Raw genomic sequence first — 57,671 nt, forward strand, 5'->3', positions numbered from 1 at the left:
GGTGTCCCGGTCTTACTGACCTGCGCAGTATGGCGTGCGTACGGCGATGTTCGCCGGCACGAGTTGGCTTGAGCCGTCGCTGACGACGATCTCGGATACCGCCACCGAGCCAAGCGCATTGCCCAGCAGCACTTCGTAGTCCTTGCGCGGCTCCAACGTAACGACCCATTGCGCATAGCGCGGAATCGAGTTGATTTCTCCCCGCAACTCGATAAATCGCAAGGCGACCGGCGTGCCAGCACGCACGCGCGCTTCGGTGTAGGAAATCGACGAATATTGTTCGCCGCCCGGCATGCCGATACGGTCGAGCCGACTTTCGACGATCCACCGGATGGCCTGCGTGTTGTAGCTCAGATCGGCAATTCGGCCATTCGTGGCATCGGTCGAGTAGAAGCACTGGGTCGCGGATGCTTCGCGGATGAATACAGTCCCGGGCGATTCCAGCCGAAACCGAACGCGCGCGGCGTCCGGGCCGGGATCGGCGTTTGTTGTCATTTCGACGATCGTTGCGCAGCCGGTCAAGAGCGTCGCCATCGCGGCCAGGGCAGCCGTTGCCAAGATGCTAAGTTGTCGCTGATGCAATATCGTCATTTGGCGTGGACCTTTTTCAGCGAAATATCCACGCGGCCGGTGTACGAATAGGGAATGCCGTACACGGTGCCGTTTTCCGAGCTGATGGTGCTGCGCTCAGCGCGCGGGCTTCCGGAATAGACAACGACAAATCGGGCTTGCGCCGGCACCTCATATGTCGCGATTTTCGACATCGACCACGCAAGAATTCCCTTGCGGGTGCGCAATGGCGCTTCGCGCGGGCCGGGCAGCGGATTGCGCGCCGCATCGAGAAACAGCGCATTCGGCCTGAAAATCGACATCGATGGTATCGTCGGGCCACCCTTTACAAAGGCGCGCAGCTCAAGAACGGCGCCTTCCGATGCCGGCGGCAACGTGTAGGCCGCAAAAACGCCATTGCCTTCGGGGAACGCAAACACGGGCGAACGTTCGGCATCGAACGACACCGATTTGGTGTCGTCGAACGCCAGGCTATCGACCGGCAATTGCTGAAGCGACTGGCAGCAGACCCGTGCTGCAGCGGGGGCAACGGGAATCAATGGCGGGCGTGCACAACCGGCAAGCAGCAGCACCGTGGCGAAGATGGAGATTCGTAACGACAATTGCATAGATCCATGGGCTATTGGAATGGACGCCGGCTAGGCGCACACCGTTTATAACGGCACGCCGGGCGGAAATTGCACCCTACGGTCGCAGGGGGAGACGCCCCGCTTTCCCGAGCACGCCGCGTCCATGCACGTCCACCTGGAGAGCTGGGCTGCGCCAGTCAGATTCCTTGAAATAAGCCTCTTACCGACAGCCGCCGCAGGCCCTAGCAGCGCCGCCTACCAGGCGTGCGTCCATACGCATTTTCTATTTCAAGTTTCGCGCTTCTCAGGACGATCAATCGCTGATCTCGGCATTGGTTTGACCGGTTACGTTTACTGGAGGCACCTAATCGGTGTGCAGCAAATGTTGAAGGTTGCCCAAAGCAGCATTGCCCGGGCAATTGTCTGACGCCAGGTCACCCGCCGATAGTCCAATGAGCTCCTAGTCATCAAGCCCCAATACCGGCGGAGCGGCGGGGCAAAGGCAACCGTTCATTTTTGCGGTTGCCCGCCCCGACGAAGACCGCTTAGTCGCCGCAGGTGCCGGGCTGGGCCAGACCCAGTTTGGCCACATCGTCCTTGCCTTGCTCTTCCGGCATCTGCTCCAGATCGGCTCCGCCGACGAAGGCGCCGAGCTTGATGTACTGGCGGACGAAGTAGTTCTTGCCGGCTTCCATGAACACTTCCAATGCGTTCGGCGAAAACTCGGATTCCGTTTCGATCTTGTGCTTCTTGCCGCCTTCGACCTGCGTGTAGAAGAACACGTCCGCGGCGCTCTCGCCGAGGCACTTGCCGTCGACCCAGATATCCTTCTTCAGTGCCTGTCCGACAAAGCTGTTGCGGTAGACATAGAGGCCCGCGTTTCCAGCGCTCGGGGCGCTGAATTGCTTGGCCTTGTCGGATTCTTCCTTGCTGGCCATGTTGACGGATGCACATCCGGTCAGCGCCAGGGCGGAGAGAGCCAGGATGGTGATGCTGCGATAGATCTTCATTCTGTGTTTCTTGGAGGTTCCCGATGCGCGCGAAGCGCGGGCCGGGATGATTTCGACGAAAGGCGTTCGCGGTCGCCGCCATGGTGGGCACTCCGCGGAACGCTTCCGGTACTATCGGCAATAGAACCCCATCTCCGTACCCCTCCTTGGCCGGGTATCCGCACGCGCTGTGACCCGACCTGGAAGATCGCGAACGCAACGAGACACGCATCGAGACAATCGGCGTTGGGCCGCGGCGCGCAGGTCTGTGCAGGCCGCCCTCTTGATGTGGCTCACGAAACGCGCCGGTATCTTCGGCTACGATAGGTGCACACCGACTGCACGCTCTGAGGATCCATGGCCTCCCACTCCGTGCTCCTGGCAATCATCGTTTGCCGCCTGACCGTCCGCTCCGCGCTCTCCGGTGCCATTGCGGCGTGTCTGCTCGCTGTTGCCTCGGGGGCCACGGCACAAGCCCTATGGTTCCTCGATGGCCGCCCCTCGCCGACCGCCCAGCAGGCCATCGCAGCGCTCGCGGACGCCGGCGCGGACGGGCTGGACCCGCGCGACTACAACGTGGACGGCCTGCGGCAAGCGCTTGTGCAAGCCGGTACCGGCCCCGTACAGCCGCCAGAATCCATCGACCGCCTCGACGTCGCACTCACCGCGGCGATGCACCGCTATCTCTCCGACCTGCACAAGGGCCGCGTCGATCCGCGCACGGTGCATGCGGACTTTTCCCTGCTGGAGGACAAGCCCTTCGATCCCGACAGCTATCTGCGCGCCGCGCTCCTGGGGAACCGGCTTCCCGCCGCGGTCCGCGAAGCGGCACCGGCTTTCCCCCTGTACGGGACGCTGCGCGAGGCGCTGGCGCGGTATCGGGCGCTGGCGGCGCTGCCGTTCTGGAACACGTCCCTGCCCGTCGTGGCCGGCGGGTCGCTCAAGAACGGACAGTCCTACGCCGGGCTGGCGCAGCTTGCGCAACGGCTGGAAGCCCTGGGCGATCTTCCGGCCGGGACGCCGCTGCCCGCGCGCTACAGCGGTCCGCTGGTGGCGGCGGTGAAGTCGTTCCAGTCGCGGCATGGCATCGAGCCGGATGGCGTGATCGGCCGGGTCACGTTTGCCCAGCTCAATACGACGCCCGCCGAACGCGTGCGCCAGATCGCGCTGACGATGGAGCGCCTGCGCTGGACGCCGCTCGCCCAGGGGCCGCGCATGATCGTGGTGAACATTCCCGAGTTCATGCTGCGCGCCTATGAATTCCGCGACGGCAAGCTCGATATCAAGCTGGAGATGAAGGTCATCGTAGGAAAGGCGCTGGATACGCGCACGCCGCTGTTCATGGAGGACATGCGCTATATCGAGTTCAGCCCGTACTGGAACGTGCCGCCGTCCATCGCGAAGGGCGAGATCATTCCGCGGCTGCGGCGCGATCCGGGCTATTTCACGCGGCAGGGCTTCGAGTTCGTGTCCGGCGGGAAGCCCGTCAACGCGCTGTCCGAAGCCAATATGCAGGCGGTGCTGAAGGGGCAGATGCGCATCCGCCAGCGGCCCGGGCCGCTGAACGCGCTCGGCGATATCAAGTTCGTGTTTCCCAACAACGCCAACATCTATCTGCATCACACGCCGACGCCGCAGCTGTTCAAGCGCGACCGGCGAGATTTCAGCCACGGCTGCGTTCGTGTGGAGGCGCCGGTCGCGCTAGCGCAGTTCGTGTTGCAGGACATGCCGGGCTGGAGCGAGGCGCGCATCCGGCAGGCGATGAGCAAGGGCAGCTCCAATACGGTGTCGCTGCACGAGCCGCTGCCGGTGGTGCTGGCCTACGGCACGGCGATTGCGCGGGCGGACGGACGGGTATACTTCCTGCCTGACATTTACGGCCACGACAAAGTGCTGGATCGGGCCCTGCGTAACGCCGCGGGCACCTGATACGGTAGCCGTGGTCGCCGCGGCCGCTGCACTGCGGCTCCGCTCCCTCGCCACACCGTCCCACAGAACACCGTCATGACGACACCCCGCATTCCGGCGCGCCGCCATTTTTTACATCGCACCGGGCGCCTTGCCCTGGGAGCCGGGCTAGCCGGCCTCGCGCCGCGCCTCGCGCAGGCCAGTACCGCCGCCGAGCGTTCGCTGGCCTTTGACCACACCCATACCGGCGAGCATCTGTCGCTGGTCTTCGCGCTCGGCGACCGCTTGCTGCCGCAGGCCCACACGAGGCTGAACCGCTTCCTGCGCGACCACTACTCGGGCGAAGTGGGCACGATGGACCCGCGCCTGTTCGGGCTGCTGCACGAACTGCGCACCACGCTGGGCAGCGATGGCGCCTACCACGTCATCTCGGGCTACCGCAGCCCGATCACCAATGCGCACCTGCGCAAGACGCGCGCGGGCGGTGTGGCAAAGCACAGCCTGCATATGGATGGCATGGCCATCGACATCCGCCTGCCCGGCGTGGCGCTGGGCGACCTGCGGGACGCGGCGGTGTCTTTGCAGGGCGGCGGCGTCGGCTTCTATCCGGGCGAGAACTTCGTGCACATCGATACGGGGCGCGTGCGCCGCTGGGGATAGCGGCGCAAGGCGGCCTCTGTCAGTCCTCGTGACCGGTCTTCGCGTTTGACATCGCCTGCGCCAGCTCCTCCGTCACGCGGATCTCCGCGCCGATCGGCGTCATCTGCGGTGTGGCCGCGAAAGGCGCGGCGGAGACCGAAGACGGATGACTGTTGCGCCGCCACAGGAAGAAGGACGCGAGCCCCGCGTGCAGGACGACAAAGGTCAGGAACAACCCCTCCGCGCCCACCCTCGTCATCAGCGGCGATATGATCAGCGGACTGAGGGCCGAGCCCACCGAGTTGATCAGCAGCATGCCCTGGATGACGCGCACCAGTTCGCGCGCATCCGCGCGGTCGGCCGAATGGCTGACCGCCACCGGGTAGATCGCAAAGACGCCCCCACCGATCAGGAACAGCAGCACCATCAGCAACGGTGGATAGCTGGGCAGGATCAGCACGAGCAGCGACACCACTGCACATCCCACGGAGAGCGCCAGCAGCACGGACTGCCTGTCACGCCTGTCCGACCAGCGTCCCACGGGATATTGCAGGGCCATGGCGCCGAAGATGGCGCTCGCCATCAGCTGCCCGACCTCGGCGACGCTCATGCCCTGCCGTTGCAGATAGATCGGTAGCAGCGTGTAGACCGCCGCAATGCCGATGCCCGATCCAAAGCTGCCGATGGCGCCCGCGGGCGTGATACGCACGAGGTCCTGCGGCATCAGCGGCTCGACGTGTCCGACCTCGGGCGCGGTCCTCGGCAGGATCACCATCGGCAATACGGCGAGCGAACCGAGGACGCCAGCGACCATGAAAGGGACGCTGTCCCCCGCGGAACTGACCGCGCCCAAACCCATCTGGGCCAGCATGATCGAGCCGTAGAGCGCGATCATGTAGATGGCCAGCAAGCGCCCCCGGGATTTCGTGTCCCCGGCCAGCAGCAGCCAGCTTTCCACCACCAGATAGATGCCGACCATCGCCCAGCCGTTGACCAGACGCAGGAAGAGCCACAGCCATGGGTCGAAGATCAGACCCTGAAGCAGATAGGTGATCGAAGCCAGCGACGCGAAGCTGCTGTAGGAGCGGATATGGCCGACGCGGGTAATGAGCCGGTCGCTGGTGACCGCGCCGAGGGTCAGTCCGACGAAATAGGCCGAGGAGATGGCGCCGATCATCGTGGCGGAGACGGCGGCGGCGTCGAGCCGAAGGGACGTCAGGGACGACATGAAGCCGCTGCCCAGACTGACGATGAATAGTCCCAAAAGTGGCCCAATAGCCATGGCCGTGGTGTTGCGCGACAAAACTTCCTCTCGGAGCAATACGAATGCAGCCGCGGAGGATACCTGACCTTGGCCGTCATGCTCGCGGCTGCCGCCAAAATACATCACGGCGTTTCCCGCCCGCATTTGCCCCTCGCCCCGCCTTTTCCTCGCGTCTGTTTTCTCTTATGATGCCGGCCATCCAACCTATCGGCCGGCAGAAGGAGACCGCCGGCCGGTAATCGACGCGCCGCGCCTCCGCCATTAGTCAGCACCGTGCCGGGCGAGGTGGACGTCTACCAAGTCCTGCCACATGAAAACAGAAGAAGGCGCACACGCGCCCGGGCTGCGTCGCACCTTGCGCGCACGCCATCTCAGCATGATCGCCATCGGCGGTTCCATCGGCACAGGCCTGTTCGTGGCCTCGGGCGCCACGATCGCCCAGGCCGGCCCGGGCGGCGCGCTGGCCGCCTACATCCTGATCGGCGCGATGGTCTATTTCCTGATGACCAGTCTCGGCGAGCTTGCCGCCTACATGCCGGTGTCCGGTTCGTTCGCCACCTACGGCGCGCGCTACGTGGACGAAGGGTTCGGCTTCGCGCTGGGCTGGAACTACTGGTACAACTGGGCGGTGACCATCGCCGTGGAGCTGGCGGCCGCCCAGCTCGTCATGCAGTACTGGTTCCCCGATACGCCCGGCGTGCTGTGGAGCGCGCTGTTCCTGGGCCTGATGTTCGCGCTCAATGCGATCTCGGTGCGCGGCTTCGGCGAGGCCGAATACTGGTGCGCGCTGATCAAGGTCGTGACCGTCATCGCCTTTATCGCAATCGGCACGCTGATGATCTTCGGCATCATGCGCGGCGATTTCTCGCAGGCGCACGGACTCGCCAACCTGACCACCGGAGACGCGCCGTTCGTCGGCGGCCTGCCCGCGCTGATGGGCGTGGCGATGATCGCGGGCTTCTCCTTCCAGGGTACCGAGCTGATCGGCGTGGCCGCCGGCGAATCCGCCGACCCCGCGAAGAACATCCCGCGCGCCGTGCGGCAGGTGTTTTGGCGCATCCTGCTGTTCTACGTGCTGGCCATCGCGGTGATCGGCGTGTTGATTCCCTACACCGATCCGAGCCTGCTCAAGAGCGATGTGGAGACCGTGGGCATCAGCCCGTTCACGCTGGTGTTCCGCCATGCAGGCCTCGCCTTCGCGGCCGGCGTGATGAACGCGGTGATCCTGACCGCCGTGCTGTCGGCCGGCAATTCCGGCATGTACGCGTCCACGCGGATGCTGTACAACCTCGCCACCGAAGGACGCGCCCCGCGCGTATTCGCGCGGCTGACGCGCAATGGCGTGCCCCTGATGGCCCTGCTGGCCACCACGGCGGTCGGCGCGCTGTGCTTCCTGACCTCGCTGTTCGAGAGCAAGGCGGTCTATCTGTGGCTGCTGAACCTGTCCGGCATGACGGGCTTTATCGCGTGGCTGGGCATCGCCGCGAGCCACTACCGCTTCCGCAAGGGCTTCATGGCGCAGGGGCTGGACCTGAACCGCCTGCCCTACCGCTCGCCGTTCTTCCCGTACGGGCCCATCTTTGCGTTCACCCTGTGCATGATCGTGACGCTAGGCCAGAACTACCAGGCCTTCACCGAGGGCAATATCGACTGGGTGGCCGTGGCCGCCACCTACGTGGGCATTCCGATCTTCCTGCTGATCTGGCTCGCCTATCGCATCAAGCGCAAGACCCGCTTCGTGCGCTACGCCGACATGAAATTCCCCGCGCTGCCCGCCGCTCCCGGTGGCGCACCGGCGCCCGGCACGGCCGCGGCGCACGGCGAATAGGGCGCCATCCCGGGCGCTCTCGACAACACCATAACGACACAGCACAACAACAAGGAGTCATCTTGAAGACATCCATTCGCGCCAGCCTGCTGGCGCTGGCCGCCATGGCGGCCTTGCATGCGCACGCCGCACCCACGCTGGTGGAATCCGTGCAGGGCTATACGCTGCAGAACGACAAGCTGGTGACCTTCAGCGGCCTGGTGTTCGACCAGGGCAAGGTGGTGGCCACCGGCGACGCCGCCGCCCTGCGCACCAAATATCCGGACGCGAAGCGCATCGACGGCCAGGGCAAGACCCTGCTGCCGGGCCTGATCGACGCCCACGGCCACGTGTTCCGCCTCGGCTTCAAGACCACCGAGATTTCGCTGTCGGGCACGCGCGACCTGCAGGAAGCGCAGGCGCTGATCCGCGCCTATGGCCAGAGGAACCCGCAGCGCCAGTGGCTGCTCGGCTATGGATGGAACCAGGTGAACTGGAAGCTGGGCCGCTTCCCGACCGCCGCCGAACTCGATGCCGCGGTCTCGGACCGCCCGGTGCGGCTGGTGCGCGTGGATGGCCACGCGGCGTGGCTGAACACCAAGGCGCTGCAGGCGGCCGGCATCACGCGCGACACCAAGGACCCGGCCGGCGGCCGCATCGAGCGCGATGCCAGCGGCAACCCGACCGGTGTGCTGGTAGACAAGGCCATGGCGCTGGTCAACAACGTGATCCCGCCCTACTCCGACGACGACCGCCGCGCCGCGCTGGCCGCCGCCGTCTCCCATATGAATGCGCTGGGCCTGACGGCCGTGGGCGATGCCGGCGTGACGGTGGCCGACGACCGCATCTACCGCGAATTCGCCGACCAGGGCAAGCTGACCACGCGCATCTACGGCATGATCCGCGACACCGGCGACGACTTCAAGGCGCTGTCCGCGAAGGGACCGCTGACCGGCTATGGCAACGACCGCTACTATCTGCGGGCCGTGAAGCTCTACGGCGACGGCGCGCTCGGCAGCCGTGGCGCCGCGCTGATGGAGCCCTACACGGACGACCACGCGCACAGCGGCCTGCTGTTCATGAGCGACGCCGCGATGCAGGCCAGCGTGAAGACCGCGCTCAAGGGCGGCTATCAGGTCAATGTCCACGCGATCGGCGACAAGACCAACCATCAGGTGCTCGACGCCATGGAAGCGGCCTACAAGGAAGTGGGCGGCCGCGAGCTGCGCAACCGTATCGAGCACGCGCAGGTGGTCTCGCTGCCCGACATTCCGCGCTTCAAGGCGCTGGACCTGATCGCGTCGATGCAGCCCACCCACGCCACCAGCGACATGAACATGGCCGAAGACCGCGTCGGCAAGGAGCGCATCAAGGGCGCCTACGCCTGGCAGACGTTCCTGAAGCAAGGCACCATCATCGCGGGCGGCTCCGACTTCCCGGTGGAATCGGCCAACCCGTTCTATGGACTGCACGCGGCGGTCACCCGCACCGACCACGAGGGCCGGCCGATCCGGGGCTGGCATCCCGAGGAAGCGATGACGCTGCCGCAGGCGTTCCGCGCGTTCACCATGGACGCCGCCTACGCCGAGCATCAGGAGAAGACGCTGGGCTCTCTGGAGCCGGGCAAGTGGGCGGATTTCATCCTCGTCGACCGCGATCTGTTCAAGGTGGCACCGGCCGATATCTGGAAGATCCAGGTACTGCAGACGTGGGTGGCGGGTGAGCGGGTGTACGACAAGGGCAGCCAGCCGGCGAAGCGTTGAACGTCGCCAGTCCAACGTCGGAAGCGTGACGCCGGCAGGCGTCTCGCTTCACCGCGTGCTGGCCCGCCAATGAAGAACCCCGAAGGCCGGACATCTCCGGCCTTCGGGTTTTTTTCGGCGCGCCGCCGGTGAAAGGACCGCGGGTCAGGCGTTGGTCTTTCGCCCCACTCCCTGGATCAATTGCGTGACGCGGCTCATATACAGTTCGAACGTCTTGTTTGCCTGGGCCTGCGAATCGATGGGCGATGCCACCGTGCGGCCTTCCGCCTCCAGCTTCGCGCGGATTTCCGGGGTGGCGAGCGCATCCCCGATGGCCTTGCGCAGCACGGCCACGCGGTCCTCGGGCGTGCCCCGCTTGACGAAGTAGCCGCCGCTGATGGCGTATTCGAAGTCCGGCACCTGCCGGCTCTGCGAAATCAGCGGAATATGCTTCAGCGGTGCCGGCACCGTCTTCGAGAAGCAAGTCAGGATCCTGAGCCGGCCCTGCGATGCCATCGCATCGAAGCTGGTCTGATACGGCAGGATCGCGAAATCCACTTCGCCGCCGGCCAAGCCTTGCAGCGCCGGCGCCCCACCCTTGTACGGCACGTGCAGGAACGGCGCGCCGATCTTCGCGCCGAGCGCGTCGCCCATCAGGTGGTACATCGAATCGACACCCACGGTGGCGTACGTCATCGGCCTCGCCTTGTTCTGCTTCGCCAGGTCGAGGAACTTGTCGAAGGTATCGGCGGCGAGCCCGCTGCGGACCATCAGCACGATCAGGCCGTCGGTGATCGGCGCGGCCAGCGAGAAGTCCTGCGGCCTGTAGCGCGCCGCGGGATTGAGCAACGGTGCGAGGAATACCTCGTTGATCGAGCCGTGAAAGAAGGTGTATCCGTCCGCAGCGGCGGACAGCACCTTGTTGGCGCCGATCAGTCCGGTGCCGCCGCCATAGTTCTCCACCACCACCTGCTGCTTCACGCTGCGGCTGATCGACTCCCCGAAGATGCGAGCGGACGTATCGCTCGCCCCGCCGGCCGGGTATGGCACCACCAGCGCCAGCGGACGGCTGGGAAACGTCTCTGCCGCCCAGGCCGGCAGGCCGGCAAGCAGCGAGGCACCGGCGGTCAGACCGGCGTGTTGCAGGAAGCGGCGGCGTGGCTGCGAGGTCATGGTCAACTCCGTGTTGTCGATGAAGTCAGGCGAGGTAGCTCTTGGCGAGCGCGGCCCAGAAGGCGGCGCCGATGGGCAGCGCGCGGTCGTTGAAGTCGTACAGCGGGTTGTGGACCATGCAGCCGCCATCCTCGCCGAGACCATTGCCCAGCCGCACGTAGGCGCCGGGCCGGTGTTCCAGCATGTAGGCGAAGTCCTCGCTGCCCATGACGGGGCCGCGCGCGACCACGTTGTCTTCGCCCAGCAGCTGGATCGCCACCTCGCGTGCGCGCGCGGTCTGGCGTTCGTGGTTGACCAGCACCGGATACTTGCGCTCGTAGAGCACGTCGGCCTCCAGCTGAAAGCTGCGCGCCTGCGCCACGATGAAATCGCGCAGCCGCGTTTCGATCTGGTTGCGTACCTGGGAGTCCAGCGTCCTGACGCCGATCTTGATCGTCGCGGTCTCGGGGACCACGTTGTAGGTGGCGCCCGCCTGGATGGAGCCCACGGTAATGACTGCCGACCGCAGCGCATCCACCTCCCGGCTCACGATGGATTGCAGTCCCAGCACGATGCTGGCCGCACCCTGCATCACGTCGATGCCGTGGTGCGGCATGGCACCGTGGGCGGAGCGGCCGGTCAGCGTGACGGTGGCGCGGTCGAAGGATGCCATCGCGGGGCCGGCGATCATGCCGATCTGTCCCACCGGCAAGCCGGGGGCATTGTGCAGCGCATAGATCTCGTCGCAGGGAAAGCGCTCGAACAGCCCTTCCTCCACCATCCGCAGCGCGCCGCCTTCGTTCTCCTCGGCCGGCTGGAAGATCAGGTGCAGCGTGCCGTTGAAATCCACCGATTCGGCCAGGTAGCGCGCCGCGCAAAGCAGGATGGCGGTGTGGCCATCGTGCCCGCACGCGTGCATCTTGCCGGGCAGCGTGCTGGCGTACTCGAGTCCGGTCTTTTCCTGGATCGGCAAGGCATCCATGTCCGCACGGATACCCAACGTCCTGTCGCCCGTCCCCTTCCTGAGCGTTCCCACCACGCCTGTCGTACCCAGTCCGCGGTGCACCTCGTAGCCGTGCGCGGCCAGCTGTTCCGCCACGAGGTCGCTGGTGCGGCGCTCTTCGAATGCCAGCTCGGGATGGGCATGGATGCGGTGGCGGATCGCCACGAATTCGGGGGCGATAGCCTGAATGGACTGGTGCAGATCGGCGTCGTGGGCTGTTGTCATGTCGTTGTGGTAGGCGGCATCGATGGGGCATTATCTGCAGAAACCATCGTCGCATCCATGACAACTGAATAGCTAAATCGTTGCGAATCCGGCAACATTAAAGTCGTGGACCGAGCTGGGGGAGAACAAGCAGATGGAAGACATCCTGGACCGCAAGCGCGCCCTGTGCCTGCTGCAGATCGTGGAGACGGGATCGGTGCGCGGCGCGGCCGACGCCCTGTCGGTCGACCCGTCGATGGTGAGCCGCGCGGTGGCCAAGCTGGAACACGACACTGGCCTCACGCTGCTGGAACGGCGCGGCCGTGGCGTCGTCGTGACCGACGCGGGGCGGATGCTCGCCCTCTTCGCCCGCCGCCAGCAGGATCTGCACGACACTTTCCTGGCGGAGGTGGACAGCATGCGGAATGCAAACCACGGCCATGTCGAACTGGTCTTCGGCGGGGGCTTTGTCGACCTGGTCCTCGAACCGCTATTGCGCGACTTCATGGTCGAGCGGCCGGGCGTGACCTACAACCTCCACGTGGCCGGCACCGAGGAATCGGTGCGCCGCATCCTGGAGGACATGGCGCATATCGGCCTGGTGTTCCAGCCGCCCGACGACCAGCGCCTGCGCTCCCACTACTCGCGGCTGTCGCCCATCCGCATTTACGTGCGCAACGATCATCCGCTCGCCACGCGCCGCCGCGCGCTGGCATTGAAGGATCTCGCCCCGCACCAGGGCGCAGCGCTGGTGGGATCGTTCGGCGTGCGCAAGCACGTGCAGGCCGCCGAGCTGGACGAGCAGGTCACGCTGCGGCCCATGCTCGAGACGAACTCGTTCCAGGTCCTGTGGGATTTCGCCGCGCTGGGCCTCGGCTACATCATGACGCCGCGCTCCGTTCCGCTGAAGGGCCCCAAGTTCGCGGAGCTGGTGGCGCTTCCGCTCGCCAACCCCATCCTGAACAACAGCCGCATCCATGTCGTCACGCGCGCCGGGCGTCCGCTGTCGCCGATGGCGAACAGCCTGCTGGCCCATGTGGTGGGGAGGCTGCCGGAGGCACTGCGTACGGGGGCGTGACGGCGCTTTGCCGGACGGCAGCACCGCCCGGCAAAGCGCACCGGCGTATCAGAGGACCGTGGCGTTGTCGAGGGTCTTCGGCAGGGGGTTCGCGACGCGCGGATGCTCGGCATAGTAGGTGACGTCATCGAACCAGACCGTGCCCTTCCCCGCGGCGAAACGCATATGGTTGGTCGACAGTTCGTTCATCACCGCGAAGGTCTCGCCATTGCGCGGCACGACGACGAAGACGGGCCTTTCCCATGGCCACACATCCAGCTGGAAGTTCGTCGCGTATTGAAAGAAGTCCGGCGTGCCGAAGACCGGCGCGTCCATGCGCCGGCGGTCCATCAGCTGTCGCATCGCCGACAGGCGGTATTCGTGTACTGCGCTCGTCAGATGAGGCATGGCGTGGCCTACAGAGAGATGTTGAGACGGCGGATGATCGAGCCCCAGGCATCGGCGTCGCGCTTCATATGGCGCTCCACTTCCGACGGCGGCCCCTTGATGGCATCGAGGAACTGGAAGCCCAGCTTCTCCTTGAACTGCGGGTCGTCCAGCTCGCGGGGCAGGCGCCAGCAAGTACTGCGTTTCGTTCAAACGGAAAGGGTCGGGCGCGATTGCAATTCCCTTGCGCATGCGCGGCTAGCTGCTATGTTGAATCCATTTGGAATCGCTTGCCGCTTTGGGCCTCGGTCGTTCTCGACCGAGCGTCAGGAGCGCGGGTCGCCGCCGCCTTGCGAGGTGAAAAGACATGCACAACTACGTCGTCCGGGTCCGCGGAAAAGCCTATGCGTGGGGGTCGAGCGAGATTCACGTCGACCTTCAATACCCCCTGCTTCTTGTCGTCAACAACGACATGCTCGGAGATCCGGTCGAACTCCGGTCGGAGAATGTCGCCGGTGGCGTGACGGCACTGGGGACTCTCCATCCGGGGGAATGCTGGACGATTCCGCTGGAAGGTCTTCGCGGCGTATCCGCAAATTGTTCGACCGATACTTCGCTGGCCTGCTCGCTGCTGATTCCGCAGTTGGGCCCGCAGCAATAGGAAAGCAGCAGGAAGCCGCACCCGCAATGAAAGCCACGTCCACCGGGAGGTGCAAATGGCAACGGGAAAAGCCATCGATCTGAGAGTCCGACCCGTCTTGTCCGTGGACCTGTGCTATCCGGTGGATGGTGTGATCGGGCGGCAATCGGCCACGCTGATCGGGCAGCCGGTCCAGGGCCTCGACGTCGGACAGTCTCTGTACCCTTTTCTCGGGCAGACAGACCCACAGGACTCCGGCCGGCTGATGTTCCATTCGAATGCCCTCTATGGCAGGGTGGCGGGCTCTGTCCTATCCTCCCTTCGCAACGAGCCCCAGGCGGTGGACGTAGACACCGCCGTCACCATGCGTTGGAACACGTATCTGTCGACGTACTCGCCCGACGCGATCGCAAAAGCAAGGGAGACCTTCTGGGACGACCCGAACGACGCATCGTCTCCCCAGTGGGCGTTGCTGAGCGAGCTGGAAGAACAGTCCAGGCACCTCAACGCCCTGCTCGCTCAGGCATACAAGGACGCGGGCCTGGAAAACCAGGTGGTCAAGCTGCAGAAAAGCACCAACGACAACAAGGCCACGCAATATACGGGCGCGCAGCACGTGCAGTTCGAGGGCATCAGCGATCAGACCATGGATCTGATCGATTTCCGCATACCGTCGATAGAGAACACCGTGCGTTATCTCCGCGCCAGGTTGGGATTGCGCATGGAGTCGCTCAACGCATGGCGGCAGGCCGAGAAGTACCGGACCGACCGAAGCCTGTACAACGAACTCGACGTCATCGATCAACAAATCCGGAAGCTGCAGGTCCGATATCTCGACACGTTTCTGATCTCGCCATTCGACGGTGTGGTCACCGGCGTGTTCCGGGGCGTGGGCGACTATGTCCGGGCCGGCCAACCTGTCATTCGCGTAGAGAACGACGAGAGGATCTATCTCGTTGGCACCATCAAGTACCGGGGCCCGCTGCGCGTTGGCGACACCATCACCGTAACCACCACCCTCTTCGATGCCCCCGGCACGCAGCCCACGGTGACGCAGGGCAACCTCGCTGCCGTGCGGGGACATGACGCCGTGGACGAGCAGTGGGACGTGCTGATCGAATGCGAAAACCGGACAGCCGGCGGAGAACCCGTCCTGCCGGTGAACTACAACTTCGATTTCAAGAGCACTACCCTGGAGGTCTGAGCATCATGGATGAAGTGGTCGTCCGCGGAGAGCGAGACAGGGACAGGCGCGACGCCGGAGGGTTCTTCCTCGGTTGGGCAGCCGCGCAGTCCTTCTTGAAGGATGCGGGGCCTCTGGGCCAGTATCTCGGCGTGGTCTTCGGCATTCCGGGCCCCGGCGGCGGCTCCAATCTCTCGTGGCTCGATCCGGCCAGCCAGGATGGCCGGGGCCGGACGCATGCAGGCGGAAAGAGCGATGCAGGCCGCGATACGGCCCATCAAGGCAACCGGACGCTGGAGCGCCTGGACGCGGGAGATCCTTATCACCCGCGGTCGCCTGCAAGCCCCGTCGAAGAGGTCTACGTCTTCGGCTCCCCGCCGGAGCGCCGCGACGAAGCGCTCTGGTGGCTGGCGCCGACGGCCCCTGGCTCGCTCCAGGAGATACAACTGGATGTCGAGCGCCCGCCGGCAAAGCCACCGCCTTTCGTCAAGCCGCCCGCTCCCCCGGCCCGGCGACCGAAGCAAGCCACCCAAGCCGAAGAGTCGGCCCCGAACGACGACGAGACGCCGACCGTCAACGTGCAAGGCGAGCGCCCCGAGCGCGACAGTGCCCATGCGTATGGCGACGGCGCCGGTCCATACCGCATCGGCCGCGACTTCTCGCCCTTTCAGTCCGACGTAGACACCCCATCCGACCTGCTGGACTGGAACCTGCACACTCAGCGCCCGGAACGGCGTGCCGCGCCCCGAGACGAACGCGCGGCTTTCACCGAGACCGAATGGGTGTTCGCCACTACTCCGCATTCGCCGATTCCCATGATCCGTCAGTTCGATACCGGCAACTCGGCACTGAACTTTGTCGCGAACAAGCTGCTGCTGCCGTGGCGCAACCTTCTTGCCGCCATCGAGAACACTCCTTTCGAGATGGCCGGCGCGCTCGACGATGCCATGAGGAAAAGCGCCTTCAGCGCGGAGTGGGAGGCATCGCAATCCATGACGCCGCTGTTTCCCGCAATGGGGCTCACCATGGAAACAGCCGGGACACTGAACTACCTGCGCGGCCTTCTTGCCGACGCCGGTCGCGAGGCGGGCGACCTCAATCGCATGTTTGCGCTCGGCTTCGTCGCGACTGGCGGCCTTGGCGGCTATTCGCGAGGCGGCGCAGTCAGAACGATGGTCAGCGTCGACCCTCCCGGATTTCGTCGGTCCGGCAACGCCTACAAGCGCATCCTGGGCGTCGAGCGCACGGCCGTGGCACTGCTGGACGAAGATGCCAGGTATGTGTCGCTGGGGCGGGAGATGGAATTCCGGGTACGAACGCTCGACAACCCGGCGATGGAGCCGGTCGTGGTCAGGTTCGATGAGCTGTTCGTCACGCCGGAGGGCTTTCTGCTCAATGCGGAATCGAAATTCGGCCAGTACGCCGGCCTGACTCGCAACGAGGCGAAAGCGGGATATGCGCGCGAGATCGCGCTGATCGGCATCCCGTCGGACGCGACGGCGCTGCGGACCGGTCTGGCCCCCGGGCAGGAGGTTCTTATCCTGACGCGGGTGTACCGTTGGCTGTGGGGCCTGTAGGGCGAGCGATGTTCATTGACATATCGGGAAATTCCGATACACTTCGGTCATGGACCTGCTAGAAGTTTTCAAAGCTCTCTCGAACCGGACACGCCTGGAGATCCTGCGCGGCTTGAAAGATCCCGTGAAGCACTTCCCGCCGCAGGATGAGGGCGACGTTCACACCGTGGGCGTTTGCGTGAGCAGCATCCAGGAGGGGGTCGGACTGTCGCAATCGACGGTGTCGGATTACCTTGCCACGCTGCAACGCGCTGGCCTGGTCGAGGCCCGGCGCATCGGACAGTGGACCTACTACAAGCGGAACGAAGCCGCGATCAGCGCTCTCGCCCAACTCATCGGGAAGGACCTGTAATTTTTTGCCCGCGTATATCGTTATTTCCCGATATCCCTTTTTATCGAAACGAACCGGAGAAACCCGACTATGAAAGCCCTGGTACTGAAACAATTCGGCGGCCCCGCCGCCTTCGCGCTTTCTGACGTACCCAAGCCCGCGCCGCAGGCGGGACAAGTCCTGGTCCGGGTGGAGGCCACCTCGATCAATCCCCTGGACTATCAGGTCCGGCGCGGTGACTACGCCGACCTGGTGCCGCTTCCGGCCATTACCGGCCACGACGTCTCGGGCGTCGTGGAAGCAGTCGGCCCCGGCGTGACGGCCTTCATCCCCGGGGACGAAGTCTGGTACACCCCGCAGATCTTCGACGGCCCCGGCAGCTATGCCGAATACCACGTTGCTTCCGAGAACATCGTAGGGAGGAAGCCCGCGTCGCTAAGCCATGTCGAAGCGGCGAGCCTGAGCCTCGTTGGCGGAACGGTGTGGGAAGCGCTGGTCGGGCGTGCGGCGCTGCGCGTGGGAGAAAGCATCCTGATCCACGGCGGTGCGGGCGGCGTCGGCCATATCGCCATCCAGATTGCGAAAGCGATGGGAGCCAGGGTATTCACGACCGTACGCGACACGAACTTCGGGTTCGCAAGACGCCTGGGGGCCGACGTGGTCATTGACTATCGGAAGGAAGACTACGTCGAAGCGGTCCTGCGCGAGACAGGCGGCCAAGGCGTCGATGTGGTGCTGGACACCATCGGAGGCAACACGCTCTCCCGCAGCCCCGACGTCCTCACCCAACTCGGCCGCGTTGTCACGATCGTCGATACCGCACAGCCGCAGAACGTGATACAGGCATGGGGCAAGAACGCGAGCTACCACTTCGTGTTCACACGGCAGAACCGCGGCAAGCTCGATGAACTGGGCGCATTGGTCGAGCGCGGCCAGTTGCGGCCGCACGTCGGCGCCGTCTACTCCCTCGCCGACATCCCCCTCGCCCACGCCCGACTCGAGAGCCCCGACAACGGCCTGCAGGGGAAAATCGCGATTGCCGTCGGCGCGTTGGCGGAGCGCCACGGTGCGAAGCCCCGATTCATCGGGGGAACCGCATGATCTGCGAAGTCGCACTGTTGCCCGTCCACAAGCCACACCTCGAGACGTTCACCGGTGCTTTCGCCAGGGTCGCGCCCCTGCTCGCCCGAGCGAAGGGCTATGGCGGTCGATGACCATCATCGCACTGGCCAGGAATGAGTCCGGCGGCCCGCGGGCGCGAGAAACCTGCGCGCCCGCGGGACGTCCGTCAGCTGCGCCGTGCCGTCAGCCATTCCTTCGGCTGCAGCGCCTTGGCCGCGATCCGCACTTCGCCGATGTTGCCGAAGAAGCCGTCCGCACGGCTGCCGTCCCAGGAACCGGCGCCCACCACCCACGGCATGTTGGCCGCGAGCGTGGCGATGCCGGGCGCCGCGCTGGCGTTGCGCAGCACCGGAGCGCCCTCGACGTACATGATGGTTTCATGCGAGACGGGGTCGTTGACAATGGCCACGTGCACCCACTTGTCCGCCACGATTTCGCCGGACCAGTTGGTCTTGGCGCCGCGCGTGCCGGTCTGCACCGGCACGATTTCCCACTGCACCTCGCGCAGGCTTGAGATCGCGAACAGCAGGGGCGGCGATTCAGGATCTCCGCCGCTGAAGCCGGACAGCGTGCCGCGCTTGCCGTCGCGCGTCATGATGTTCATCCACGCGTGCTTGCCGCTCGTCCATTCCTTGTCGAGCTTGATAAAGGCCTCGATGGTGTAGCCCGTCTCCAGCGTTGCAGCGTTCAGCGGCGCGCTGGCCGCGGTGACGAAGTAGCTCATGCGGCCGACGTTCTTGTCGGTGTTCAGGAAGCGTACGCTGCCGGGCGCCGCCGAGAGGTGGTGGCGATCGTCGCTCCACACCATGTCGCCGAGTTGGGCGTTGGCCACGCCATCCACATTGAGCGGCGCGCGCACCAGCGGGTTTGCGCCCGTCTGGTCTGCCACCTGCTGGCCCACCGCCACCGCGCTGCCCGCGGCACCGCCGAAGAAGCGCCAGTGCGCGACGGTCTCGGCGATATGGGGATAGTCCTCGCTGTCGGCGGCCGGACGCTGCTCGGCCGCCACGGGGTCCTTGTAGTTCTCGAGAATCATCGCCTGCGCCTGGTCCACCAGCGACGTGTGCTTGGGCGCGCCGGCCTTGAAGGCGGGATTGAAGCGCGCGAAGCGCTTGGCGAAGTCCATCTCGATCGAGAACATCTCGTTCGGCGAGGTCAGCACCGCCTGGTCGAACGCGGTCAGCGTGTGGCGCGGTTTCTGCGGCACCCACGGCGAGAAGGACAGGACCTTGATGCGGTTGTTGGTGAGGTCGAACTCATATAGCCGCATCAGGCCATTGCCGCCCTGATAGGCCATCTGGTAATCGACCACCATCTCCTCGACCGGATTGCCGAAGTCGTTCGTCTTGGTCAGCCGCGCGGCGCCGTGGAAATGGCCGTTCAGCGTCATGAAGATCTGGTCGTTGTCGCGGATCAGCTGGTCCCACAGCATCAGCCCGTAAGGGACCTCCAGCGGCGTGACGCCGTCCTTGTCGATATTGAGCAGATGGTGGTTGACGAGGATCGCGGGCAGCGTGGGATTGTCGCGCAGCACCTGGCGCGCCCAGGCGATGCCGTTGTCCGACACGCGCCACGACAGCGACAGCACCAGGAACTTCTGCCCTTCGGCCTCGAACACGTGGTACTCGTGGAAGCCGCTCGGATCGCGCCCGCCGAAGGTGGCCTGCTGCTGGGCACGCGCCGGGCTGAAGGTCTTCAGGTAGGGCTCGTTGGCGAGCGTACGCTGGGCATCGGTACCGGTGCTCTGGTCGCCGGAGTAGTCGATGTCGGTGATCACGTCGTGGTTGCCGGCGAGGATGGAGTACGGCACCTTCGCGGACTCCAGCACCTTCATCGCTACGTCGGCCACGGCCCACTGGTCCGGCTTGTTCTGCTGGTCGACCACGTCGCCCAGATGGATCAGGAACGGGATGTTCAGCGCGGCCGCGTTGTCGGCCACCCAGTGGGTCTGCGCCTGGAACGGCTCGCTGTTGAACTTGCGGCGGAACTGGTCGTTCTCGGCCACGGTGGCGTAGCGCGAATAGAACTGGGTGTCCGGCAGCACCGCCACCGCGAAGCTCGAGACGGTCTGCGGCGCGGCCGGCGTCTCGGGCGCAGGGTTGGCGGGCGTGCCGGGCGCGGGAGCTGCCGGATTGCCGGCCGGTGCGTCGTCGCCGTCGCCACCGCAGGCGGCCAGCAGCATGCTGGCGCCCATCGGCATCAGCGACGCGCCCAGGCCGGCCTTCAGCAGGCCCCGGCGGCGCGCGTCCGGCAATGCCGCGTCATCCTGGATTTGCACCACGGCCTGCCGCTTTGCCGCGTCGTTGTCGTCGAACTTCGTCATTGTTGTTTTCCCCCGTGATGAAGCCGACGAGGTTAGTCAGCGTCGATGACGCTGATGTGACGAATAGACGACGTTACGATGTAGGCCGCCCGCCCGCATCGGCGGGGGCTTTACCGCCGCTCAATAGAACGCAATGTTGAACGGACTCGGCGCATACGGCGCGGCGCCGCCAAGGTCGACGGGCGCGCCCGTCAGCGGATCGATCCGATAGACAGACACGCTGGTCGAACTCGAATTGGCGGCGTAAAGAAACGAACCGGTAACCTCCAGCGCCAGGCCAATCGGCTGGACACCGGTCGGCACCGTGGCGATCGGTGTCAGCGCGCCCGTGCTCGCGTCGACCCGATAGGCCGAGAGGCTGTTGGCTCCCTGGTTGGAGACGTACAGGTAGCGGCCAGTGCCGTGCAACGCCATGCCCCGCGGGCCCGGACCGCCCGCCGCCGCGGAGGCCAGCGTCAATGCGCCCGTATCCGGGTCCACTGCGTACACGCCGATCTGGTCGGCGCCCGGCAGGCTGACATAGAGGTACTTTCCATCGTGGCTCATCACCAGCGTGTAGGTGCCCGCGACGGCGAACGGCGACCCCGCCACGGGCACCAGCGCCCCGGCCGGGCTGATGTCATACACGAAAATCTGGCCGCTTCCGCTGGCACTCACAAAGGCGCGCTTGCCGGCAGGATCGATGACCATCGAGCGCGGCGAGAAGCCGGCGGCAAACGGCGACCCCGGCACGGGTATCAGTGCGCCCGTGCCGCCGTCGACCGAGAACGCCGATACGCTGCCGGACAGATTCAGCGCGTAGACAAAGCCCCCGCCCGGGTGTGGCACCACGGCCTGTACGGAGTCGCCCGTGAGATACGGCGATCCGGCCGCCTGGGCAAGCGTTCCGGTGCCGGCATCGATGTTGTACACCGCGATCCCGCCGCCACTGGCGCCATTGCTGTTGCCGGTATAGAGGAACTTGCGCGACGGATCGACGGCGAGGACAAACGGCGACGGAAATGGCGTGATGACCGACCCCGTCGCGGCAAGCGTGCCGGTGGACGCATCCGCCGTGAACGTGCTGATGGCACCTCCCGATACGTTGCCGACGTAGGCATAGCGGGACGTCCGTGTCGCGCAACTGACGGCCACGTCCTTGATATCCACATCGGCCGCGGTGCCAGACGCCGCGCTCACGGTGCATTGCTGGATCGGGAAGGCGGGCGGCGTCTTCACCGTGACGGTGTACCCCGCCCCGCGCGCCACCGGCGTGGCGAACGCGAAGGTGCCATCGCCGGTGATGGCCAGGTCGTCGCCGGCGTTGTTCTGCAGGACCAGCCCCAAGCCCGTCAGTCCGCTGACAGTGCCCCGGATGTTGACGCTGACGGTCGAGCACGTTACCGCGACCCGATTGGCGCCGGTCTCGCTGGCGGTGCCGTTGCCATCGTTGACGGTGCATAGCTGGTTCGGTCCGGTCGGCTGCGTCTTGACCGTGACCGAATACGCGGTGCCCGCGGGAATCGGCTTGCCGAAGGTGAACTGGCCGTTGGTTGCAATGCCGAGATCGTCGCCGAGGCTGTTCTGCAGTACCAGGCCCTGTCCGAGGAGGCCGGTCACGGTCGCGTGTATCGAGACATTCGCCGGCGGTATCGGATTGCCGCCGCCGGCGCCGGTGCCGCCCGTTGAAGACGACCCGCTGCCACCATCGCCACCGCACGCGGACAGCGCCAGCGCGCCGGACACGACTATGGCAAGCAGCGACGCACGCAGGCAGGCTCGCGCCCGCAGCTCGATCTCGCTATTCATGACCAGACCCTTCCCGTTGTTGTTTTCGTCTGGAGTCGAATAGTAGCATCGCGGCATACGCGACAGAATTGGGCGCAAATACGGGGATCTTGGCGCCAGAAGGCCGGCATTGGCGGACTCACTGGCCCCACCACCGTTGCTGGATCGGCCAAGGAAAAAGCCCACCGGTTTCGACGCCGACGGGCTTCCCTACTACTGATCTCTCGACGCGCGCTCCACCCCAACTACGGTGTATCGACAAACCCCTGCGTGCTGTAGTCGGCCACCGGCAGCTTGTTCAGTTGCTTGGTGCTGCCCGGCAAGCTCTCCACGTAGGTCAGGAACGCCTCGGCATAGTCCAGGCCCACCTCCGTGCGGCGCGTTCCCGTGATGCTTTTGAGCGTGGTGTAGCCGTCCTGGCCGTCCGCCAGAAAGTCGATCGTCGCCACGTTGTAGGTCTTCGCCGGGTCCAGCGGTACGTAGCCGGACGCGGTCTTCACTTCGAGTTGGCTCAGGCGCGATCCAGCCGGCTGGTTCAGGTCCACATCCCAGCGCAGGCCGCCGGTGTAGGGATAGGAGCCGGTGTTGTTCGCCACGACCGACACGATGGCGTCCTCCAGCGCCGCCTTCACCTCTGCGCCCGTCATCTGGAGTTGCACCAGCGTATTCTTGAACGGCAGGACGCTGTAGATCTTGCCGACGGTCACATCGCCGGCCGGCAGGTCGACGCGCACGCCGCCACCGTTCTGGATCGAGATGTCGGCATTGAAGAATGCCTTGCCGCGTTCCAGGAAGGCCTGGGCCACCAGCTGCTGGACGTCGCCGCCATGCGCGATGACATTGGCGTCCAGGTTGCAGACGTTGCCGAGCGTGGAGCGGCTCGCATCGCGCTTGGTGCCCGGCACGCGGCGCAGGCACAGGTTGGCCGGCGCGGATGCTACGACCTTCTGGCCCAGCGCGTCTTTCTCGGCCTTGTAGCTGGCGAGCGTGGCGGACGCCACGGGGTCCGGCGCCGTGACACGGAGCACGCCGCTGGCAGCGATATCCTGGCGGATGGCCGCGGCGTCCGCCTCCGACACGGTGGCAGATCCCCTCTTGAAGGTCTCGCCGACCAACACATGCGGCGTGCCCTGGCAGGCGACGACGTCGCCCGCCTTGTCGAATTCGACCTTCAACTCGCCAACCACGTAACTGTATTGCCATGCCTGCACCACGCAGACCGGCTTGCCGTCCTTGTTCGTCACGCGGGTCGGATAGTCGCCTTCGGGCGTCAAGCCCAGCGGCTGCATGGCCGCCGTGGGTCCAAGCAGCGTATGAGAGTCGCCGCCGATGATCACGTCGACCCCGCTGAGCTGGCTGGCCAGCGCCAGTTCGCCGGTATAGCCGACGTGCGACGCGACGACGATCTTGTCGATGCCCTGCGCACGGAGCCGATCGATCTCCGCCTGCGCGGCGACGGCTTCGTCCTCGAACGTGGTCGCCGCATCCGGGCGCGAGGAGTTCTTGGTCTTGCCGGCGATGGTCAGCCCCACGATGCCGATCTTCTGCCCGTCACGCTCCACCACGGTCGACGCCTTCACGGGGCCGTTGGCCAGCGGGGATGTCGCGCCGAACCTCACGTTGGCGCTCAGCACCGGCGTCTTGCAGCCGCCCGCGTGCAGCGCGTCGATAAAGGTCTTCAGGCCGGCATCGGCATTGTCGAACTCGTGGTTGCCCAGCGTGAACGAGTCGAAGCAGACCGTGTTCATCATGGCCGCATCGGCCCGGCCATTGCTGATATTGAAGTACAGGTCGCCGGTAATCGCATCGCCCGCGTGGATCTTCAGCACATTGGGCGAGGCGCTTGCCAGCGACCGGATGGCCGATGTCACCCGGGCGAAACCGCCATACTCCACGCCGATCGCCTCGCGTGCCCCCGCGGCCGTCTTGAGGTTCAGGGAAATCGTTTCCGGATCCAGATGCGAGTGATGGTCGTTGACGTGCAGGATGGTCAGCGACAGCGGCTTCGCCTCGGTCGCGGGCGGCTGGGGCCCCGGAGCGGGAGGGGCCGGTGCATCGTCGCCACCGCCGCAGCCCGCGAGGCTGAACAGCGTGGACAGCAGGACGAGCGAGTAGGCGGCTGCGTGGCGTTTGGTGTGGCGTGTCATCGGCGGCTTTGTGGCTCGTTGGATTGGATATATCTTCAACAATGCCGATGACGCCCCGATTACAAGGGCGGGGACGCGGGAGGAGCCGGCGCCATGCACCCAAACGATGGGGGCCGCCGACGAAGCGACCCGGGTTGGGTGCCGGTGCGGACCGGCTTGCAATTACTCCGGCTGAATGCCGGCCTGCCGGATGACGTTGGTCCACCCGCTCGCTTCGTCGTCGAAGAACTTCTTGTGGCCGGCCGGCGACAGGCGATCATCGCTCACCACGGCAATGCCCAGGGCCTCCTGCCGCTTGATCAATGCCGCGTCCTTGAGGGCTTCGCGCAATGCCGTGTTGATCTTGTCCAGCACTACCGCCGGTGTGCCGGCCGGCGCATACAGTCCATGCCAGACATTGAAGTGGAATCCCGGCAAGCCGGCTTCGCTCAGCGTCGGTATGGCGGCAAGGGCCGGCACCGTGGAGCGCTCGGGACTGGTCACTCCGTAGGCTTTGACCTTTTTTGCTTCGATCTGCGGTGTGCTGTTGGTCGCCTGCTCGCACATCAGATCGACCTGGCCGCCCATGAGGTCCGACATGGCCGGCGCCGTCCCCTTGTACGGAACGAACGTCATGTCGCTCTTTAGCGTGCGTTGCAGAAGCAGGCTGCAAAGATGCGATGCGGAACCTACGCCGGCGTTGGCGAGGTTCAGCTTCCCGCCATTCGCGGCGATGAAATTGCGCAGCTCCTGAAAATTGTTAGGCGGCAGCGTCGGCTTGCCGATCAGCGTCGACGGCGCTTCGTTGATCAGCCCGAGGAACGCAAGATCCGTGGTCTTGTAGCCCAGCTTCTTGTAGAGCGCCGGAGCGGTTGCGAGGCCGATATGGTGGACCAGCAATGTATATCCATCAGGACTGGCCCGGGCGACGCGGGCCGTGCCGATGGTGCCGCCAGCGCCGGCGGAATTCTCCACGACTACGGTCGTGCCGAGCGTCTTTCGCATCGACTCGGCGACGTCGCGTGCGATCTTGTCGCTCGGCCCTCCCGCCACGAACGGGACAACCAGGGTGACCGGCTTCTCCGGATATTCCGCTCGGGCGATACCCGAGGCGATAAGGAGGCCGCTTGCAAGCCAAAGGGTAGCCGCACGGGCGGCCGCTTTCTCGATCCACATGGTTGTCTCCGTTTGTGTTTTTACGTAGCCGCGGCTTAGGCCGACAGTTGCTGCATCACGCTGTAGAGGTCCGACTTGCCTTCGAAACCGATACCGGGCAGATCCGGCATCGTGAGGTAACCCTTTTCGACCTTGACGCCGTCGGGGAAACCACCGAAAGGCTGGAACAGGTCCGGATAGCTCTCGTTGCCACCGAGTCCGAGGCCGGCGGCGATGTTCAGCGACATCTGGTGACCGCCGTGCGGGATGCAGCGGCTTGCCGACCATCCGTGCTCCTTCAGCATGTCCAGCGTGCGCAGGTATTCGACAAGGCCGTAGCTGAGGGCGCAGTCGAATTGCAGCCAGTCCCGGTCTGGACGCATGCCGCCATAGCGGATCAGATTGCGCGCATCCTGCATCGAGAACAGGTCTTCGCCCGTTGCCATCGGCTTGTCGTAGTAGTTGCGCAGCGTCGCCTGCAGCTCGAAGTCCAGCGGATCGCCCGGCTCCTCGTACCAGAACAGGTCGTATTGGGAAAGGGCCTTCGCATACTGGATGGCGGTGTCGAGGTCGAACCGTCCATTGGCGTCGACGGCGAGCTTCTGGCCGTCCTGCAGCACGCTGAGGATCGAGTCGATACGGCGCAGATCTTCGTCCAGCGACGCGCCGCCGATCTTCTTCTTGACCACGGTATAGCCGCGATCGATATAGCTGCGCATCTCATCCTTGAGCTTGCCGTGATCCTGGCCCGGATAGTAGTAACCTCCGGCTGCATAGACGAACACCTTGCGGTTGGCCTCGCCATTCCCATAGCGATCCGCGAGCAGTTGGAACAGCGGCTTGCCCTCGATCTTCGCCACGGCATCCCAGATCGCCATGTCGATCGTGCCAATGGCGACCGAACGCTCGCCGTGACCTCCCGGCTTTTCGTTCTTGAACATCGTGTCCCAGACCTTGTGCGGGTCCAGATTGTTGCCGGTCGCATCTACCAGAGACTCGGGCGGGGCTTCCAGGATGCGGGGGATGAACCGCTCGCGCATGAGGGTGCCCTGCCCGTAACGGCCGTTCGAGTTGAAGCCATAGCCGACCACCGGCTTGCCGTCCCGGACCACGTCCGTGATCACGGCGACCAGGCTGAGGGTCATCTTGCTGAAATCGATGTAGGCGTTGCGGATGGGCGAACTGATGGGAAAGGTCTTTTCCCGAATTTCTACGATTCTCACGGGGTCTCCTAAGCAGAAACGGTGCACCCGCTACGGCGCGGGGAATCGGTAGCTTAGGCGGCGGCCGATAAACTAGAATTGAATCCAGTTCACAACATTATTAACCCAAAGTGAAAGCCGACATCGCCTCCGAACTGGAGTTCTTCGTCCTCGTGGCGAAACTTGGCAGCCTGTCCGCGGCCGCCCGGGAGCTTGACCTGACGCCCCCGGCGGCAACCAAGCGCCTCGCCCTGATGGAGAACCGATTGGGTGTGCGCCTGGTGAACCGGACGACCCGCAGCATCAGCCTGACGAACGAGGGCGAGACCTACCTGTCCTACGCCTCTCGCATCCTGGCCGACCTGAGCGAGATGGAGGAAGCGGTGTCGCTGAGTGGCGCCGAGCCGAGGGGCCTGCTCAGGGTCAATGCGACGCTGGGTTTCGGGCGAACCACGATCGCGCCGCTGGTCTCCGAATTTGCGAAACGCTATGCGCACGTCGAGGTCCAGCTCGAGGTCACGGACCGCCCCGTGGATCTTGTCGATAGCGGTATCGACCTCGCCATCCGGTTTGGAGAATTGCCGGATCGAAGACTGTCGGCACGGCGGATCATGTCGAACCGGCGGTTTCTTTGTGCCTCGCCCGGATACCTCGAAAAGTACGGGGCGCCACGATCGCTGGCCGACCTTTCGCGCCACCGCTGCATCATCCATCGACAGAACGACAGCGCCTATGGCGTCTGGCGCTTCGACCATGACGGCCATCAGGAAACCATCAAGGTATCGGGCGCGCTGTCAAGCAACGACGGCGATATCGTCCTGGGGTGGGCGCTGGATGGACACGGCATCCTCGTGCGGTCCGAATGGGATCTTGCCAAGTATCTGGAGAGCGGACGGCTGCGCGTCATCCTTCCGGAGTACAAGGTCCCGTCGGCGGATCTCTTCGTGTATTACTCTCAGCGCCGCAACCAGACGGCGCGCGCACGGGCGTTCATTGACTTCCTGATCGAGAGATTCCGGAAGCCATAAAAAAACCCGCCGGCCCGTGCGGGGCCGGCGGGTTTTCCTTACTTCGGCCGTAATGCCTTAGGGCGCTCAGGCCGTCAGCGCCGCAGCCGGTGCCAACCGGAACGAAGCCACGGCCGCCTTCAGCCGCTGCGCCTGCTCCTCCAGCGAGCCGGCCGCCGCGGCAGCCTGCTCCACCAGCGCGGCGTTCTGCTGCGTGACGGTGTCCATCTGCGTGACCGCCTGGTTCACCTGCTCGATGCCGGCGCTCTGCTCGGCCGAGGCCGCGCTGATTTCGCCCATGATGTCGGTGACGCGCTTGACCGCGCCGACGATTTCTTCCATGGTCTTGCCGGCTTCGCCGACGAGCTTGGAGCCCTTCTCCACGCGTTCGGCGGAGTCGCCGATCAGCGCCTGGATTTCCTTGGCGGCCGTGGCGCTGCGCTGCGCGAGGCTGCGCACTTCGCCTGCCACGACGGCAAACCCGCGGCCTTGCTCACCGGCGCGCGCGGCTTCCACCGCGGCGTTCAGCGCGAGGATGTTGGTCTGGAAGGCGATGCCTTCGATCACGGCGATGATGTCCACCACCTTGCGGGAAGCGCTGTTGATGTCTTCCATCGTGTCGACGACCTGGCCCACCACTTCGCCGCCGCGCGTGGCGATCTCCGAGGCGTTGACCGCCAGCGAGCTGGCCTGCTTGGCGTTGTCGGCATTCTGGCGCACGATGCTGGTCAGCTCTTCCATGCTGGACGCGGTCTGCTGCAGCGAGGACGCCTGTTCCTCGGTGCGCTGCGACAGGTCCGTATTGCCCACGGCGATCTGGCTGGTGCCGGTCGCGATGGCGTCGGTACCGGTGCGCACCTGCGTCACGATGCGCAGGATGTTGGAGTTCATGTCGCTCAGCGCGTCCAGCAGCTGGCCGGTTTCGTCCTTGCTGTCGACGACGATATGGCTGCTCAGATCGCCCGATGCCACGGTGCGGGCGATGGCGACGGCGCGATGCAGCGGCCGGGTGATGCCGATGGTCAGCCAGAAGGCGAAGGCCACGCCGATGCCGAGCACCACTACGCCCATCGCGATCAGGCCATTGCGGGCATTCGTGTAGATCGTATCGATTTCCTTGGCGGTCTCGTCGATGGTATTGCGCTGGATATCCAGCAGCGTCTGGATCTCGCGCAGATAGGCTTCGCCAGCCGGCACGAATTCCTTCTCCAGCGCCTGGTTGGCGCCTTCGGTATCGCCCGCTTCCTTCAGCTTGGTGATCTTGTCGCGCGACGCGTTATACGGGTCGCGCACTTCGCCGACGATCTTCTGGAAGGCCGCCTTCTCGGCGTCGGACACCAGCATCGGCTGCACCTTGTCGCGCAGCACCGCGATGGCGGCGGCCGATGCCTTGGTTTCCGCAGCAAAGTAGGCGCCCAGCGAGGGGTCCGAGCTCTTGGCCACGGCGGTCGTGCGGCGCACGCTGGCATACATCAGCCGATACCAGTCGCTGACCATGCGCTCTTTCGCGAGCGGCTGCTCCATCATGGCGGCGGTCCGCTCGGCCACGCCCTGCAGGCGGTAAATGCCGAGGCCCGTCATCAGCGTCGACAGCAACAACACCACGCCAAAGCCGATGCCTAGGCGCACACCAATTCCCAAATTTCTCATTTCTTCTTCCTGGCGAGATCACAGAATGGCGGCGAAATGCTGCGCGAAGGCGCCCATTCGCTCTGTTTTGCCTGCTGCACCGCCTTCGGGCGAACGCATACGCGGACAATGCGTGAACAACGGCAGAAAAAAGGAGAACTTGAGGAGAACAAGCAGACCTTCGCTAGAGGAGGGGCGAGCGCCCTAGCTAGAAGATTGCTGTCGTCTTCATGGATCCCTCGCGACAATCCACAGAGGCAGCAAGGGTCCACCACATGGCGAAATCAACGCAAGAGCGTTGTTGCACTGTGTGAATGAGCCGATGACCTTGTTTACCGTCGCCTGTTCCGCGTCGCAACGCTGCCATCGGTTCTTCACGCCGAACTACTCCAACCGCGCCCCCGACTCCTTCACCACCTTGCTCCACCGGTCGATCTCGGCGTCGATATGCGCGCCGAGCGCCGCGGGGGTGGAGCCCACCGCCTCATAGCCGTTGGACGCGAGCTGGTTCTTCAACGCCGGCTCGGCAATGACCGTGGCGATCTCCTTGCTGAGGCGGTCGACCACGGCGGGCGGGGTGCCGGCCGGGGCCAGCACCGCATACCAGCCATTGATGTCGAAGCCGGGCACGCCCGCCTCGGCCAGTGTGGGGACGTCGGGGGCGAGCGCCGCGCGCTTGGCGCTGGTCACGGCGAGCGCCCGCAGCTTGCCGCTGCGGATATGGGGCATCGACGTCGAGATGCTGTCGAAGGTCAGCTGGATTTCGCCGGCCAGCATGGCGGTCACCACCGGCGCGCTGCCCTTGTACGGGACATGGGTCATCTTGACGCCGGTCATCGAGTTGAACAGCTCCCCCGCCAGATGGCCGGTGTTGCCGTTGCCGGCCGAGCCGAAGGTCAGCTTGCCCGGCGCGGCCTTGGCCTCGGCGATCAGTTCGGAGACGGTATTGGCTTTGAGCGACGAACTGCCGGCGACGATCAGCGGCAGGTTGGCGACCAGCGACACGGGCGCGAAGTCCTTGCGGGTGTCGTAGGGCAGCCTGGGGTAGAGGCTCGCATTGATGGCATGCGCGGCCAGCACCATGATCAGCGTATAGCCGTCCGGCTTGGACCGGGCCAGCGCCTGGCTGGCGATGGTGCCGCCCGCCCCCGGCCGGTACTCCAGCACGACCGGCTGGCCGAGCCTCTCCTGCAGCTTGGCGGCGACGGGGCGCGCCAGCATGTCGGCGCTGCCGCCCGGCGGATACGGAATGAGCAGCTGGATCGGACGCGCGGGCCAGGTCTCCGCGCGCGCGGGGGCGACCGCCGCCGTCGCCAGTCCCGCGGCGAGCATGACGAGAAGCACCGCGCGACGGCGCGGCGTGAAGGTGCGATGTGCTGGCATGGCGTTGTTTCTCCCGAATTGTTGATGTGGACCGCTCCCGGCGGCCTGCTTCAGGCCGCCTCGCCCGATGTCGGCGGCAGCGTCCGATACGACGGAGCCAGCGTCAGCGGCGCACCGGTGCGCGCCTGCAGGTCCGCGAATGGCACGCCCTCCACCATCGCGCCGACCACCAGTCCGTCCCGCGTGACGTCGATCACCGCGAGATCGGTATAGATGCGGTCGACCACGCCGATGCCCGTCAGCGGATAGCTGCAATGTCCGACGATCTTGGGTTTCCCGTCGCGGGTGGTGTGCTCCATCATGACGAACACGCGCGCCGCGCCGGCCACCAGGTCCATCGCCCCGCCCACTGCCGGGATCGCGTCGGCCTCGCCGGTGGACCAGTTGGCCAGGTCGCCACGCGCGGAAACCTGGAACGCGCCGAGCACGGTGATATCGATATGGCCGCCCCGCATCATCGCGAACGACACGGCGTGGTCGGAAATGGAAGCGCCGGTCAGCAGGCGGATGGGCTCCTTGCTGGCGTTGATCAGGTCAGGATCGGTGGCGCCTTCGCGAATCACCGGTCCCACGCCGAGAATGCCGTTCTCGCTGTGCAGGATGATTTCGCGGTCGGACGGCAGCTGGTCCGAGACCAGCGTCGGCATGCCGATGCCCAGATTGACGCAGCTGCCGTCCGGAATGTCGTGCGCGACGATGCGCGCCATCGCGGCCCGGCTCAGGCGTGGCAGGGGTGAAGACGAAACGTCAGGAATCATGGCGGGCTCCGGTCGATACCACGGCGTTCACGAAGATGCCCGGTGTCATCACGTGTTCGGGCGCGAGGCTGCCAAGGGGTACGATCTCGTCGACCTGCACGACGGTATGGCGCGCGGCCGTGCACATCACCGGGCCGAAGTTGCGCCCGGCATAGCGGTAGACGAGATTGCCCCAGCGGTCGGCGCGATGGGCCTTGACCAGCGCGACATCGCCGCGCAACGGCTGCTCCAGCACGTAACCCACGCCATCGATCATGCGCGCCTCCTTGCCTTCGGCGAGGGCCGTGCCATAGGCCGTGGGCGTAAAGAACGGCCCGAGCCCGGCGCCCGCGGCGCGCATGCGCTCGACCAGCGTGCCCTGCGGCACGCACTCCAACGCCACCTTGCCCGCGCGGTAGGCGTCGATGAATGCCTCGGCATTGTTCGAGCGCGGATGGGAGCAGATCACCTTGCGCACCCTGCCGGCCCGGATAAGTGCCGCGATGCCGGTATCGCCATTGCCGGCGTTGTTGTTCACGATGGTGAGATCGCCCACCCCGCGCGCGAGCAGCGCATCGAGCAGCGCGCCCGGAATGCCGGAGCCGCCGAAGCCGCTCACCAGCACCGTGTCGCCCTCGCGGATGCAGGCTACGGCCTCCTCCAGCGATGCAACGGTCTTGTCTATCATCGTCACCTCTCCCCGGGCCGGCATGGCCCGCAATCGATCGCGGAACAGCGTTATTGCAGCGGGATGCCGGTGTCCTTGACCACGCGCGCCCAGCGTTCGCGTTCGGCACGGATGAACTCGGCGAAGTGCGCCGGGGTGTCGCCGCCCGGTACGCCGCCGAGTTCGGCAAGGCGGGTCTTGACCGCGGGCTCGGCGAGGATGCCCGCCACCGTATTGCGCAACTGGTCGACAACCGCTGGCGGCGTGCCGGCCGGGGCGACGAGCCCGAACCATGCCGTGACCTGGAAGTCGTCGAGGCCCGCCTCTTTCATCGTCGGCACCTCGGGCAGCTCGGGCACACGCGTGGCGCTGGTCACCGCGAGCGCGCGCAGCTTGCCCGACTGGATATGCGGCAGCGAACTGGGCAGGTTGTCCACCATCATCGTGACCTGCCCGGCGACCAGATCGGCCACGGCGGGCGCGGCGCCCTTGTACGGAACATGGATGATGTCGATGCCGGTGCGCTTGCGGAACAGCTCGCCCGACAGGTGCACGGACTGGCCCGTGCCGGACGATGCGAAGGACAGCTTGCCGGGCGATGCCTTTGCCAGCGCCACCAGTTCGCCGACGTTGCGCGCCGGCACGTTGGCGTTGACCACCAGCACATTGGGCACGGAGACGACCATCGTGATCGGCGCGAAGTCCTGCGGGCCATAGGGCAACTGCTTGTAGAGCCCGTAGTTGATCGCATTGGGGCCGATATTGCCCATCATCAGCGTGTAGCCATCCGGGGCGGACTGCTTCAGGGCCTGCGCGCCGATGATGCCGGCACCGCCCGCGCGGTTCTCCACCACCACCGGCTGGCCCAGCACCTCGCCCATGCGCTTGCCCACCAGCCGCGAGGCGATATCGGTGGTGCCGCCGGCCGCCGCGGGTACGATCAGCCGGATCGGCTTGTCCGGGTACGCGGCGAAGGCCCAGGCGGGCACCATGGCCAGGCCGGCCAGCAGCCAGGCGCACGCCTGCCGCAAGCAGCGGATTGCTTTCATTCATTGTCTCCTGTGTTGTCGCGCCTGGCTCTGCGGCCAGCGTCATACGATAGATCGTGCCTTGCCCGCCGGCTATTCGACACTGACGAACCGGCACTTAGTCGCGACGAAAGGCTTGCCCGGCACTGCGGCCTGCAAATTCGATACGGGCAGGTAAAGCTTACAGACGGGCGCGCGGCCACGCCGGCCCTTGTGTCCAAGTCGCCCATGCGGCGCCTGCGCGGCACAGCGTCGATCGCCGCCAGTGCTCTCGCACGAGGCGCACGGGTATGGCACTTGCTCTATTGCACGCACACGCGCAAGGCCGCCCGCGGCTTTTGCTTTCTGTCGCGAGAATCAATGGAGGCCCCGCCATGGAAGAGCAGCCGGACATCTGGTGGAAAAGCGCCGTGGTGTACCAGATCTATCCCCGCTCGTTCGCCGATGCCAACGGCGATGGGGTCGGCGACCTGGCCGGCATCGACGCGCATCTGGACCATATCTGCGCGCTTGGCGCCGACACCGTCTGGCTCTCGCCGATCTTCCGCTCGCCAATGGCCGATGCGGGCTACGACATCAGCGACTACTGCGATATCGACCCGCTGTTCGGCACGCTGGAGGACGCCGACCGGCTGATCGAACGCGCCCATGCGCGTGGGCTGCGGGTGCTGCTGGACTTCGTGCCGAACCACACGTCGGACCAGCACCCGTGGTTCATCGAGTCGCGCTCGTCCCGCGACAACCCCAAGCGGGACTGGTACATCTGGCGCGATACCCCCAACGACTGGCGCGCGGCGCTCGGCGCGGGCAGCGCCTGGACGTGGGACGAAGGCAGCGGCCAGTACTACCTGCACCTGTTCCTGCCCGAGCAGCCCGACCTGAACTGGCGCAACCCGGAGGTGGTCGAGGCCATGCATGGGGTGCTGCGCTTCTGGCTCGATCGCGGCGTGGACGGTTTCCGCATCGACGTGGCGCACTGCACCGGCAAGGACCCGACCTTTGCGAACAATCCCCGCTGCCTGGCCGGCGAGCCGCTGGCGGACTTCAACGACCAGCCGTACAGCCACGAGGTACTGCGCGGCATTCGCCGGCTGGTCGACAGCTATCCCGGCGACCGCGTGCTGGTGGGCGAGGTCAATATCCGCGCCACCGAGAAGGTCGTCGAGTACTACGGGGCGGGCGACGAACTGCATATGTCGTTCAACTTCCCGCCGCTGGACGCGCCGTGGGACCCCGTGCTGCTGCGCATGTGCATCCGCGAGGTGGAGGACCTGCTGCGTCCGGCCGGTGCGTGGCCCACCTGGGTGCTGTCCAACCACGACAACCCGCGCCACCGCACCCGCTACGGCGGCTCGCTGCGCCGCGCCCGCGCGGCGGCCGTGATGCTGCTGACGCTGCGCGGCACGCCGTTCCTGTACCAGGGCGAGGAACTGGGGCTGGAAGACGCGCTCGTCGATGCCGCGGACCGCATCGATCCGGGTGGGCGCGACGGCTGCCGCGCGCCCATTCCGTGGCATGCCGAGCCGCCCCACGGCTGGCGGGGCGAGCGGCCGTGGCTGCCGTTCCCGCCCGATGCCGCCGCGCATTCGGCGGACGCGCAATGGGAAGACCGCGATTCCATCCTTCATCTGTACCGCCGCCTGCTCGCCGTGCGCCGCGCCAGTCCGGCGTTGCGCCTGGGTTCCTGGGAGGAACTGCCGGCGCCACCCGAGGCGCTGGTCTATTGCCGCCGTTACGAGGACGACGAGCGGATCGTGTGCGTCAACTTCGCCGACCGTCCCCTGGTCATCCCCCGGCCCGAGGGCTGGATCGTGGAAATCGACAGTCAGGAAGCGCCGGTGGAGTCGGCGCATTTCGACGGCACGCTGGCGCCCGAATGCGCCGTGCTGCTGAAGCCGGGAGATCGATAAATGCAGCCGCTCTGGTATCGCAATGCCGTGATCTATCAGGTCGATCCCAACCTCTTTCGCGACAGCAACGGCGACGGCTGGGGCGACCTGCAAGGCGTGACCGAGCGCCTGGACCATCTGCGCGGGCTGGGCGTGACCTGCCTGTGGCTGATGCCGTTCTACGCCTCGCCCTTTCAGGACAGCGGCTACGACATCTCGGACCACCTCGCAGTGGCCCCGCGTTTCGGCTCGCTGCCCGATATCGCCGCCCTGCTCGAGCGCGCGGAGGAAATGGGCATCCACGTGGTGATCGAACTGGTGGTGCACCACACGTCGGACCAGCACCGCTGGTTCCAGGAGGCCCGGCGCGATCGCAATTCGCCCTACCGCGACTACTACGTGTGGGCCGACGAGCCGCTGGAGACCGAAGTCAAGCCCGCCTTTCCCACCGTCGAGGACAGCGTCTGGACCTGGGACGAGGAAGCCGGCCAGTACTACCGGCATGCCTTCTACGCGCACGAGCCCGACCTGAACCTGGCCAATCCCGCTGTGCGGCACGAGGTGCGCCAGATCCTGTCGTTCTGGCTGCGGCTGGGCGTGTCGGGCTTCCGGGTCGACGCGGCCGGGCTGATGATGGAGCGCGCCCGCGCCGCGGACCCGCGCGACGACGGCTTCTGGCTCCTGACCGAACTGCGCGACCACGTCTCCCAGCGCAATCCGAACGCGGTGCTGCTGGGCGAGGTCGATGTCGAGCCGAAAGACTACGTCCGCTACTTCGGCGACAACGACCGCCTGCATCTGCTGCTCAACTTCTGGCTCAACAACCATCTGTACCTGGCGCTCGCCCGGCAGGACGCCGAACCCATCGCCCGCGCACTCAAGACGCAGCCGCCGCGGCCCAAGCATGCGCAATACGCGCTGTGGCTGCGCAACCATGACGAGCTGAACCTGGACAAGCTGACCGAGGACGAGCGCAAGGAGGTGATGGACAAGTTCGCCCCCGAACCCGACATGCGCATCTACAACCGCGGCATCCGGCGCCGGCTGCCGCCGATGCTCGGCGGCGACATGCGCATGGTGGCGCTGACCCACAGCATCCTGTTCTCGCTGCCGGGCACGCCCATCCTGCGCTATGGCGAAGAGATCGGCATGGGCGACGACCTGTCGCTGGAGGAGCGCCATTCCGTGCGCACCACCATGCAATGGTCGGACGAACCCAATGGCGGCTTCTCGGCCGCCGATCCCGAAACGCTGCCCGTGCCGGTCATCCGGGAGGGGCAGTACGGCTATGACCAGCTGAACGTCTACGCGCAAGCGCTGACGGACAACTCGCTGCTGTCCTGCACCGGCAGGATGATCCGCACGCGACTGGGGCTGCAGGAAATCGGCGCCGGCGCCTACAAGGTGCTCGATGTCGGTTGCAGCGCGGTGCTGGCGCTGTGGCATCAGAGCAATGGCGTGCAAGTGCTGACGCTGGCCAACCTGTCGCCGGACGAGGTCAGCATCCGCATCCCGGAAACGGCGCCGGACGATCTGGTCGATATCCTCGTCGACGGCCCGTACGAGCGGCGGCGCGACCATCCCGACCATCTCGTCCTGCATGGCCATGGCTACCGATGGCTGCGCCGGCGCGAGGACGTGTTCCGCTGATCCGGGACCGTCGCGCAAGCCACTGGAGAACCGGCATGACCATCATCGGCTATCACGCCTCGCACGAGCAGTTTGCGCCGGGCGAACTGCTGGACTACGCCAGGGCGGCGGAGCAGGCCGGCTTCGGCGCGCTCGGCTGCTCGGACCATTTCCATCCATGGAGCGTGCGGCAGGGGCACAGCGGCCATGCCTGGTCGTGGCTCGGCGCCGCCCTCGCCACCACCAGCCTGTCGGCGGGCGCGGTGACCTGTCCTTTCGGCCGATACCATCCGGCGGTGGTCGCGCAGGCGGCCGCCACGCTGGCGCAGATGTTCCCCGGCCGCTTCTGGATCGCGCTGGGCAGCGGCGAAGCGCTGAACGAACACATCACCGGGGAGCCATGGCCGCCCAAGGCGCAGCGCAATGCCATGCTGCTGGAGTCGGCCAATGTCATGCGCGCGCTCTGGCGCGGCGAGGAGGTGTCGCACGACGGCCATATCCGGGTGGACCGCGCGCGCCTGTACAGCCTGCCGGCCCAGCCGCCGCTGCTGGTTTGCGCGGCGCTGTCGCCCGAGACCGCCCGCTGGGCCGGCACCTGGGCCGACGCGCTGATCACCGTCTCTGCACCGCGGGAGCGGATGCGCGCGGTGCTGGACGCCTTCCGGGAAACCGCCCCGCCCTCGCGGCCGGCCTTCCTGCAGGCCAAGGTCGCCTATGCCGACCCCGCCATCGGCGAGCAGGCCGCGCGGCAGATGGCGTTCGAGCAATGGCGCACCAATGTTTTCGACAGCGCCACGGCGGCGGACCTTGCCACGCCGGAAGCGTTCGACGCGCACGCCAGCGGCCTCACGCCGGCCGACATGGACAAGGCCGTACGCATCTCGTGCGACACCGCGCGCCACGCCGAGTGGCTGGCCGAAGACCTCGCGATGGGCTTCGACCGGGTGTACGTGCACAACGTCGGCCGCAACCAGCGCGAGACCATCGAGGCGTTCGGCGCGAAGGTCCTGCCGGCGTTGGGCGCCGACAACGCCAGGGCCGGGCTCTAGCCGGGGATCCGGGAGGCCTCGACTGCTGCGGCGCCGTATTGCGGCGCCTTATTCACATGGATGGATAGCAATTGCTGAGGGAATGTCCCGATGCAACTGGGTTCATCCATCTGAAGGATGCGACGCGGAATCCGGCTTCCCTACACTCTGCCGGTCCTTCCCCCAGAGTCCTTCCCGATGAATACGCCAAGAAAACTCGTTGGTGTGGCGGTACTTGTGTGCCTGATCGGCGCGGCCACGGCCGAAGTCTTCGCCCGCGCCGCGCTCGGCCTGGGGCATCCGCCGCTGTACCAGTCCGACAGCGAGATCGAATACCTGCTCAAGCCGGACCAGAACGTCAGGCGCTTCGGCAACCATTACCGGGTCAACCACTTCAGCATGCGCGCGGAGGATTTCGCGCCGACGCGCGCGCCGGACGAGCGCCGGGTGCTCGTATTCGGCGATTCGGTGGTCAATGCCGGCGCGCAGGTGGACCAGTACGTGATCGCCACCGAGCTGCTGCATCGGGAACTGGCGGAACTGGAGGCGCAGCAACCGGGGCAAGGGCCGGCACCAAACGACGGCCAGCCGCACAAGAAGACGGTCACCGTCGGCAACGTCTCCGCGTTCAGCTGGGGGCCGGGCAACTGGCTGGCCTATGCGAAGCGCTACGGGTTTTTCGAGGCGGACACGGTGATCATCGTGACCAACAGCGGCGACTATGGCGACGTACCCACCTTCGAGCCGCTGAACCCCAATACCCATCCTTCGACCGAGCCGCCATCGGCGGTATGGGAAGCGGCCGTGCGCTACCTGCCGGTCTATCTGCAGCGGCTGAACCCGAGTCCGCCGCCACCGCCCCCGCCGGCCGTCACCAGCGCCGAGGCCGGTCCGGACTCGCTGCGCGACCTGAAGGCACTGATCCGCATGGCGCAGCAGGCGGGCGCCAGGGTCCGCCTCGTGCAGCACTACCAGACCGATGAACTCGACGGCGACAAGCCGCCCCTTGGCACGGCCCTGTTCGCCCAGGCCTGCGAGGAGCTGGGCGTGCCCGTGCTCAGCATGCAGCAGGCCGAGCGCGAGGCGCGCCAGACCGCCTATATGGACAATATCCACCTGACCGCGCAGGGCCAGCGCATTCTGGCCGATACGCTGATGCTGGCGGCACGGCAGTAGCGCCGGCGGTAGCGCCGCCCGCGGCCGGGCTCAGCCGTCGCGCCGCGTGGCGTTCCACAGCAGCATGGCCACCGCGCCGGCGCCCAGCAGCAGGCCGGCGTTGCGCAGCCTGTTCGCGCCGGCCGGATCGCGCCAGCCGCCATCGACGGAGAGGCTGCCCGAGCTGGGCTCGAACAGGTTGCCGTCCGACACCGGCACCTCCGGCGCCTGCTCGAAATAGGCATCGACGAAGCGCGACGACCAGCGGCGTACCAGCCGTGGCGCCACCACGTTGGCCACCCGGGCCAGCGTCGCCACCACGCCCACCGTGGTGGACTCGCGCCGGGGATTCGCCGCGGCCCGCACGATGGCCCGGGCCACCAGCCGCGGGTCGTACAGCGGCTTGGGCGGACGCAGCATCTTGCCGGTGTAGTTGGCGCCATGCCGGAATCCCGGCGAATCGATTACCGACGGAAAGATGTCGCAGATGTGGATGCCTGGCCAGGGCACCAGTTCGGTTCGCAATGCCTCCGAGAACCCGCGCAACCCGTATTTGCTGGCCGAGTAGGAAACCCCATAGGGCGCCGGCGCCCAGGCGCCGAAGGACACGGTGTTGATCAGAGTGCCCTGCCCCGCGCGCTTGAAGTAAGGCAGCACCGCGTGGGCGCCATGCAGATAGCCGAGCAGATTGGTTCGCACCACCTGCTCATGGGCCGCGATGGGCGTGTCCTCGAACCGGCCCACCGCGCCCACCCCGGCGTTGTTGACCCAGATATCGATGCGGCCGTCGCCGCTGTCCGCGGCATGGCGGGCGAGGCTGGCCACCGCCTCGGCGTCGGTGACGTCCGTCGGCACGCACAAGGTCTTGGCGCCCAGCCGTGCGCAGTCGGCCGCCGTGCGCTCCAGCCCCTCCAGATTGCGCGCGGCCAGCACCAGCCGCACGCCGCGCCGGGCGAAGGCCTGCGCCGTGGCACGTCCGATACCGCTGGAGGCGCCCGTAATGACAATGGTGATGGTGCGCGACGATTGCATGGTGGTGTCCCCCCGTGGTGATTCCCGCACCCGCGCGTTCCCGGCGCGGGCCTGCCGGATCGGGCCGCCGACGCGGCGCTGGCATACAGCCCCCGGTGTGATGCAAACGCCGTACCATGCGGGCGCCGACGTCGGCCCGCGCGCTGGCGTGGCCCAGGCGCGGCGGCGTGCCCGGCCATGGCAGGACTGGCATGCAACCGTAGTAGAAAGCAACCGCCGGATGCGCCGCCGTGGCGCGCCGATGCGGATTGACCACGGTGCCGCGCCGGCGCGTCGTCTCCAAGTGACATTGGTGTAGACTCCACCCGACAAGGCGCGTCGTATTGCGAAAGCGTCACCCCGGGCGGTTGATATCAAGGGGACCCTGGCCTGACGAACGTCGTAAGAGCGTTCATCGTTTTTTCTGGTGTCGATGACGAGAACGACAGATTCATCCGCCGCCATGCCGCTCCGGCGTGGGGCCATAATGACGAAGGCCGTGCTGTTGGCCGCGATGGCGCTGCCGGTGGCCCATGCACAGACGCCATCCGCTCCGGGGGGAGCAAGCGATGCGGGCACGGCGCCTGCCGCGGCCAGCGCGCCCGTCGTGCCCGCGGCCGCGCCGACACGCCAGCAGACCCTGACGGTCGCGGAGATGGGCGCCTACGGCCCCATCGCGCTGCGCGGCCTGAGCTCGGATCGCGTGCTCAACGTCGGCATCCGCGCCGACGAGGTGGTGACCGCCGCCACCCTGCGGCTGCACTACACCTACTCGCCCTCGCTCGTCTTTCCGCTGTCGCATCTGAAGGTCAGGCTGAACGACGAGGTCGTGGCCACCCTGCCGCTGGACGCCAACCGCGCCGGCCAGCAGGTGACGCGCGACATTGCGCTGGAACCGCGGCTGTTCACCGACTTCAACCGCATCGGCATCGAGTTCATCGGCCACTACACGGTCGACCACTGCGAGGACGCCTCGCACTCGGCGCTGTGGACCGACATCAGCGCCAACAGCGCGCTGACGCTGACGACCGCGCCGCTGCGGCTTCCGGACAATCTCGCGCTGCTGCCGCTGCCGTTCTTCGACCGCCGGGACAATCGCCGCCTCACGGTCCCGTTCGTGCTGGCGGAGAACGCCGACATGGCGACGCTGCGCGCCGCCGGCGTGGTGGCCTCGTGGTTCGGCGGGCTGGCCGACTACCGCGGCGCACGCTTTCCGGTCACCCGCACGGCGCCGGCCGGCCAGCACGCGGTCATGCTGGCGCTGCCCGGGCCGGCCGCGACGGCGTTGGGCCTTGGCGAGATCGCCGGCCCCTCGGTCAGCGTGGTGCCGAATCCGAACAGCCCCGACCACAAGCTGCTGGTGATCGCCGGCCGCAACAAGGAAGAGCTGCAGACGGCGGCCTACGCGCTGGTGCTGGGCAAGGCCGCGATGACCGGCCGCCAGGCCACCATCCAGACCGTCGACCTCGGCCCGGCGCGCAAGCCCTACGACGCGCCGAACTGGGCGCCCGTGGACCGTCCGGTGCTGTTCCGCGAGCTGGTCACCGATCCGCAGCAGCTCCAGGTCTCCGGCAACGATCCGCAACCGATCCGCGTGAACCTGCGCGTGCCGGCCGACCTGTTCGGGTGGAATGCGCGCAACGTGCCGCTGAACCTGAAATACCGCTACACGCCGCCGTCGACGTACAACGACTCGGTGCTCAACGTCGACATCAACGACCAGCTGGTGCGCTCCTACCGGCTGCGCCCGGTGTCGGGACGGGACGACGAGAACCTGGTCAGCGTGCCGCTGCTGTCGGGCAGCGACGCGGTGATCTCCAACGAGATCCAGGTGCCGGCCTTCCGCGTGGGCAGCGACAACCAGATGCAGTTCCGTTTCCATATGGACTCGCAGAAGACCGGCCTGTGCGCATCGACGCCGGCCAAGGTCGCGCGCGCGGCCATCGATCCGGATTCCAGCATCGACTTCAGCGGCTTCGCCCACTACGCGGCGATGCCCAACCTCGCCTTCTTCGCCAACAGCGGCTATCCGTTCACGCGGCTGGCCGACCTGGCCGATACCGCGGTGGTGCTGCCCGACGCCCCGGGCAAGATCGACCAGGAAGCGCTGCTGACGCTGCTCGGCCATATGGGCCGCTGGACCGGCCTGCCGGCGCTGCGGGTGGACGTCGTGCCGGCGAAGGAAATCGACGCGGTCAAGCAGCGCAACCTGCTGCTGATCGGCAACGGCAGCGCCGGGCAATTGCTGGCGGGCTGGGGCAAGTCCCTGCCGATGCTGGTCGAGCGCGGCAAGACCGAGATGGCGCTGCGCGACCAGCGGGCCAACGCATGGTCAAACTGGCTCAGCGACGGCGAGCGCGAGACGATGACGCCGGCGGGCCGCGCCATCCTGTCGGCCGACGGCCCGCTCGCCGCGCTGATCGGCTTCCAGTCGCCCTTTCGCGAGGACCGCAGCGTGGTGGCGGTCACCGCCACCGAACCGGATCGCCTGGCGGACGTGCTGGATGCGCTGGACGATCCGGGCAAGGTCGCCCAGGTGCGCGGCGACCTGACCGTGGTCCGCACGCGCGAAGTCGAAGGCCTGCGGCTGGGCGAGCGCTATTTCGTGGGCGATTTCCCCTGGTATGCGCGCGTGTGGGTCCGCGTGTCGTCGCACCCCGTATTTCTCGCCATCGCCGGCATCATCGCCGGCCTGGCCGTGGCGCTGAGCGCGTTCTGGGCACTGTCCCGGCTCGCCGCCCGCCGCAACGGGGGCTGATATGGCGGCTCATGCAACGGCGGCCGGTGCGATGTCGCGCCGCCTGCTCGCGCCGCTGCGGCGGGCCGCCACCGTGGCGCGCGCGCTGGCGGGCGCGGCGCTGCTCGGCGCCTCGCTCGGCTGCGCGGCGGCAACCTGCCCCTGGCCCGCGTGGGACGCGTTCAAGCGCGACACCATCAGCGCCGACGGCCGCGTGGTCGATGCCAGCACCCCGCAGCAGGTCACGGTGTCCGAAGGCCAGGCCTACGGACTGTTCTTCGCGCTGGTCGCCAACGACCGCGCCACCTTCGAGCGCCTGCTGAACTGGACGGAGAACAACCTCGCCGAGGGCGACCTCGCCTCGCGGCTGCCGGCCTGGATCTGGGGTCGGCGCGACACCGCGCCCGGCAAGCCGGAAAGCTGGGGGGTGATCGACGCCAATCCCGCTTCCGACGCCGACCTGTGGATCGCCTACGCGCTGCTGGAGGCCGGCCGGCTCTGGCAGGACAGGCGCTATACGGCGCTGGGCACGGTCATCGCCCGGCAGGTGCTCAAGCAGGAAACCGCTGTGCTGCCGGGCCTTGGCCGCACGCTGCTGCCCGGCCCGGTGGGCTTCCATCCCGAGCCGACGATGTGGCGCCTCAATCCCAGCTATGTGCCGCCGCAGGTCATGCGCCGGCTCGCCGCGCTGTGGCCGGGCGAACCCGAATGGGGCCAGCTGCTTGCCAGCTCGATGCGCGTGCTGCTCGATACCGCGCCGCGCGGCTTCTCGCCCGACTGGGTCGAATACCATGCCGGCGCCAAACCCGGCTTCCGCCCCGACCGCCAGACCGAGGCCGAGGGCGCGTACAACGCGATCCGGGTCTATCTGTGGGCAGGCATGCTGCCCGAGCGCGAGCCCATGCGGGCGCAACTGCTGGCGGCCTATCGCCCGATGGCCGATTTCACTGTCGCCAAGGGGCATCCGCCCGAGCGCGTCGATACCCGCACGGGCGCGGTCGGCCCGAATGCCGGCAATGCCGGCTTCTCGGCCGCGGTGGCGCCCTATCTGGCGGCGCTGGGCCTGCCGGATGCCGCCCGCCAGCAAGTGCAGCGCCTGCGCAAGCTGGCCGCCGCCGAACCGCTGGGCTACTACAGCCAGGTGCTCGCGCTGTTCGGACTGGGCTATCTGGACGGCCTGTACCGCTTCGAAACCGACGGCGCGCTGACGCCGGCCTGGACCGCCTCATGTCCCGCGCCACGCTGAACTGCGCCACCGCGCTGCTGCTCGTCCACGCCGTGCCGGCCGCCGCCCAGGCGAGTGCGGCGGCGCCATCGGCGGCTGTCGATGCCAACGCGGCGGAACTCGCGCGCCTGCTGTCGTCGGCGCGCATGTGGGATGCCAAGAACCGCGCCGACATGGCGCGCGGCGCGCTGGACAAGATCCTGACGATCGACCCCCAGCATCCCGAGGCGCTGCTGATGCTCGGCCAGATCGAGCTGCGCTCCAACCGCCCGGCCGAGGCGCAGAAGATCCTGCAGCGCCTGCGCCAGCAGCATCCGCGCCACGCCGCCACGCGCGAACTCGAGGACGCCTACCGGATCGCCACCGGCGACAAGCGCGAGATGGCGACCGTGCGCATGCTGGCCCGGGCCGGCAACGAGAAGGAAGCGCTGGAGCGGCTGCAGCGGCTGTTTCCGCAGGGACCGCCGCGCGGCGAACTGGCCATCGACTATTACCGCATCCTCGCCGGCACCGACGCGGGCCGCCCGACCGCCATCGCCGAGATGCGCAAACTGCTGCGCCAGCAGCCGGACGACGCGCGCCTCGCGCTGGTGCTGGCCGACCTGCTGACCGACCGCCCCGCGACCCGCGCGGAAGGGCTGGACATGCTGTACCGGCTCACCCAGCGCACCGATGCCGACCGCGCGGCCGCGCTCGATATCTGGCGCCGCACGCTGTACCGTGTCAACGATGACCCCGCCTTCGCGGTCTGGTTCGAGCGCTACCTGAAGGAAGTGCCGGACGACGACACGGCGCGCCAGGCGCTGGCCGAGCTCGACAAGCGCCGCGAGGCGCAGCGGCGGCTGCTGGCCGACCCCGACTACCAGGCGCGGCAGCGGGGCCTGCGCCAGCTCGAACGCGGCAACCTGGCAGAAGCGCAGGCCGCCTTCGAGCAGGCCATGCGCACGCGCGCCAACGACGCCGAGGTGGTCGGCGGCCTGGGGCTGGTGCGCCTGCGCGAGGGCCGGCACGACGAGGCGCGCGCGCTGTTCGCCCGCGCCCTGCAACTGGACCCGGAACAGGCCGGCAAATGGCGCAGCCTGCTCGACACCGCCACGTTCTGGGGCACGGTGGCGCAGGCGCGGCTCGCCGGCACCCAGGGCAAGCCGGCCGAGGCCGAGGCGCTCGCGCGCAAGGCGCTGGCCCGGCAGCCGGACAACGCGGACGCGCAGGCCATTCTCGTCGATGCCCTGATCACCCAGAAGCGCGACGCCGAGGCGGAAGCGGTGCTGCGCAAGCAACTGGCGAGCCGCACGCCCGACCCAGCCATGCTGCGCCGTCTCGTGGCCCTGTTGCAGAACAACGGCCGCGACGCGGAGATCGGGCCCCTGCTCGCCGCCACCGAAGCGCGCCTGCAGAACACGCCCGATTCGGCGAACACGCTGCGCACGCTGCGCGCCGAACTGCTCACGCGCCAGGCCGACCAGCTGCTGGCCGAGCGCCGCGCCAGTCCCGCGCTCGCCAAGCTGGAGCAGGCACTCAAGCTCACCCCCGACGCCCCGTGGCTGCGCTACACGCTGGCGCGGGTCTATCGTGACCTGGGCCTGCCGGCGCTGGGCCGCGACACCATGGAAGACGGCCTGCGGCTGGCGCCGAACGCCGACATGCGCTACGCCAGCGCGCTCTACCTGAACTCGGTCGACGACCCGGATGCCGCCGCCGCGCTGCTGGCCGCCATTCCCGAGGCCGAGCGCACCGAGGGCATGCGCGAGCTGGGCGGCAACCTGCGCGCCCAGCAACTGCTGCGCGAGGGCCGCCTCGCCCTGGCCGCCGGCCGCCCGGACGATGCACGCGCCCTGCTGCGGCAGGCCGCCGACGCCACGCGCGCGGACCCGCAGATGCTGGCCACGGTGGGACGCGAGGCCATCGCGCTCGGCGATGCCGACTACGGCCTGGGCCTGGTGCAACAGTGGCTGGCCGACCATCCCGACGATCCGGCCTTCGGCGTGCGGTTGCGCTACGGCGAGCTGCTGGCCGCGGCGGGCCGCGACGAGGCCCTGCGTGCGTGGCTGGACGAGGTGCGCGCGCTGGACGCGCGCGCCGGCGCCAAGGGCGGCCTCGAGCCCGGCCAGCGCGCGGCGCTCGACGATCAGGCGCTGCGGCTGGCGCTGCGCGATACCGATCGCCGTCTGGATGCCGACGATTTCGCGGGCGCGCAGCGCGCGCTCGCCGCGGTGCCCGCCGCCCAGCAGAAGGACCGGCGCTGGGGGCTCGCGCTGGCCGACCTGCGCCAGCGGCAAGGCGACCTCAAGGGCGCGGAAGCCGCCGCGCGCGACGTGCTGGCCCGCCACCCCGGCGATGCCGACGCGCGCCTGACGCTGGCGCGCCTCGCGGAAGACGCCGGCCGCGACGAGCAGGCGCTGAGCATGGTGCGCGAGGTGCTGGCCGACACCCCGGAGGACGATATCGACACGCGGCTGTCGGTAGCCCGCCGGCTGACCGCCCTTCGGCAGGAACAGGAAGCCGCGGCTGTCGTCGATGCGCTGGACCGGCGCTACCCGCAGCGCGCCGATATCACCGTGCAGCGGGGGCGGATCGCGCAGTCGCGCGGCAGCTTCGACCAGGCCGCCACGCTGTACCGGCAGGCCCGCACGCTGGAGCAGGCCGAGGCCGCCGTGCCGTCGCCGGACGGCACCGCCGCGCAGCGCGCGCTGCAGGATCTCGAAGACCGGCGCGACGGCCAGGTGGCCACCGCCACGCTGCTCTCGAACAAGTCCGGCGACAGCGGCATCTCGCGGCTGCACAGCGTCGAGATTCCGCTGTTCGTGCGTGTGCCGCACGGCTACACCGGCCATCTGTTTTTCCATGCCGACACCGTGCTGCTCGATGCCGGCACGCTGCGGCCCGGCACCGACGAGAATGCCAGCGAGTTCGGCCAGATCGCCGCGCGCGGCGCGGCCGGGCTTTCGTCCGTCGGCCAGACCGACAAAGGCATGGCGCTCGCGGCCGGCTACGCGTACAACGGCGCCTACGGCAGCTGGCGCGCGGACCTGGGCACGACCCCGCTCGGCTTCCTGCGCCAGAACGTCGTCGGCGGCTTCCGCTACCGCGCGGAGCTGCGCCACGCGGCGGCCACCGTCGACGTATCGCGCCGCGCCGTCAACAGCAGCCTGATTTCCTACGCGGGCGCCACCGATCCCGCCAGCGGCGAGCAATGGGGCGGCGTGGTGCGCGACGGCATCCGGCTCGGCTATTCGCACGACGTCGGGCGCGGCAGCCTGTTCGCCACCGTGGGCGCCGGGGTGCTGACCGGGCACAACGTGCAGACCAACCGCGAATTCACCGTGCGCGCGGGGCTGGACTGGCCGCTGCTGCGGGCGCGCAATCAGGTCGTCACCAGCGGTTTGGTGGTCAACTACTGGCGCTACGCGGAAAACCTGCGCTACTACACGTTCGGCCACGGCGGCTACTACAGTCCCCAGCGTTATCTGTCGTTCGCGGTGCCGCTCGAATGGACAGGGCGGCGCGGCGAATGGTCGTGGCGGCTGGGCGGCTCGGCGGGCTGGTCGGACACCTACGAAAAGGACATGCCGTATTACCCGACGCGGCAGGACCTGCAGCAGATGGCGACGACGGACGACTTCAACCCGGTCTATTCCGGCGGCAAGGGCGGCGGCTTCAGCTACACGGCACTGGCCGCGGTCGAATATCGCTTCGCGCCCAAGTGGGTCGCGGGCCTGGCGCTGCAGATCGATCGCTCGCGGGACTACGCGCCCAACCGCGCAATCGCCTACCTGCGCTACCACTTCGAGCCGCCACGCGGACCGGTGCCCTTCCCGCCCGAGCCGGTGCAGCCGTACTCGTCGTACTAGACCGCAGCGGACGCCATCATGAGTCAATCGACAGGCCCCGACGCCACGCTTCCCACCTCTGCCTCCGCGGGCGCGCCGGTACGGCCCCGCTCCGCGCTGTTCGCGCGGCTCCAGGCGCGCCCGTCGCTGGCGATCGACGCGCTGCCGCTGGAGCTGGCGACGCTGGCGCCGGCGCACGCGCATATCGTCTACGCCGAGCCGTCGCCGGCGCGCGACGCGCTGTTCTGGCAGACCGCCGCCACGGCGCTGCGCGGGCCGGCCACCGTGCTCTCCGCGCGCCCGACCGCCGGCATCGCGCAATCGCTGCGCGAGCACGGGCTCGATATCGACGTGGGCGGCGCGCTGCACCACAAGGCCAACCTCTGCGGCCTGCGTGCCGACGCCGGCAACGCCAGTATCGACACGCTGGTCGACGCGCTGCAGGCGCTCGCCGACCAATGCACCACGCGCCATAGCGTGGTGATGGTCGAAGGCGCGGAACAGTGCTTCTCGTGGCACGACGGCGCGCGCCTGTCGCGCGAAGGGGCGCGGCTCGCAACCTGGTGCGCGCGCGAGCAGTTGTCGCTGCTGCTGGTACTGTCCCCGCCGGTGGACGAGTCGCGCCCGCCGGCCGATCTTGGCAGCCTGCATGCCCGCTTCGCCGGCGCCGCTCACCTGGCCCAGGTGCAGGGGCAGTACACATGGGAGGTGGCCTTCTGGCGCGATCGCGACGCGGTGCTCGCCAGCCGCTCGCTGCCGCTGCGCTTCGCGCCCGACGCGCAACGGCTGGTCGCCGGCACGGAAGGCGCCGACGCCGATCCCGCCGCGGCGGCCGGCCTGCTCGCGCCCGACGAACATCGCGTCATCGTGTGCCGCGATGCCATCGCGCACGAACGCTGGGTGCCCGAATCGTGGCAACTGGTGGACAGCAACGAGGCCGCGGTGGCCAGCGCCGGTGCCGCGGTGGCCGCCACCGTGCTGCTGCACTACCACGGCAACCGCGCCTTCGAGGCGCTCGCCGAGCAGGTGCACAGGCTGCGCCGCACGCGCGGCAGCGCGCTGAAGATCATCGTGCGCGAAGACCAGGAGGCGATGCGGCAGCACTACGAGCTGCTGCTGCTCAACCTCGGCGCCAACCTCGTGATCTCCCGGCGCACGCCGTTCGCGCGGGTGCAGGCGATGATCGAGGGCGTGCAGGGCCAGGTGTTCTCGCGCCCGCTGCCGGCCGACTACCGCACCGCGCTCTCGGCGGTGCTGACCGGCTCGGCCGTGGGCTACGTGCCGCCGCGCGAGTTCATCGACACCGTGCGCGGCGCGGTGGAACAGGGCCGCACCATCCGCTTGCCCCACGTGCTGCTGCGGCTGACGCTGCTGCCGGAGGTGGCGCATATCGACGCGCTGCGCGCGATCCGGATGAACCGCACCGGCGATATCTGCAGCGCGGACGCCGACAGTGTCTACGTGTTCTTCTTCGCCTGCCGGCTGGACGACGCCGACGCGGTCTGCCGGCGCGTGTTCCAGCGCCCGCTGGAGGCGTTGTTCTCCGGCGAGCTGCGCTGCGGCGACACGCCGACCATCGAGGCCGCGCTGAATGCCTTCGCGCAGCAGGCCGCCGAGCAAACGCTGCCCGACTACAGCGGCTGGCTGCAGGCACGGCAGGAAGCCGAGGCCGGCAAGGCGGCCGACACCGCGGGCGGTCCGGCCGCCGATTCCGTGGCGGACACCGAGGCCGCTGCCGGTGCGGCGCCCACGCCGCGCGCGGGCGCGGTACTGCCGGCGCTGTCCATGCTCGATGCCCTGCGCCCGCCATCCGCCTCGCGCACCGAACCTCGCGCCGCGCCGCTCCCGTCCGCAGTGCCGCTCAAAGCCAGGGAATAGCTACGCCATGCGTGTCTTCATCGGATACTTCATCTGGGGCCTGATACTGGCGGCCCCGCTCGCCTGGCTGTTCTGGAAGCTGGACCTCGTGCATCTGATGCCGCGCTGGTTCCAGCCGCGCCAGCGCCGCGCCGTGCGGCTGCCGCCGCAGCTCGAAGGCATCGTCATCCGCGGCAAGCGCTGGCAGGCGCCAAAGGACAGCGCGCGATGAAGACGGTTGCCATCGTCTCGCCGGTGGGCGGCGCGGGCCGCTCCACGATGACCGCGGCCCTGGCCTCGCTGCTGGCCGGGCGCGCGCATGGCGTGCTGGCGCTCGAGTGCGATCCGCGCAATCTGCTCGGCCTGCATTTCGGCATGCGTGAGGCCGGCGTCCACGGGCTCATCGATGCCGCGCTGCGGCCGGCGGCCGACGACTGGGCCGCCGCCGCCCTGCGCAGCGACGACGACGTGCTGGTGGTGCCGTGGGGCCGCCCCGAACGCAAGGACGGCGAGCGCGGCATCGGCGCCGAGGCTATCGCCACGCGCTGCCTGCTGGAGCAGCCGGGCTGGCTGCGCGCGCTGCTGGCCCGGATCGACCTGGCCGACGACGCCGTGGTGCTCGTCGATACGCCGGCCTGGCCCGCGCTCCACGCCGCGCAGGCCTTGGCCGCCGCCGACCTGGCGATGGTGCTGGCGCCGCCCGAGCCGGAGGTCTGCGCCACGCTGCCGCGGCTACAAGGGGCGCTGGACAATGCCGGCGTGCCGTACCGGGTGGTCGCCACGCGCGTGCAGCCCGCCCGCCAGCTGCACGGCGATGTGCTGGCGCTGCTGCGCAACCGCCTGGGCGAGCGCATGCTGCCCTATCAGGTGCACCTCGACCACGGCCTGCCCGAGGCGCTGGCCCGCGGCCAGAATTTCTGCCGCGCGATGCCGCATTCGCAGGCCGCACACGATCTGCAAGGCATCGCGGCGTGGCTGTCGCAATGGATCGCCGCACCGGCCGCCGGGGCGGGCACGGCAGGAGCACGGCCATGATCGCCGGCGCGCTGATCGATCTGACGCTGAGGCTGCGCGCGCTGATGGCGCGCGGGCTGGAGCTGAGCGAGCAGACGGCGCGCGGCGAATGGCTGGTGCGCCTGTTCTTCCGCCCGCCGCGCCCCGGGGCGCGCGACTGGCCGGCGGAGTTCTCCGCGTGGCTGCGGCGCAGGGGCGCCGAACGGCTCGGCGTCGATGCGCACCACGGCATGGGCTTGCGGCTGTGGCGCCTGTTCGTGCGCCAGCCACGCGCGCGCCGGCGGCTGGCGGCGCCCACGCGCCGCCGCAGCATGCCGGAGCACGCCCCGCCCGAATCGGCGCTGCGACGCTGGCTGGACCGGCGGCTGGAGCCGGCCTATCGCTTCGTCGCGCGCAGGAAGCGCCGGCTGATGGCGCGGCTGCCGCGCGTGGACTGGATGCGCGCGGGCAGCGGACTGGCGCACCTGGCCGCGGTGGTGCACCGCGTGCGCGGGCTGGCGCCGACCCTGCTCGTGCTGGCCGCGATGACGGCGCTGGTGCTGTGCACGACCCCGCTGCCGCTGGGCGGCCAGCTCACGGTGTTCGCGCTGGTGTGGCTGACCGTGATGGTGCTGCGGCGCATCCCGGGCCGCTTCCCGACGCTGACCATGATGGCGCTGTCCACGCTGATGACGCTGCGCTACATCTGGTGGCGGGCGACCGAGACGCTGGACCTGGCCACGCCGCTGGAGGTCACCATCGGCTACCTGCTGTTCGCCGCCGAGGCGTACACCTGGGTGATCCTGATCCTGGGCTATATCCAGACCGCGTGGCCGCTGTCGCGCCGCACCAAGACGCTGCCCACCGATACCTCGCAGTGGCCGACCGTCGATGTCTACATCCCGACCTACAACGAGCCGCTGTCGGTGGTGCAGCCCACCGTCTACGCCGCGCGCAGCCTCGACTGGCCCAGCGACAAGCTCAACGTCTACCTGCTCGACGACGGCCGCCGCCCGTCGATGAAGGCCTTCGCGGAACAGGCCGGCGTGCACTACCTGATCCGCCCGGACAACAACCACGCCAAGGCCGGCAATATCAACCACGCGCTGTCGGTCACCGGCGGCGAGTACATCGCGATCTTCGACTGCGACCATATCCCCACGCGCTCCTTCCTGCAGACGACCATGGGCGAGTTCCTGGCCGATCCGAAGTGCGCGATGGTGCAGACCCCCCACCACTTCTTTTCGCCCGATCCGTTCGAGCGCAACTTCGACACCTTCCGGCGCGTGCCCAACGAGGGCAGCCTCTTCTACGGGCTGATCCAGGACGGCAACGACCTGTGGAACGCGGCGTTCTTCTGCGGCTCGTGCGCCATCATCAAGCGCAAGCCCCTGGCAGAGATCGGCGGCATCGCGGTGGAAACGGTGACCGAGGACGCGCACACCGCGCTGAAGCTGCACCGGCGCGGCTACAACACCGCCTATCTGCGCACCGTGCAGGCGGCGGGGCTGGCCACCGAAAGCCTCGCCAGCCATATCGGCCAGCGCATCCGCTGGGCGCGCGGCATGGCGCAGATTTTCCGCATCGACAATCCGCTGCTGGGCAAGGGGCTGAAGCTGTTCCAGCGGCTGTGCTACACCAACGCGATGCTGCATTTCTTCTACGGCATCCCGCGGCTGATCTTCCTGACCATGCCGCTGGCCTACCTGGTGTTCGGCCTGCACGTGATCAACACCTCGGCGGCGATGATCGCGGCCTATGTGCTGCCCTACCTGGTGATCGCCAACATCACCAACTCGCGTATCCAGGGCAAGTACCGGCATTCGTTCTGGGCCGAGGTCTACGAGTCGGTGCTGGCCTGGTACATCGTGCTGCCGACCACGATGGCCTTCATCAATCCGCGGCTGGGCAAGTTCAACGTCACCGCCAAGGGCGGGCAGATCCAGGACGACTACCTCGACTGGACCATTTCCAAGCCGTATCTGGTGCTGCTGGCGCTGAACATCGGCGGCCTCGCCGTGGGCCTGGGCCGGCTGGTGCTCGGCACGACCACCGAGCCCGGCACGGTGCTGATCAACATGGTATGGGCCAGCGTCAACCTGCTGATGCTGGGCGCGGCCATCGGCGTGGCCAAGGAAGCCCGCCAGGTGCGCGTGGCGCACCGCATCCCGATGCGCGTGCCGGCCACGCTGCTGCTGCCCGACGGCACCACCCTGGCTTGCCATACGGAGAACTACTCGCTCGGCGGGCTCGGCCTGCTGCTGCCGATCGACGTGCCGCTCGCCGAGGGCGAGCGCGTGGGCGTGTGCCTGTCGCGGGGCGCGCGCGAATACCATTTCGCCGCGGCCGTGGCGCGCAACGTCAACCGGCATCTGGGCGTACGCATGCACGACCTGAGCCCCGAGGCCGAGACGCAGCTGATCCAATGCACCTTCGGCCGCGCCGACGCGTGGATCGACTGGCTCGACGACCAGCCGCGCGATGCGCCGCTGCGCGGGCTCAAGGAAGTGATCGAGATGGGCTATCAGGGTTTCCTGCGCCTGTACGACGCCGGCATGGACATGGTCGAAGCCGTGATGGCCAAGCGCCGGGCACGCCAGTCATGACGCAGCCGGCACCCGCGAGCCATTTCGCAGAACGCACCGCAGTACGCATAACCGGGCCGTAACAGGGCCGCAACCGCAACGCACATGGGACTCTGGAACCTCTACTTCGCCGCCAAGCTGTACCTGTTCGCCATCGGACAGGTGCAGCCCCGCTGGCTGCTGAACATCCTGTTCGCGCTGTGGCTGGTGCTGCCGGTCGAACACCGGGGCCTGCGCGTGCTGCGGCATGTGCTGGCCGTGGTGGTGGGGGTCGCCCTGCTGTACCACGAATCCAACCTCCCGCCGTTCGAGCGTGTGGTGTCGCAGTTCTCGAACCTGAGCGCGTTCACCCCCGCCTATCTGCTGGAGCTGCTGCAGCGCTTCGTCGGTCCCGACCTGGTGCTCGGCGCCATCGTCGCCGTGATGGTCTACCTGATCGTCAACCGCTGGGTGCGCGTGACGACCTTCGTGCTGCTGGCCTTGATCGTGGTGCCGCTGTGGCAGCGCCCGGACACGATGGCGACCGGCGTGGCGGCGACGCGGCCGGCGCAGCGCCCGGCGCCGACCATGCGCGTGGACAGCGCTGCGGAGGTGGGCGACAACGAGGCGCAGCTGGCCGCCTTCCGCGAGCAGGAGCGCACGCGCCAGGTCGCGTTCACGCCGCTGACCGCTTCCGCCGACAGCCAGTTCGACATCATCGTGCTGCATGTCTGCTCGCTGTCCTGGGACGACCTGGACGTGGCCAAGGCGCGCAACCATCCGCTGCTGTCGCGCTTCGACTATGTGTTCTCGGAGTTCAGCTCGGCGGCCAGCTACAGCGGCCCCGCGGCGATCCGCCTGCTGCGTGCCGGCTGCGGCCAGCAGCCGCACCAGGAGCTGTACTCGCCCGCGCCGGCCCAGTGCCATCTGTTCGAAGCGTTGGCGCAGGCCGGCTTCGATACCCGCGTGCTGATGAACCACGACGGCCGCTTCGACAACTTCCGCGGCTTCGTCGACAAGGAAATCGGCGTGGCCAAGGTGAACCACGTGCCCGTGGATGGCGTACCGCCCGCGATGCGCGCCTTCGACAACTCGCCGATCCTGGGCGACTACGCGGTACTGGAGAAGTGGTACAAGTCCCGCCTCGCGCAGAACGAGGGGCCGCTCGCGCTGTACTACAACACGGTGACGCTGCACGACGGCAACCGCCTGCCCAATTCCAGGCTGACCAGCATCGAGTCGTACCCCCTGCGGCTCGCGCGGCTGCTGGACGACGTCGACAAGCTGATCGCGCTGATCGAACAGTCCGGCCGCAAGGCGGTGGTCGTGTTCGTGCCCGAACATGGCGCGGCGCTGCGCGGGGATGCCAACCAGATTGCCGGCATGCGCGAGATCCCCACGCCCCGCATCGTGCATGTGCCGGTGGGCGTCAAGCTGATCGGCGTGCCGGCGGCCAATGCCGGCTCGGGTGGCGCGGAGGGCGGCGGCACGGGCAACGGCCCGCTGACCATTCATACGCCGAGCAGCTACACGGCGCTGTCGCAACTGCTGTCGAACCTGATCGCCGACAGCCCGTTCCGCCAGGGCGCGCCCGAGCCGGCGCAGTACGCCGCCAACCTGCCGCAGACGCGCATGGTCGGCGAGAACGAGGCCACCGTGATGATGCGGCGCGGCAGCGGGTATTCGGTGCGCACGCCCGACGGCGTGTGGGTGGACGGCAAATGAAGCGCCCCCGCGCCCCGCGGCGCCACGGTCCGCGCCCGAACAACGATATCGAGGCCCTCGCGCAGAAGGTGCCCGGCTTTGCCGCGCAGCACTATGTCGACGAGCAGGAATCGCAGGCTGCCAGCACGGCCGCCACCCGCTGGCCGCGGCTGGCGGGCTGGCTCGGTTATGGCGAGGTCGCCGATGATGGCTCGGGCAAGGCAGACCGCGAGGACGGCGGGCCTGCCGGGCCTGCGCGGTAGGGAAAGCCGCCGGCCCGCGCGTCAGGCCCCACCCGGCAACCGGAATGTCGACATCGCCTCGTTGAGCGCGCGCGCCTGCCCTTCCAGCGACGCGGCCGCCGCGGCGGCCTGCTCCACCAGCGCGGCGTTCTGCTGGGTCATCCCGTCCATCTGCACCACGGCCTGATTGACCTGTTCGATGCCGCGGCTCTGCTCGTCGGAGGCCGCGGCGATCTCGCCCATGATGTCGGTCACGCGGCGGACGGCGGCCACGATGTCCGCCATGGTCCGTCCGGCCTGGTCCACCAGTTCGGAGCCGCCGCCCACGCGCTGCACCGACTCGTCGATCAGCGCCTTGATCTCCTTGGCCGCCGAGGCCGAACGCTGCGCGAGCCCGCGCACCTCGCTCGCCACCACCGCAAAGCCCCGGCCATGCTCGCCGGCGCGCGCCGCTTCCACCGCGGCGTTCAGCGCGAGGATATTGGTCTGGAACGCGATGCCTTCGATCACGCCGATGATGTCGGCGATCTTGCGCGAGCTCTCGTTGATCCCGCCCATGGTGTCGATCACGCGCGAGATCGCGTCGCCGCCCTGGGCCGCCACCGCCGACGCGCTGTCGGCCAGCGCGCTGGCCTGCCGCGCGTTGTCCGCGTTCTGGCGCACGATGCTGGTCAGCTCCTCCATGCTGGAGGCGGTCTCCTCCAGCGCCGCGGCCTGCTGCTCCGTGCGCTGCGAGAGGTCGGCGTTGCCCGCCGAGATCTCCGCGGTGGCGCCGTGCACCGCGTCGCTGCCGCCGCGCACGCGCAGCAGCACGGCGGTCAGCTTGTCCGCGAAGGCGTTGAACGAGCCGGCGATCTGCGCGACCTCATCGCGCCCGTCGACAGGCAAGCGCTTGGTCAGGTCCCCGCTGCCCGTACCGATATCGTCCATCGCATTGCGCACCATCGACAGCCCGCGGAACGCGCGCGAAGTCACGGCGCCGACGATCAGCGCGGCGACGAGCGCGACCACCAGGATCACGCCGGCAGACGTCCGCAGCAGCTCGCGCATGCCGGCCGTCGCCTCGGCCTTGTCCAGCGCCACCACCAGCGCCCAGTCGGTGCCCTGGACTGGGCGCGCCACCATCAGCTTGGCGTGGCCGCCCACCGCGACTTCCATCGGCGCATCCGCCTTCAGCAGCTCGGCCACCGCGAGGCCGGGCGCCAGCGCGGACAGCGGCTTGAGCGTCAGCTTGTCGTCCGGATGCGCAATGATGCTGCCCTGGCTGTCCACCAGGAAGCCAAAGCTGGCGGGCGTCGGATGAATGGCCTTGACGTTGGCGACCACGCTGTCCATGGTCACGTCGCCCGAGACGACGCCGCGCACCTGGCCGCTCTCGCGCAGCGGCGCGGCAAAGGCCACCACCAGCTTGCCGGAGCCCACGTCGACATACGGCGGCGTGACCACGGGGTGGCCCGCCCGCGCCGCCTGCAGATACCAGGGGCGTCCGGTCGGATCGAAGTCCGGCGGAATCCCCACCGCCTGCGAGAACTTCGCGGTCTTGTCGGCATAGCCCGCATAGACGTTCGTGAAGCCGCCCGCGGCCTGCACGGCCGCGAAGGTGGAAACCGGGTCGGCGGCAAACGCCGCGGTGCCCGCCGACACGATCATCTGCGTCTTGGACGCGATCCAGTCGTCGATGCCCGCCAGATGTCCGCCGGCGACGGAGGCCAGGCTCGCGCGGATCGATGCGTCGTTGCTGGTGCGCATGACCTGATAGTTCAGCGCGCCGGCCAGCACCAGGGCGCCCACGACGATGGCCACGCAAGTAAAGAGAATTCGATTTCGAATCGATGACAGCACGGAACAGACTCCAAAAATAAGGGGCGCCTCGCCCCCGGCGCGCGTATTCCGGACGCGCGCGCATCGCCGTCCGTTGGGGACGGGATGGAAGCTGCGGTCAGGCTGGATGGTGTTCGCGCGTCGGCGGTGCGAGAGGGGAGCGGATGCTCGGGGGGAAGAACGGCCCGCGCGCGCCGGAGTTAATCCACGGGTAAACCCGTAGTCCGAGCATACGGGCATTGCGCTGCACAAAAACGACGATAAAGCGCTCCCGGGCGCATGTCAGCGGCGCTCGCCAACGAAAAGAATGTCATCGCCGCGCGCGGCAAAGGGAGTCCGCCGAGGCGGGTTTACCTGATTCATAAGGCTCCGTTCGGCAATTTAAGATGGTCCCAGCCCGGGTCTTCGCCGACACTGGCGCACACACAGCCTCTCACGCAGGAGGCGATAACATCAGGAGACAGCCTAATGGCAAGCCGTGCCCATACCCTCGAACGCTTTGCCTGGATCCCGCTCGCCGCGGTGGTTGCGGCCGTGGTGGCCGCCGCGCCGGCCCTGGCCGCCGACCCCTATCCGAGCAAACCCATCACGCTGGTCGTGCCGTTCTCGGCGGGAGGGCCGACCGATGTGGTGGCGCGCAGCGTGGGGGCCGCCATGTCCAAGACGCTGGGGCAGACCGTGGTAGTGGAGAACAAGACCGGCGCTGGCGGCACCGTCGCGCCGGCCCACGTGGCACGCGCCGATGCCGACGGCTACACCATCCTGATCCACCACAACGGCATGGCGACCGCGCCGGCGCTGTACCGCAAGCTGTCCTA

At 67.7% G+C, this 57,671-nt stretch carries 43 protein-coding genes and 1 pseudogene (1 of these 44 cut by a window edge); 25 read left to right on the forward strand and 19 right to left on the reverse strand.

Features of this window, described 5'->3' with window-relative positions; translation table 11 throughout:
- Nucleotides 1-12: 12 nt before the first annotated feature.
- The 3 genes from LDO27_RS03510 to LDO27_RS03520 all read right to left on the reverse strand — a co-directional run bounded on the left by LDO27_RS03510 (nucleotide 13) and on the right by LDO27_RS03520 (nucleotide 2,149).
- On the reverse strand, nucleotides 13-591 hold the full coding sequence (locus tag LDO27_RS03510; RefSeq protein ID WP_222206672.1) for a hypothetical protein: 579 nt from the start codon (nucleotides 589-591) through the stop codon (nucleotides 13-15).
- A complete protein-coding gene (locus LDO27_RS03515) occupies nucleotides 588-1,178 on the reverse strand; it encodes a hypothetical protein (RefSeq protein ID WP_224039690.1) in 591 nt (196 codons plus the stop codon). The genes LDO27_RS03510 and LDO27_RS03515 overlap by 4 nt, the downstream gene beginning before the upstream one ends.
- A gap of 506 nt (nucleotides 1,179-1,684) precedes the next feature.
- The gene (locus LDO27_RS03520; protein ID WP_224039691.1) at nucleotides 1,685-2,149 is read right to left on the reverse strand and encodes a DUF2846 domain-containing protein; all 465 of its coding nucleotides are present in this window, start codon (nucleotides 2,147-2,149) and stop codon (nucleotides 1,685-1,687) included.
- 336 nt (nucleotides 2,150-2,485) lie between these two features.
- On the opposite strand from LDO27_RS03520, the gene LDO27_RS03525 reads away from it, so the two are divergent.
- Nucleotides 2,486-4,057: a L,D-transpeptidase family protein gene (locus LDO27_RS03525; RefSeq protein ID WP_224039692.1), complete on the forward strand. Its 1,572-nt coding sequence runs from the start codon at nucleotides 2,486-2,488 to the stop codon at nucleotides 4,055-4,057.
- 75 nt (nucleotides 4,058-4,132) lie between these two features.
- On the forward strand, nucleotides 4,133-4,696 hold the full coding sequence (locus tag LDO27_RS03530) for a YcbK family protein (protein WP_224039693.1): 564 nt from the start codon (nucleotides 4,133-4,135) through the stop codon (nucleotides 4,694-4,696).
- Between the two features lie 19 nt (nucleotides 4,697-4,715).
- Here the strand turns inward: LDO27_RS03530 and LDO27_RS03535 are convergent, their stop codons facing one another.
- A complete protein-coding gene (locus tag LDO27_RS03535) occupies nucleotides 4,716-6,062 on the reverse strand; it encodes an MFS transporter (protein WP_224040790.1) in 1,347 nt (448 codons plus the stop codon).
- Between the two features lie 187 nt (nucleotides 6,063-6,249).
- Here LDO27_RS03535 and LDO27_RS03540 point away from each other — a divergent pair, with 187 nt between their 5' ends.
- Both LDO27_RS03540 and LDO27_RS03545 read left to right on the forward strand, forming a co-directional pair.
- A complete protein-coding gene (locus LDO27_RS03540; protein ID WP_224039694.1) occupies nucleotides 6,250-7,767 on the forward strand; it encodes an amino acid permease in 1,518 nt (505 codons plus the stop codon).
- A 62-nt stretch (nucleotides 7,768-7,829) separates the two neighbouring features.
- Entirely contained in the window at nucleotides 7,830-9,509 is a 1,680-nt protein-coding gene (locus LDO27_RS03545; protein ID WP_224039695.1) for an amidohydrolase, read from the forward strand.
- Nucleotides 9,510-9,653: 144 nt separating this feature from the next.
- Here the strand turns inward: LDO27_RS03545 and LDO27_RS03550 are convergent, their stop codons facing one another.
- On the reverse strand, nucleotides 9,654-10,661 hold the full coding sequence (locus tag LDO27_RS03550) for a Bug family tripartite tricarboxylate transporter substrate binding protein (protein ID WP_224039697.1): 1,008 nt from the start codon (nucleotides 10,659-10,661) through the stop codon (nucleotides 9,654-9,656).
- Between the two features lie 25 nt (nucleotides 10,662-10,686).
- The gene (locus LDO27_RS03555; protein WP_222206694.1) at nucleotides 10,687-11,868 is read right to left on the reverse strand and encodes a M20 aminoacylase family protein; all 1,182 of its coding nucleotides are present in this window, start codon (nucleotides 11,866-11,868) and stop codon (nucleotides 10,687-10,689) included.
- Nucleotides 11,869-12,001: 133 nt separating this feature from the next.
- On the opposite strand from LDO27_RS03555, the gene LDO27_RS03560 reads away from it, so the two are divergent.
- Nucleotides 12,002-12,925 carry a LysR family transcriptional regulator gene (locus LDO27_RS03560; RefSeq protein ID WP_224039699.1) on the forward strand — a complete coding sequence of 308 codons (924 nt, stop codon included), beginning with the start codon at nucleotides 12,002-12,004 and terminating at the stop codon, nucleotides 12,923-12,925.
- Nucleotides 12,926-13,003: 78 nt separating this feature from the next.
- Here the strand turns inward: LDO27_RS03560 and LDO27_RS03565 are convergent.
- A pseudogene (locus LDO27_RS03565) lies at nucleotides 13,004-13,312 on the reverse strand (M24 family metallopeptidase); the annotation flags it as partial.
- Nucleotides 13,313-13,658: 346 nt separating this feature from the next.
- On the opposite strand from LDO27_RS03565, the gene LDO27_RS03570 reads away from it, so the two are divergent.
- From LDO27_RS03570 to LDO27_RS03590, 5 genes are all read left to right on the forward strand, one after another.
- Nucleotides 13,659-13,952 (forward strand): hypothetical protein, encoded by a 294-nt coding sequence (locus LDO27_RS03570; RefSeq protein ID WP_222206699.1) that lies wholly within the window; start codon nucleotides 13,659-13,661, stop codon nucleotides 13,950-13,952.
- Between the two features lie 55 nt (nucleotides 13,953-14,007).
- Entirely contained in the window at nucleotides 14,008-15,135 is a 1,128-nt protein-coding gene (locus LDO27_RS03575) for an HlyD family secretion protein (protein ID WP_224039701.1), read from the forward strand.
- 5 nt (nucleotides 15,136-15,140) lie between these two features.
- Nucleotides 15,141-16,691 carry a hypothetical protein gene (locus LDO27_RS03580; protein ID WP_224039703.1) on the forward strand — a complete coding sequence of 517 codons (1,551 nt, stop codon included), beginning with the start codon at nucleotides 15,141-15,143 and terminating at the stop codon, nucleotides 16,689-16,691.
- A gap of 49 nt (nucleotides 16,692-16,740) precedes the next feature.
- Complete coding sequence (locus LDO27_RS03585; RefSeq protein ID WP_222206709.1) at nucleotides 16,741-17,043, forward strand: ArsR/SmtB family transcription factor; 303 nt, start codon at nucleotides 16,741-16,743, stop codon at nucleotides 17,041-17,043.
- Nucleotides 17,044-17,112: 69 nt separating this feature from the next.
- Entirely contained in the window at nucleotides 17,113-18,123 is a 1,011-nt protein-coding gene (locus LDO27_RS03590) for a zinc-dependent alcohol dehydrogenase family protein (protein WP_224039705.1), read from the forward strand.
- Nucleotides 18,124-18,310: 187 nt separating this feature from the next.
- Here the strand turns inward: LDO27_RS03590 and LDO27_RS03595 are convergent, their stop codons facing one another.
- The 5 genes from LDO27_RS03595 to LDO27_RS03615 all read right to left on the reverse strand — a co-directional run bounded on the left by LDO27_RS03595 (nucleotide 18,311) and on the right by LDO27_RS03615 (nucleotide 26,738).
- Nucleotides 18,311-20,344, reverse strand: a complete 2,034-nt coding sequence (locus LDO27_RS03595) for a LamG-like jellyroll fold domain-containing protein (protein ID WP_290368802.1) — start codon at nucleotides 20,342-20,344, stop codon at nucleotides 18,311-18,313.
- A 243-nt stretch (nucleotides 20,345-20,587) separates the two neighbouring features.
- Complete coding sequence (locus tag LDO27_RS03600) at nucleotides 20,588-22,333, reverse strand: lactonase family protein (protein WP_224039710.1); 1,746 nt, start codon at nucleotides 22,331-22,333, stop codon at nucleotides 20,588-20,590.
- 146 nt (nucleotides 22,334-22,479) lie between these two features.
- Nucleotides 22,480-24,381 carry a bifunctional metallophosphatase/5'-nucleotidase gene (locus tag LDO27_RS03605; protein WP_224039712.1) on the reverse strand — a complete coding sequence of 634 codons (1,902 nt, stop codon included), beginning with the start codon at nucleotides 24,379-24,381 and terminating at the stop codon, nucleotides 22,480-22,482.
- Nucleotides 24,382-24,543: 162 nt separating this feature from the next.
- Complete coding sequence (locus LDO27_RS03610; protein ID WP_224039714.1) at nucleotides 24,544-25,536, reverse strand: tripartite tricarboxylate transporter substrate-binding protein; 993 nt, start codon at nucleotides 25,534-25,536, stop codon at nucleotides 24,544-24,546.
- 35 nt (nucleotides 25,537-25,571) lie between these two features.
- A complete protein-coding gene (locus LDO27_RS03615; protein WP_224039716.1) occupies nucleotides 25,572-26,738 on the reverse strand; it encodes a mandelate racemase/muconate lactonizing enzyme family protein in 1,167 nt (388 codons plus the stop codon).
- A 110-nt stretch (nucleotides 26,739-26,848) separates the two neighbouring features.
- Here LDO27_RS03615 and LDO27_RS03620 point away from each other — a divergent pair, with 110 nt between their 5' ends.
- Nucleotides 26,849-27,745, forward strand: coding sequence for a LysR family transcriptional regulator (locus tag LDO27_RS03620; protein ID WP_224039717.1), 897 nt, complete (start codon nucleotides 26,849-26,851; stop codon nucleotides 27,743-27,745).
- Nucleotides 27,746-27,811: 66 nt separating this feature from the next.
- Here LDO27_RS03620 and LDO27_RS03625 read toward each other — a convergent pair whose 3' ends face one another.
- From LDO27_RS03625 to LDO27_RS03645, 5 genes are all read right to left on the reverse strand, one after another.
- Nucleotides 27,812-29,374 (reverse strand): methyl-accepting chemotaxis protein, encoded by a 1,563-nt coding sequence (locus LDO27_RS03625; RefSeq protein WP_222206740.1) that lies wholly within the window; start codon nucleotides 29,372-29,374, stop codon nucleotides 27,812-27,814.
- Between the two features lie 363 nt (nucleotides 29,375-29,737).
- Nucleotides 29,738-30,736, reverse strand: a complete 999-nt coding sequence (locus LDO27_RS03630; protein ID WP_224039719.1) for a tripartite tricarboxylate transporter substrate binding protein — start codon at nucleotides 30,734-30,736, stop codon at nucleotides 29,738-29,740.
- 50 nt (nucleotides 30,737-30,786) lie between these two features.
- Nucleotides 30,787-31,494 (reverse strand): 3-oxoacid CoA-transferase subunit B, encoded by a 708-nt coding sequence (locus LDO27_RS03635; RefSeq protein ID WP_224039721.1) that lies wholly within the window; start codon nucleotides 31,492-31,494, stop codon nucleotides 30,787-30,789.
- Nucleotides 31,484-32,161 (reverse strand): 3-oxoacid CoA-transferase subunit A, encoded by a 678-nt coding sequence (locus tag LDO27_RS03640; RefSeq protein WP_222206749.1) that lies wholly within the window; start codon nucleotides 32,159-32,161, stop codon nucleotides 31,484-31,486. Before LDO27_RS03640 ends, LDO27_RS03635 begins: the two co-directional genes overlap by 11 nt.
- 50 nt (nucleotides 32,162-32,211) lie before the next feature.
- Nucleotides 32,212-33,189, reverse strand: a complete 978-nt coding sequence (locus LDO27_RS03645) for a Bug family tripartite tricarboxylate transporter substrate binding protein (protein WP_222206751.1) — start codon at nucleotides 33,187-33,189, stop codon at nucleotides 32,212-32,214.
- A 353-nt stretch (nucleotides 33,190-33,542) separates the two neighbouring features.
- On the opposite strand from LDO27_RS03645, the gene LDO27_RS03650 reads away from it, so the two are divergent.
- The 4 genes from LDO27_RS03650 (at nucleotide 33,543) to LDO27_RS03665 (ending at nucleotide 38,890) form a co-directional block, all read left to right on the forward strand.
- The gene (locus LDO27_RS03650; RefSeq protein ID WP_224039722.1) at nucleotides 33,543-35,078 is read left to right on the forward strand and encodes an alpha-amylase family glycosyl hydrolase; all 1,536 of its coding nucleotides are present in this window, start codon (nucleotides 33,543-33,545) and stop codon (nucleotides 35,076-35,078) included.
- Nucleotides 35,079-36,707 (forward strand): alpha-amylase family protein, encoded by a 1,629-nt coding sequence (locus LDO27_RS03655; protein ID WP_224039724.1) that lies wholly within the window; start codon nucleotides 35,079-35,081, stop codon nucleotides 36,705-36,707.
- Nucleotides 36,708-36,742: 35 nt separating this feature from the next.
- Entirely contained in the window at nucleotides 36,743-37,735 is a 993-nt protein-coding gene (locus tag LDO27_RS03660; protein ID WP_224039726.1) for a TIGR03885 family FMN-dependent LLM class oxidoreductase, read from the forward strand.
- A gap of 177 nt (nucleotides 37,736-37,912) precedes the next feature.
- A complete protein-coding gene (locus LDO27_RS03665; protein ID WP_224039728.1) occupies nucleotides 37,913-38,890 on the forward strand; it encodes an SGNH/GDSL hydrolase family protein in 978 nt (325 codons plus the stop codon).
- Nucleotides 38,891-38,920: 30 nt separating this feature from the next.
- Here LDO27_RS03665 and LDO27_RS03670 read toward each other — a convergent pair whose 3' ends face one another.
- On the reverse strand, nucleotides 38,921-39,901 hold the full coding sequence (locus LDO27_RS03670; RefSeq protein WP_222206761.1) for an SDR family oxidoreductase: 981 nt from the start codon (nucleotides 39,899-39,901) through the stop codon (nucleotides 38,921-38,923).
- 442 nt (nucleotides 39,902-40,343) lie between these two features.
- Here LDO27_RS03670 and bcsB point away from each other — a divergent pair, with 442 nt between their 5' ends.
- The 9 genes from bcsB to LDO27_RS03715 all read left to right on the forward strand — a co-directional run bounded on the left by bcsB (nucleotide 40,344) and on the right by LDO27_RS03715 (nucleotide 55,053).
- The gene (gene bcsB, locus LDO27_RS03675) at nucleotides 40,344-42,638 is read left to right on the forward strand and encodes a cellulose biosynthesis cyclic di-GMP-binding regulatory protein BcsB (RefSeq protein ID WP_224039730.1); all 2,295 of its coding nucleotides are present in this window, start codon (nucleotides 40,344-40,346) and stop codon (nucleotides 42,636-42,638) included.
- A gap of 1 nt (nucleotide 42,639) precedes the next feature.
- Nucleotides 42,640-43,863: a cellulose synthase complex periplasmic endoglucanase BcsZ gene (gene bcsZ, locus LDO27_RS03680; protein ID WP_224039732.1), complete on the forward strand. Its 1,224-nt coding sequence runs from the start codon at nucleotides 42,640-42,642 to the stop codon at nucleotides 43,861-43,863.
- Complete coding sequence (locus LDO27_RS03685) at nucleotides 43,845-47,693, forward strand: cellulose synthase subunit BcsC-related outer membrane protein (RefSeq protein ID WP_224039734.1); 3,849 nt, start codon at nucleotides 43,845-43,847, stop codon at nucleotides 47,691-47,693. The genes bcsZ and LDO27_RS03685 overlap by 19 nt, the downstream gene beginning before the upstream one ends.
- A gap of 18 nt (nucleotides 47,694-47,711) precedes the next feature.
- Nucleotides 47,712-49,550 (forward strand): cellulose biosynthesis protein BcsE, encoded by a 1,839-nt coding sequence (bcsE, locus tag LDO27_RS03690; protein WP_224039736.1) that lies wholly within the window; start codon nucleotides 47,712-47,714, stop codon nucleotides 49,548-49,550.
- 7 nt (nucleotides 49,551-49,557) lie between these two features.
- Nucleotides 49,558-49,761: a hypothetical protein gene (locus LDO27_RS03695; protein ID WP_222206767.1), complete on the forward strand. Its 204-nt coding sequence runs from the start codon at nucleotides 49,558-49,560 to the stop codon at nucleotides 49,759-49,761.
- Entirely contained in the window at nucleotides 49,758-50,564 is an 807-nt protein-coding gene (gene bcsQ, locus LDO27_RS03700) for a cellulose biosynthesis protein BcsQ (protein ID WP_224039738.1), read from the forward strand. Before LDO27_RS03695 ends, bcsQ begins: the two co-directional genes overlap by 4 nt.
- Nucleotides 50,561-53,128: a UDP-forming cellulose synthase catalytic subunit gene (gene bcsA / locus LDO27_RS03705; protein WP_224039740.1), complete on the forward strand. Its 2,568-nt coding sequence runs from the start codon at nucleotides 50,561-50,563 to the stop codon at nucleotides 53,126-53,128. The genes bcsQ and bcsA overlap by 4 nt, the downstream gene beginning before the upstream one ends.
- A gap of 84 nt (nucleotides 53,129-53,212) precedes the next feature.
- Entirely contained in the window at nucleotides 53,213-54,811 is a 1,599-nt protein-coding gene (bcsG, locus tag LDO27_RS03710; protein ID WP_224039742.1) for a cellulose biosynthesis protein BcsG, read from the forward strand.
- Nucleotides 54,808-55,053, forward strand: a complete 246-nt coding sequence (locus LDO27_RS03715) for a cellulose biosynthesis BcsR family protein (RefSeq protein ID WP_224039744.1) — start codon at nucleotides 54,808-54,810, stop codon at nucleotides 55,051-55,053. Before bcsG ends, LDO27_RS03715 begins: the two co-directional genes overlap by 4 nt.
- 21 nt (nucleotides 55,054-55,074) lie before the next feature.
- On the opposite strand, the gene LDO27_RS03720 is transcribed toward LDO27_RS03715, so the two are convergent.
- On the reverse strand, nucleotides 55,075-56,874 hold the full coding sequence (locus tag LDO27_RS03720) for a methyl-accepting chemotaxis protein (protein WP_224039746.1): 1,800 nt from the start codon (nucleotides 56,872-56,874) through the stop codon (nucleotides 55,075-55,077).
- Nucleotides 56,875-57,321: 447 nt separating this feature from the next.
- Between LDO27_RS03720 and LDO27_RS03725 the strand changes: the two genes are divergently transcribed.
- Nucleotides 57,322-57,671: the beginning of a tripartite tricarboxylate transporter substrate-binding protein gene (locus tag LDO27_RS03725; RefSeq protein ID WP_224039748.1), read on the forward strand. The gene runs 655 nt beyond the window's last position; the window shows 350 of its 1,005 coding nt (coding positions 1-350); it begins with the start codon at nucleotides 57,322-57,324; the stop codon falls past the right edge of the window.

The organism is Cupriavidus respiraculi (genome assembly GCF_914271545.1).
Taxonomy (GTDB): Bacteria; Pseudomonadota; Gammaproteobacteria; order Burkholderiales; family Burkholderiaceae; genus Cupriavidus; species Cupriavidus respiraculi.

Excerpts from the sequence above, each read along its gene's own strand:
- LDO27_RS03590 (WP_224039705.1), top strand. The coding sequence starts at position 17,113 with ATGAAAGCCCTGGTACTGAAACAATTCGGCGGCCCCGCCGCCTTCGCG.
- LDO27_RS03525 (WP_224039692.1), top strand. The coding sequence starts at position 2,486 with ATGGCCTCCCACTCCGTGCTCCTGGCAATCATCGTTTGCCGCCTGACC.
- LDO27_RS03660 (WP_224039726.1), top strand. The coding sequence starts at position 36,743 with ATGACCATCATCGGCTATCACGCCTCGCACGAGCAGTTTGCGCCGGGC.
- LDO27_RS03605 (WP_224039712.1), bottom strand. The coding sequence starts at position 24,381 with ATGACACGCCACACCAAACGCCACGCAGCCGCCTACTCGCTCGTCCTG.
- LDO27_RS03625 (WP_222206740.1), bottom strand. The coding sequence starts at position 29,374 with ATGAGAAATTTGGGAATTGGTGTGCGCCTAGGCATCGGCTTTGGCGTG.
- LDO27_RS03580 (WP_224039703.1), top strand. The coding sequence starts at position 15,141 with ATGGATGAAGTGGTCGTCCGCGGAGAGCGAGACAGGGACAGGCGCGAC.
- LDO27_RS03665 (WP_224039728.1), top strand. The coding sequence starts at position 37,913 with ATGAATACGCCAAGAAAACTCGTTGGTGTGGCGGTACTTGTGTGCCTG.
- LDO27_RS03585 (WP_222206709.1), top strand. The coding sequence starts at position 16,741 with ATGGACCTGCTAGAAGTTTTCAAAGCTCTCTCGAACCGGACACGCCTG.
- LDO27_RS03610 (WP_224039714.1), bottom strand. The coding sequence starts at position 25,536 with ATGTGGATCGAGAAAGCGGCCGCCCGTGCGGCTACCCTTTGGCTTGCA.
- LDO27_RS03530 (WP_224039693.1), top strand. The coding sequence starts at position 4,133 with ATGACGACACCCCGCATTCCGGCGCGCCGCCATTTTTTACATCGCACC.
- LDO27_RS03630 (WP_224039719.1), bottom strand. The coding sequence starts at position 30,736 with ATGCCAGCACATCGCACCTTCACGCCGCGCCGTCGCGCGGTGCTTCTC.
- bcsA (WP_224039740.1), top strand. The coding sequence starts at position 50,561 with ATGATCGCCGGCGCGCTGATCGATCTGACGCTGAGGCTGCGCGCGCTG.
- LDO27_RS03635 (WP_224039721.1), bottom strand. The coding sequence starts at position 31,494 with ATGATTCCTGACGTTTCGTCTTCACCCCTGCCACGCCTGAGCCGGGCC.
- LDO27_RS03535 (WP_224040790.1), bottom strand. The coding sequence starts at position 6,062 with ATGTATTTTGGCGGCAGCCGCGAGCATGACGGCCAAGGTCAGGTATCC.
- LDO27_RS03560 (WP_224039699.1), top strand. The coding sequence starts at position 12,002 with ATGGAAGACATCCTGGACCGCAAGCGCGCCCTGTGCCTGCTGCAGATC.
- LDO27_RS03575 (WP_224039701.1), top strand. The coding sequence starts at position 14,008 with ATGGCAACGGGAAAAGCCATCGATCTGAGAGTCCGACCCGTCTTGTCC.
- LDO27_RS03515 (WP_224039690.1), bottom strand. The coding sequence starts at position 1,178 with ATGCAATTGTCGTTACGAATCTCCATCTTCGCCACGGTGCTGCTGCTT.
- LDO27_RS03645 (WP_222206751.1), bottom strand. The coding sequence starts at position 33,189 with ATGAAAGCAATCCGCTGCTTGCGGCAGGCGTGCGCCTGGCTGCTGGCC.
- LDO27_RS03685 (WP_224039734.1), top strand. The coding sequence starts at position 43,845 with ATGTCCCGCGCCACGCTGAACTGCGCCACCGCGCTGCTGCTCGTCCAC.
- LDO27_RS03520 (WP_224039691.1), bottom strand. The coding sequence starts at position 2,149 with ATGAAGATCTATCGCAGCATCACCATCCTGGCTCTCTCCGCCCTGGCG.
- LDO27_RS03595 (WP_290368802.1), bottom strand. The coding sequence starts at position 20,344 with ATGCCGATGGGCGCCAGCATGCTGCTGGCCGCCTGCGGTGGCGACGGC.
- LDO27_RS03510 (WP_222206672.1), bottom strand. The coding sequence starts at position 591 with ATGACGATATTGCATCAGCGACAACTTAGCATCTTGGCAACGGCTGCC.
- LDO27_RS03655 (WP_224039724.1), top strand. The coding sequence starts at position 35,079 with ATGCAGCCGCTCTGGTATCGCAATGCCGTGATCTATCAGGTCGATCCC.
- LDO27_RS03650 (WP_224039722.1), top strand. The coding sequence starts at position 33,543 with ATGGAAGAGCAGCCGGACATCTGGTGGAAAAGCGCCGTGGTGTACCAG.
- LDO27_RS03695 (WP_222206767.1), top strand. The coding sequence starts at position 49,558 with ATGCGTGTCTTCATCGGATACTTCATCTGGGGCCTGATACTGGCGGCC.
- bcsG (WP_224039742.1), top strand. The coding sequence starts at position 53,213 with ATGGGACTCTGGAACCTCTACTTCGCCGCCAAGCTGTACCTGTTCGCC.
- bcsZ (WP_224039732.1), top strand. The coding sequence starts at position 42,640 with ATGGCGGCTCATGCAACGGCGGCCGGTGCGATGTCGCGCCGCCTGCTC.
- LDO27_RS03640 (WP_222206749.1), bottom strand. The coding sequence starts at position 32,161 with ATGATAGACAAGACCGTTGCATCGCTGGAGGAGGCCGTAGCCTGCATC.
- LDO27_RS03550 (WP_224039697.1), bottom strand. The coding sequence starts at position 10,661 with ATGACCTCGCAGCCACGCCGCCGCTTCCTGCAACACGCCGGTCTGACC.
- bcsQ (WP_224039738.1), top strand. The coding sequence starts at position 49,758 with ATGAAGACGGTTGCCATCGTCTCGCCGGTGGGCGGCGCGGGCCGCTCC.
- LDO27_RS03670 (WP_222206761.1), bottom strand. The coding sequence starts at position 39,901 with ATGCAATCGTCGCGCACCATCACCATTGTCATTACGGGCGCCTCCAGC.
- LDO27_RS03540 (WP_224039694.1), top strand. The coding sequence starts at position 6,250 with ATGAAAACAGAAGAAGGCGCACACGCGCCCGGGCTGCGTCGCACCTTG.
- LDO27_RS03555 (WP_222206694.1), bottom strand. The coding sequence starts at position 11,868 with ATGACAACAGCCCACGACGCCGATCTGCACCAGTCCATTCAGGCTATC.
- LDO27_RS03570 (WP_222206699.1), top strand. The coding sequence starts at position 13,659 with ATGCACAACTACGTCGTCCGGGTCCGCGGAAAAGCCTATGCGTGGGGG.
- bcsB (WP_224039730.1), top strand. The coding sequence starts at position 40,344 with ATGCCGCTCCGGCGTGGGGCCATAATGACGAAGGCCGTGCTGTTGGCC.
- bcsE (WP_224039736.1), top strand. The coding sequence starts at position 47,712 with ATGAGTCAATCGACAGGCCCCGACGCCACGCTTCCCACCTCTGCCTCC.
- LDO27_RS03715 (WP_224039744.1), top strand. The coding sequence starts at position 54,808 with ATGAAGCGCCCCCGCGCCCCGCGGCGCCACGGTCCGCGCCCGAACAAC.